The organism is Paenibacillus woosongensis (assembly GCF_030122845.1).
GTDB classification, from domain to species: domain Bacteria; phylum Bacillota; class Bacilli; order Paenibacillales; family Paenibacillaceae; genus Fontibacillus; species Fontibacillus woosongensis_A.
This window is the reverse complement of sequence record NZ_CP126084.1, coordinates 1,093,760-1,151,430: the sequence shown is the minus strand read 5'-3', so window position 1 is coordinate 1,151,430 and position 57,671 is coordinate 1,093,760. Positions and strand designations below refer to the sequence as shown.

Annotated in this window: 48 protein-coding genes and 1 pseudogene (2 of these 49 running past the window's edge); 13 read left to right on the top strand and 36 right to left on the bottom strand. The window is 48.5% G+C overall.

Going from position 1 to position 57,671, the window contains the following annotated elements; translation table 11 throughout:
* The 7 genes from bchH to QNH46_RS05025 form a co-directional block, all read right to left on the bottom strand.
* On the bottom strand, positions 1-1,324 hold the 5' end (the start) of the coding sequence (gene bchH, locus QNH46_RS05055) for a magnesium chelatase subunit H (RefSeq protein ID WP_007130963.1). 2,375 nt of this gene lie to the left of the window's left edge; 1,324 of the gene's 3,699 nt are visible here — the first part of the coding sequence; the start codon lies at positions 1,322-1,324; the stop codon falls past the left edge of the window.
* A 39-nt stretch (positions 1,325-1,363) separates the two neighbouring features.
* Positions 1,364-3,361 carry a VWA domain-containing protein gene (locus tag QNH46_RS05050; RefSeq protein WP_283927162.1) on the bottom strand — a complete coding sequence of 666 codons (1,998 nt, stop codon included), beginning with the start codon at positions 3,359-3,361 and terminating at the stop codon, positions 1,364-1,366.
* Positions 3,351-4,289: a magnesium chelatase ATPase subunit I gene (locus QNH46_RS05045; RefSeq protein ID WP_095397591.1), complete on the bottom strand. Its 939-nt coding sequence runs from the start codon at positions 4,287-4,289 to the stop codon at positions 3,351-3,353. Before QNH46_RS05045 ends, QNH46_RS05050 begins: the two co-directional genes overlap by 11 nt.
* Positions 4,290-4,374: 85 nt before the next feature.
* Positions 4,375-5,202: an ABC transporter ATP-binding protein gene (locus QNH46_RS05040; RefSeq protein WP_283927161.1), complete on the bottom strand. Its 828-nt coding sequence runs from the start codon at positions 5,200-5,202 to the stop codon at positions 4,375-4,377.
* The gene (locus tag QNH46_RS05035) at positions 5,199-6,251 is read right to left on the bottom strand and encodes a FecCD family ABC transporter permease (RefSeq protein WP_283927160.1); all 1,053 of its coding nucleotides are present in this window, start codon (positions 6,249-6,251) and stop codon (positions 5,199-5,201) included. The genes QNH46_RS05040 and QNH46_RS05035 overlap by 4 nt, the downstream gene beginning before the upstream one ends.
* Positions 6,190-7,239: an ABC transporter substrate-binding protein gene (locus QNH46_RS05030; RefSeq protein WP_283927159.1), complete on the bottom strand. Its 1,050-nt coding sequence runs from the start codon at positions 7,237-7,239 to the stop codon at positions 6,190-6,192. Before QNH46_RS05030 ends, QNH46_RS05035 begins: the two co-directional genes overlap by 62 nt.
* 187 nt (positions 7,240-7,426) lie before the next feature.
* Complete coding sequence (locus tag QNH46_RS05025) at positions 7,427-7,879, bottom strand: site-specific integrase (RefSeq protein WP_074048690.1); 453 nt, start codon at positions 7,877-7,879, stop codon at positions 7,427-7,429.
* Positions 7,880-7,956: 77 nt separating this feature from the next.
* Here QNH46_RS05025 and QNH46_RS05020 point away from each other — a divergent pair, with 77 nt between their 5' ends.
* Complete coding sequence (locus QNH46_RS05020; RefSeq protein WP_283927158.1) at positions 7,957-8,322, top strand: helix-turn-helix domain-containing protein; 366 nt, start codon at positions 7,957-7,959, stop codon at positions 8,320-8,322.
* Between the two features lie 132 nt (positions 8,323-8,454).
* On the opposite strand, the gene QNH46_RS05015 is transcribed toward QNH46_RS05020, so the two are convergent.
* From QNH46_RS05015 to QNH46_RS05000, 5 genes and pseudogenes are all read right to left on the bottom strand, one after another.
* Positions 8,455-8,949 (bottom strand): hypothetical protein, encoded by a 495-nt coding sequence (locus QNH46_RS05015; RefSeq protein ID WP_155609854.1) that lies wholly within the window; start codon positions 8,947-8,949, stop codon positions 8,455-8,457.
* 119 nt (positions 8,950-9,068) lie between these two features.
* A complete protein-coding gene (locus QNH46_RS05010) occupies positions 9,069-10,007 on the bottom strand; it encodes a VanZ family protein (protein WP_095397594.1) in 939 nt (312 codons plus the stop codon).
* Positions 10,008-10,541: 534 nt separating this feature from the next.
* A pseudogene (locus QNH46_RS24535) lies at positions 10,542-10,830 on the bottom strand (transposase); the annotation flags it as partial.
* A 314-nt stretch (positions 10,831-11,144) separates the two neighbouring features.
* The gene (locus QNH46_RS05005; RefSeq protein WP_283927157.1) at positions 11,145-14,339 is read right to left on the bottom strand and encodes an FtsX-like permease family protein; all 3,195 of its coding nucleotides are present in this window, start codon (positions 14,337-14,339) and stop codon (positions 11,145-11,147) included.
* A complete protein-coding gene (locus tag QNH46_RS05000; RefSeq protein WP_283927156.1) occupies positions 14,326-15,093 on the bottom strand; it encodes an ABC transporter ATP-binding protein in 768 nt (255 codons plus the stop codon). The genes QNH46_RS05005 and QNH46_RS05000 overlap by 14 nt, the downstream gene beginning before the upstream one ends.
* A gap of 186 nt (positions 15,094-15,279) precedes the next feature.
* Between QNH46_RS05000 and QNH46_RS04995 the strand changes: the two genes are divergently transcribed.
* The 11 genes from QNH46_RS04995 (at position 15,280) to QNH46_RS04945 (ending at position 31,107) form a co-directional block, all read left to right on the top strand.
* Positions 15,280-15,951, top strand: coding sequence for a response regulator transcription factor (locus tag QNH46_RS04995; protein WP_283928353.1), 672 nt, complete (start codon positions 15,280-15,282; stop codon positions 15,949-15,951).
* Entirely contained in the window at positions 15,948-16,973 is a 1,026-nt protein-coding gene (locus QNH46_RS04990; protein ID WP_283927155.1) for a sensor histidine kinase, read from the top strand. The genes QNH46_RS04995 and QNH46_RS04990 overlap by 4 nt, the downstream gene beginning before the upstream one ends.
* Positions 16,974-18,659: 1,686 nt before the next feature.
* Entirely contained in the window at positions 18,660-20,246 is a 1,587-nt protein-coding gene (locus QNH46_RS04985) for a restriction endonuclease subunit S (RefSeq protein ID WP_283927154.1), read from the top strand.
* A 16-nt stretch (positions 20,247-20,262) separates the two neighbouring features.
* Positions 20,263-21,786: a class I SAM-dependent DNA methyltransferase gene (locus tag QNH46_RS04980; protein WP_213595431.1), complete on the top strand. Its 1,524-nt coding sequence runs from the start codon at positions 20,263-20,265 to the stop codon at positions 21,784-21,786.
* Positions 21,776-23,098: a restriction endonuclease subunit S gene (locus QNH46_RS04975; protein WP_283927153.1), complete on the top strand. Its 1,323-nt coding sequence runs from the start codon at positions 21,776-21,778 to the stop codon at positions 23,096-23,098. The genes QNH46_RS04980 and QNH46_RS04975 overlap by 11 nt, the downstream gene beginning before the upstream one ends.
* A 19-nt stretch (positions 23,099-23,117) precedes the next feature.
* Entirely contained in the window at positions 23,118-26,255 is a 3,138-nt protein-coding gene (locus QNH46_RS04970) for a type I restriction endonuclease subunit R (protein ID WP_283927152.1), read from the top strand.
* 50 nt (positions 26,256-26,305) lie between these two features.
* Positions 26,306-27,328: a CBASS cGAMP-activated phospholipase gene (locus QNH46_RS04965; RefSeq protein WP_283927151.1), complete on the top strand. Its 1,023-nt coding sequence runs from the start codon at positions 26,306-26,308 to the stop codon at positions 27,326-27,328.
* On the top strand, positions 27,312-28,292 hold the full coding sequence (locus tag QNH46_RS04960) for a CBASS cGAMP synthase (protein ID WP_230192083.1): 981 nt from the start codon (positions 27,312-27,314) through the stop codon (positions 28,290-28,292). The genes QNH46_RS04965 and QNH46_RS04960 overlap by 17 nt, the downstream gene beginning before the upstream one ends.
* Positions 28,276-30,060 (top strand): ThiF family adenylyltransferase, encoded by a 1,785-nt coding sequence (locus QNH46_RS04955; protein ID WP_283927150.1) that lies wholly within the window; start codon positions 28,276-28,278, stop codon positions 30,058-30,060. The genes QNH46_RS04960 and QNH46_RS04955 overlap by 17 nt, the downstream gene beginning before the upstream one ends.
* Complete coding sequence (locus QNH46_RS04950; protein ID WP_010274523.1) at positions 30,061-30,534, top strand: Mov34/MPN/PAD-1 family protein; 474 nt, start codon at positions 30,061-30,063, stop codon at positions 30,532-30,534. It begins immediately after the preceding gene.
* Positions 30,535-30,705: 171 nt separating this feature from the next.
* Positions 30,706-31,107 carry a nuclear transport factor 2 family protein gene (locus QNH46_RS04945; RefSeq protein ID WP_010274525.1) on the top strand — a complete coding sequence of 134 codons (402 nt, stop codon included), beginning with the start codon at positions 30,706-30,708 and terminating at the stop codon, positions 31,105-31,107.
* Positions 31,108-31,388: 281 nt separating this feature from the next.
* On the opposite strand, the gene QNH46_RS04940 is transcribed toward QNH46_RS04945, so the two are convergent.
* The 8 genes from QNH46_RS04940 to QNH46_RS04905 all read right to left on the bottom strand — a co-directional run bounded on the left by QNH46_RS04940 (position 31,389) and on the right by QNH46_RS04905 (position 38,489).
* Entirely contained in the window at positions 31,389-33,569 is a 2,181-nt protein-coding gene (locus tag QNH46_RS04940) for an NlpC/P60 family protein (RefSeq protein ID WP_283927149.1), read from the bottom strand.
* A 25-nt stretch (positions 33,570-33,594) separates the two neighbouring features.
* Entirely contained in the window at positions 33,595-34,002 is a 408-nt protein-coding gene (locus tag QNH46_RS04935) for a DUF6075 family protein (protein WP_213594311.1), read from the bottom strand.
* A 121-nt stretch (positions 34,003-34,123) separates the two neighbouring features.
* On the bottom strand, positions 34,124-34,543 hold the full coding sequence (locus QNH46_RS04930) for an RNA polymerase sigma factor (RefSeq protein ID WP_054819557.1): 420 nt from the start codon (positions 34,541-34,543) through the stop codon (positions 34,124-34,126).
* A 2-nt stretch (positions 34,544-34,545) separates the two neighbouring features.
* The gene (locus tag QNH46_RS04925; protein WP_213594310.1) at positions 34,546-34,824 is read right to left on the bottom strand and encodes a hypothetical protein; all 279 of its coding nucleotides are present in this window, start codon (positions 34,822-34,824) and stop codon (positions 34,546-34,548) included.
* Between the two features lie 398 nt (positions 34,825-35,222).
* Positions 35,223-37,553 carry a VirB4-like conjugal transfer ATPase, CD1110 family gene (locus QNH46_RS04920; RefSeq protein WP_213594309.1) on the bottom strand — a complete coding sequence of 777 codons (2,331 nt, stop codon included), beginning with the start codon at positions 37,551-37,553 and terminating at the stop codon, positions 35,223-35,225.
* On the bottom strand, positions 37,546-37,908 hold the full coding sequence (locus QNH46_RS04915) for a PrgI family protein (RefSeq protein ID WP_036623479.1): 363 nt from the start codon (positions 37,906-37,908) through the stop codon (positions 37,546-37,548). Before QNH46_RS04915 ends, QNH46_RS04920 begins: the two co-directional genes overlap by 8 nt.
* 29 nt (positions 37,909-37,937) lie before the next feature.
* On the bottom strand, positions 37,938-38,237 hold the full coding sequence (locus QNH46_RS04910) for a hypothetical protein (RefSeq protein WP_244996825.1): 300 nt from the start codon (positions 38,235-38,237) through the stop codon (positions 37,938-37,940).
* Positions 38,238-38,303: 66 nt separating this feature from the next.
* A complete protein-coding gene (locus QNH46_RS04905; RefSeq protein WP_124331897.1) occupies positions 38,304-38,489 on the bottom strand; it encodes an aspartyl-phosphate phosphatase Spo0E family protein in 186 nt (61 codons plus the stop codon).
* A 170-nt stretch (positions 38,490-38,659) separates the two neighbouring features.
* On the opposite strand from QNH46_RS04905, the gene QNH46_RS04900 reads away from it, so the two are divergent.
* Entirely contained in the window at positions 38,660-38,992 is a 333-nt protein-coding gene (locus tag QNH46_RS04900) for a helix-turn-helix domain-containing protein (protein WP_036623484.1), read from the top strand.
* 41 nt (positions 38,993-39,033) lie between these two features.
* Here the strand turns inward: QNH46_RS04900 and QNH46_RS04895 are convergent, their stop codons facing one another.
* The 16 genes from QNH46_RS04895 to QNH46_RS04820 all read right to left on the bottom strand — a co-directional run.
* A complete protein-coding gene (locus QNH46_RS04895; protein WP_036623486.1) occupies positions 39,034-39,873 on the bottom strand; it encodes a VirB6/TrbL-like conjugal transfer protein, CD1112 family in 840 nt (279 codons plus the stop codon).
* 66 nt (positions 39,874-39,939) lie between these two features.
* Positions 39,940-40,239, bottom strand: coding sequence for a glutamyl-tRNA amidotransferase (locus tag QNH46_RS04890; RefSeq protein WP_036623488.1), 300 nt, complete (start codon positions 40,237-40,239; stop codon positions 39,940-39,942).
* Positions 40,239-41,894: a VirD4-like conjugal transfer protein, CD1115 family gene (locus QNH46_RS04885; RefSeq protein ID WP_227872722.1), complete on the bottom strand. Its 1,656-nt coding sequence runs from the start codon at positions 41,892-41,894 to the stop codon at positions 40,239-40,241. Before QNH46_RS04885 ends, QNH46_RS04890 begins: the two co-directional genes overlap by 1 nt.
* 100 nt (positions 41,895-41,994) lie before the next feature.
* On the bottom strand, positions 41,995-42,186 hold the full coding sequence (locus QNH46_RS04880) for a hypothetical protein (protein ID WP_007130974.1): 192 nt from the start codon (positions 42,184-42,186) through the stop codon (positions 41,995-41,997).
* 21 nt (positions 42,187-42,207) lie between these two features.
* Positions 42,208-43,113, bottom strand: a complete 906-nt coding sequence (locus QNH46_RS04875) for a hypothetical protein (protein ID WP_007130975.1) — start codon at positions 43,111-43,113, stop codon at positions 42,208-42,210.
* Complete coding sequence (locus tag QNH46_RS04870; RefSeq protein ID WP_040739002.1) at positions 43,110-43,985, bottom strand: PcfB family protein; 876 nt, start codon at positions 43,983-43,985, stop codon at positions 43,110-43,112. The genes QNH46_RS04875 and QNH46_RS04870 overlap by 4 nt, the downstream gene beginning before the upstream one ends.
* Positions 43,894-45,300: a relaxase/mobilization nuclease domain-containing protein gene (locus QNH46_RS04865; protein ID WP_213594308.1), complete on the bottom strand. Its 1,407-nt coding sequence runs from the start codon at positions 45,298-45,300 to the stop codon at positions 43,894-43,896. The genes QNH46_RS04870 and QNH46_RS04865 overlap by 92 nt, the downstream gene beginning before the upstream one ends.
* Positions 45,301-45,317: 17 nt before the next feature.
* Positions 45,318-45,674: a plasmid mobilization protein gene (locus QNH46_RS04860; protein WP_036623498.1), complete on the bottom strand. Its 357-nt coding sequence runs from the start codon at positions 45,672-45,674 to the stop codon at positions 45,318-45,320.
* Between the two features lie 268 nt (positions 45,675-45,942).
* Entirely contained in the window at positions 45,943-46,260 is a 318-nt protein-coding gene (locus tag QNH46_RS04855; protein ID WP_007130979.1) for a type II toxin-antitoxin system RelE/ParE family toxin, read from the bottom strand.
* Positions 46,238-46,528 (bottom strand): type II toxin-antitoxin system Phd/YefM family antitoxin, encoded by a 291-nt coding sequence (locus QNH46_RS04850; RefSeq protein ID WP_007130980.1) that lies wholly within the window; start codon positions 46,526-46,528, stop codon positions 46,238-46,240. The genes QNH46_RS04855 and QNH46_RS04850 overlap by 23 nt, the downstream gene beginning before the upstream one ends.
* 164 nt (positions 46,529-46,692) lie before the next feature.
* Positions 46,693-47,643, bottom strand: coding sequence for a DUF3991 domain-containing protein (locus QNH46_RS04845; protein WP_007130981.1), 951 nt, complete (start codon positions 47,641-47,643; stop codon positions 46,693-46,695).
* 49 nt (positions 47,644-47,692) lie between these two features.
* Entirely contained in the window at positions 47,693-47,977 is a 285-nt protein-coding gene (locus tag QNH46_RS04840; protein WP_055109589.1) for a hypothetical protein, read from the bottom strand.
* A 181-nt stretch (positions 47,978-48,158) separates the two neighbouring features.
* Positions 48,159-55,442 (bottom strand): DEAD/DEAH box helicase family protein, encoded by a 7,284-nt coding sequence (locus QNH46_RS04835; RefSeq protein WP_283927148.1) that lies wholly within the window; start codon positions 55,440-55,442, stop codon positions 48,159-48,161.
* Between the two features lie 16 nt (positions 55,443-55,458).
* The gene (locus tag QNH46_RS04830; protein WP_054819776.1) at positions 55,459-55,725 is read right to left on the bottom strand and encodes a helix-turn-helix domain-containing protein; all 267 of its coding nucleotides are present in this window, start codon (positions 55,723-55,725) and stop codon (positions 55,459-55,461) included.
* The gene (locus QNH46_RS04825) at positions 55,722-56,201 is read right to left on the bottom strand and encodes a hypothetical protein (protein WP_283927147.1); all 480 of its coding nucleotides are present in this window, start codon (positions 56,199-56,201) and stop codon (positions 55,722-55,724) included. The genes QNH46_RS04830 and QNH46_RS04825 overlap by 4 nt, the downstream gene beginning before the upstream one ends.
* 63 nt (positions 56,202-56,264) lie before the next feature.
* Positions 56,265-57,671, bottom strand: the end of a protein-coding gene (locus QNH46_RS04820) for a DUF5704 domain-containing protein (RefSeq protein ID WP_283927146.1). 2,106 nt of this gene lie beyond the right edge of the window; only the last 1,407 of its 3,513 coding nucleotides appear in the window; the start codon falls outside the window, past its right edge; its stop codon occupies positions 56,265-56,267.

The window sequence follows — 57,671 nt, the reverse complement described above, 5'->3', positions numbered from 1 at the left end:
CCGCCGCTGACAGTTCCTCGGTATGATATCCTTGCTGCTTCAGCCAGCTCAATAAACGTGCTATCGATTCGAATGTATCCAAGAAGGAACCGCCGAACACCGTTCCTTCGCCTGGCGGATAATTGTAGCCAATGAGCGCCAGCTTCTTCTCTGCATTGGGCTTGCTCCGCAGGGCAAGCCAGCGGCGGATGCGATCTGTCAAGCGTTTTGTCCGTTCAGGGATAAGTGCAAGTCGCTTTAGCGGAACGTTTAGCTCGGCGTCTTCTCCTTCTTCCTGCAGTGCCGCTATCGGAAACATCTCCACGCTCCCGTCAAGCTCCGGAAGCATGACCTGAACGAGTAGCAACGAAGGCTCAAGTCCACTCGCAGACTGTCTCCATTCTTGTTCCGTTCTACTGTTCAACAATAGCGGATGCAGCATCGGCACATCGAGCTGTTCCAGCATCTGCACAGCCCCGTCCTGATTTCCTCCGCCGGGACCAATCCCAAGTCGGAAAGGCAGCAGGTTCACGATAAGGTCGACTTGGTGACCGTCGCCAAGTAGCAACTCGCGCAGACGGTCGAGCGGAATGTTCATCACTGAAGGAAACGCGATCGGCATGACGTTCACGAAAGCCTCCAATTGTTCCTTAAGCTGCGCAATACATTCTGCGGTATCGAGCGGATTGCTATTCCCAAGATATAAAATCGCGACATTCGGCCGACCTTCGTCGTAGCGATTGCTTTGCCGGTAGCTGGCTGCAGACGAGTAAACCGTGCGACTGCTCGGCTCCATAATCGTTAACTCCCGAACATATACCGGCTCCTTAGGCTCCGGCAACAGATGGCAGCCGCCGTATTCACGGCCTGCCAGACAAAGCAGACCGAGCAAATTGTCAGTACCTCCGCCCCGCCAATATTCGGTAAATCGAACGTAGTGTTCATAATCCGCCTTACCCTCATCCATTCCTTCTAGCGGCAAGGACGTTGCCGCATGTGTATGCCCTTCTTGTCTAGGCAAATTTGCAAAGGTCAGACTGCCTAGCCTGAGCAGCGAAGCGATCTCAGCGGAGTTGCCGCCAAGCGGAACGATATGAGCCGTCCCTTTGCTTAGCAGGCTACTCAACCATTCGACAACGTCCTGGCGGACGCCATGTGCATCGAAGATGACAAGGTCAGCTCCAACAAGCGTGGCTTCCACGTCCTCAAGCTCGTCGATCTTCCGATTCCCTAAATCGATGATGGTCAGATGCAGCTGATTTTTCTGATTTTGATCAAGCAATTGATATGCTTCAGACAAATGCGACAACGTCGTTTCCCCGTTTGTGAGTATGGATAGCTTCAACGCGCCATCCTCCTTTCCGTAATCCATAAATCATTATTTTTAGATCAACGTCCGTACAGCTCGTTCGATACTCCCAGCCTCCAATTGTTCTAACCGGTAATACCGCGCTTGCATCGCTTCCGCCAGCTTGCGGGCATAGCCGAATCGTACTACACCATCCTCCGTATCGATCACAAGTGTGCGTATGCCAGCCGCTGCGATGCGTTGTGCAGCTTGCAGGCTTTCCTGCCATGGATCACCTGCCGCTTCTGCGCTGACGTTCGCCTTTCCATCGGTCATGACGATCATCGCGGGGATGAGTCCACTTCTTCTATTTAACAAAGGGCGGATCGCCATAAGTCCCTTTTCCAGTCCAATACCTAGCGGAGTTTTCCCGCCAGCTGGCAGCGTCCTCAATTTGCGTTCCGCGAGCTCTACACTGCGTGTCAACCCGAGCAGCAATTCAGCTTGTTGATCGCGAAAGGCAATCAAGCCCACATGGTCACGCTGCCGGTACGCATCACGAAGTAAAGACAATACCGCACCTTTGACAGCCTTCATTCTCTTATTTGCATTCATCGAACCGCTGGCATCGACGACGAATAGCAAAGCAGTTCCTGTCTTGTTTTCCCTAACCTTCACACGCACATCACTCGGCTCAATCCATAGCTTTAAGTTCGTGTTATATGAACTTGATTGTTGCTTACGTATCCGCTGAAAGGGAGCCGCCATACGAAGCGTGGCATCAAACGCAATGTCTCTTAGAGGGCCGCGTGGCATCGCAGCCCGCACATATCGACCGTTTACCGTTCCTACTGACGCTTGATTTCGTTTCCCAGTTTGCGCTTGTTTCATTGGATGCGGCGAGGTAAAGACGAATGGCTGCACAGCGATTTCCCGTCCAACGGCTTCCACTACAGCCCGCGCCTCTGAGGAAAGAGATTGTCTACTATCGGCTTCGCCGTTGTGGTCGCCCCCAAGTTGTGCAGGCGAAGCGAATTGTGACCGGTCAACTTGCTCGCCGTTTGTCGCATTATTCTCTCCTTCCGCTTGGCTTTCTCTTTGGCTTTCCTTATCGCGATGCGATCCTGGTGATGGATGATCGCCATTCGAATCATGCTTCGTTTGCTCTTGATCCGGCAAGTCTCCAGGCGACTTCCCTCGCGACACTTCCGGTTGAGATGCTGCACGCATCCGGTGCGGCAGCACAAAGCCCGCCGCTTCTTGCAGATGTTCCTGTGTCGTCTCGCTAAGACCCTCCCAAGCTGTGATCGTACGGACCGCTTCGATCAGCAGGATGTCCGCGCGGTGTCCCAGACAGCCAGCTTCCTCAGCGATTTCGGCAGCCAAACGTAGCAGCTCTCCATCAATATGTACAGCAGGCAGCCGAGTCCTAGCCGCTGCGATACGTGCTCTCAATTCCTTCGTTTCCGATTCATAAGCTAGGCGAAACGACTCAGGATCTTGTTTGAAGGCGAGCAAGCGGCTTGCGATTTCCGTTCGCTCCGCAAGGTCCGCCGAGGTTTCCAGTCGCACATATAGCCCGCAGCGATCAAACATCGCCGGCAGCGGCTTCCTATCGTCCGGACTCATAGCTGCGAACAGGCGGAATGCTGCACTGTCAAGGCCACTTCTTCGCTCAGAGCTCTTGCGGACATGCCCATGCGCGGGCTCGCCCGCCACATTGTCGCCAGCAGTCAGGACCGCTTTCATTAACCTTTCGGGCATGATATGTGCATTGTCTACCGTGACGATGTGCCCATCCGCAGCTGCAAGCAAGCCGGGTACAAACGTTCGTTTGCCGCTGCGGACAGCAGCTGCCATATCCCAGTCGCCCCAAAGCCGTTCCTCATCCACGTTCAAAGGAATGTTAATGACGTTAAGTTCCGGCAGAAGCTCTGTAACACCATGGATGAGCGTGGACTTCGCCGTTCCTGGTGGGCCTGCCAGCAGCACCCCCTTTAATCCCGGATTTACAGCATGAAGCAGCAGCGCCTTTTGCGCACGTTCTTGACCGACTACAGCACAGAACGGATACAAGTGAGGCTTAACTTGCATGGGTGACCTCGGACAGAAGGTCGCCGAGCAGCTCGCGTATCGTCTCGTGGTCATATGCTCCCTCTTCGAACGGCCGCTTGCGCATGCGATGCGGCATCACCATCATCGCCGCTTCTACCATATCGTCTGCCACGATCTGCGTTCTTCCCTGGAATGCAGCCATCGCCATGGCGGTTTTCATTAACATGATATCCGCACGATGTCCGTCTACCTTCAGCCGAATGCCGACTGCGGCGGTCCATTTCAGTAACTCCTCGGACGGTTTGATCTGCTCGAGCAGCTGACGCGCTCGTTCTATCCGTTCCCGAAGCTCTAGTTGTTGCGGCTCATAACGTCTTCGGAATTCGTCTGGATCTGCTTCGAATGCTAGGCGCCGGCGAATGACCTCCATTCGGCTCTCCACATCTCGTTCCCCATTCACCTCTACTGAAAGCGCGAAGCGATCCAGCAGCTGCGGCCGCAGCTCCCCTTCCTCCGGGTTCATCGTACCGATCAAGATAAAGCGGCTCGGATGCGAGTAGGAGACGCCTTCTCGCTCAACGGTGTTCACCCCCATGGCTGCTGCGTCGAGCAGCGCATCGACGATCGCATCATCGAGTAGATTGATTTCATCCACGTACAAAATATGTCCATGCGCCTTCGCTAACAGTCCCGGCTCGAACTTTTTCTCTCCTTCTCGAATCGCATGCTCGATATCCAATGTGCCGACGACGCGATCCTCCGTAGCATGTACGGGCAAATTCACGACGCTCAGCTCCGGCATTAAGTCCGCGATTGCGCGTACGGCCGTCGATTTGGCTGTGCCTTTCTCCCCGCGGATCAAGATGCCGCCGAGCTTCCGATTGACAAGATTAAGCAGCAGCCCTTTGCGCATCAAGTCCTGTCCGACGATTGCCGCGAATGGATATACGTCTGCTTTCCCCTCCATGTTGATCCTCTCCTTTGTAAATGTTTTCTATTAAGTGAACTGAGCAAGGCAAAATCTGCACATATACACGAAATCAAGACATTCGTTATTTGACTGCCGCGATTGCGGGTTGAGCTGAGAAATCCAGCGCCTCAAGCAGCCCTTCGATATGGCAATGCATGCGACCGCTTCGATCATCCCTTCCTACGCTCCCTCTCACACCGAACACATCGCGCAGCATGCGATCGGTGATGACTTGCTCCGGCGGTCCGCTGGCATACATTTCGCCAGCTCGCATCACCAACAATTCATCGGAGCAAGCTGCAGCATGGTTGAGGTCATGCAGGACCATGACGATCGTAATGCCATATTTGCGATTCAGATCGTGGACTAGCTCCATAACCTCCCACTGGTGATTGACATCGAGATAGGTCGTCGGTTCATCTAATAAGATTAGCCCCGATTGCTGTGCCAAGGTCATGGCAATCCATACGCGTTGCCGTTCTCCGCCGGATAAGTTAGACAGCTTTCGCTCCGCGAAGGGAAGCGTTCCGGTCTGAGCCATGGCCCATTCGACAATCTCCTCGTCTTCCTTGCGCTTTGCGCCCCATACAGGCTGATGAGGAAAACGTCCGTAACTGACCAGCGAACGCACGGACACGTCCGGCAGAGATGCTTGACTTTGCTGAAGCATTGCCATATGCCGTGCCAACTGCCGACGGGGATAGCTGTCGAGCAGTCTGCCTTGTAAGAGCACCTTTCCTTGCGCAGGCTTTAATTGACCGGCGCAAGTTTTGAGCAAGGTGCTTTTGCCGCTGCCATTCGGACCGATAATGCTGTAAATTTTTCCGGCCTCCACCTGCCAATTCAGCGAATCCAGCACCGTACGGTTGTGAAGCCTCACAGACACGTCTTCCAAGCGTAACAACGTCATCTCGCTTCCCTCCTTAGCAAATATAGAAAGAACGGCGCCCCCAAAGCTCCCATCATAATGCCGACCGGCAGTTCCAAAGGAGCAAACATCAAGCGGGCGAGTGTATCGCAAAATGTCACAACGGCCGCTCCAAGCAGCACGGATGCAGGAAGTAAGAACCGATAATCACTGCCGATCAGCAAGCGGGCTGAATGCGGAACGATCAGACCGACGAAGCCGAGCAGGCCGACGACGCTGACCGCGCTTGCGGCAAGCAAGGTAGCGAGCGCCGTCAGGAAGAAGCGAGCTGCTTCCACCGCCAAGCCGAGGCCGCGTGCATTGGAATCGCCAAGGGCAAGTATATTCAAATGCGAGCTGCCAATGAACGCCAGGCTCATGCCAATGAGCGAATAAGGGAGAATGATTTCAAGCTCTGGCCAGCTTTTGGCGGACAAGCCGCCAACCATAAACACGAGGGCACCGTTCACCCGATCGCTGAAGAAAATTAACAATGCGGAGATGCCAGAGCCGAGAAAGGCGGACACGGCCACGCCTGCAAGTATGAGGCGCACCGGCTGTACACCGTCCTTCCAGGCGAGCAAATAAATGATGGCGGCAGCTCCGGAAGCGCCAAGAAAAGCGATAGGTGTCAGCATCGACCATAGATGTGGAAATAAAATGAGAACGATGATGCCGAATAATCCTGCTCCAGATGACACGCCGATGATGTGCGGATCTGCCAGCGAGTTCCGCATCACGCCTTGCAAGAGCGCACCGGACAGTGCCAGATTAGCGCCAACGAGCATGCCCACTAACGTGCGAGGCAGCCGAATGTTCCACACAATTTCCTTCATTGGACCGTCATAACCGTGAAAGACATATAACCAAATCTCTGACAACGAAATGCGGACTGCTCCGGTACCGATGCTGAATCCAGTAGCGAGGATTGCCGCAGCCGTCAAAGCGACAATGACAAGAACGCCTTTGGACATCGGAATACGGAAAGCATTAATGACCATTCTCATATGTATCCGGATAAACAAGCTTAGCCAAATATTCGACCGATTCACTTAATCGAAATCCCGGGTTTGAGAGAAACCGATCAGACGGCAAGATGATCATACGGTTTTCCTTCACCGCACGCAGCGATGTCCATGCAGGTTGGCTGGCCAGATCGGATTGAATTTTCTTCTCCCCATCTTCTCGCGCCCCGTGGATCAGGATAAACACATAATCCGGGTTTAGCTCGACGATTTTTTCCAGACTAAATGGTGCAGTCGACGGACTGTTGCTTGCTGCTTCCCATGTTTCCGCCAAATTGTGCATATGCAGCATAGTTGCGACCTCGATTCCGACGGTATCTTGCCGCTGCACAGAAAGACTGTTTGGGCTCACGTTCAGCATGATGTAAGTTGGTGCATCACTGGCCGGTACCTGGGCAGTCCATTCACGAATTTCCTGATCCAAATCGGCAAGTGCTTCCCTTGCTTTGTTTTCCGTCCCGGAGAGCTGACCGAACAACACCGCTTTTTGCTTCAAGTCCGCATATGTACTCAGATTGAACAGGGCGAACGGCACGTTACTCGCATCCAAAATCGCCGTTAACTCACGGTGAAACACCACAGAGCCGATCACGAGATCAGGCTTTAAAGCAAGTAGCTTCTCCGTATTGACGGTCGTCATTCCCCCGACTTCTTCGATTCGCTCCGCTTTATCCGGCACCGTTCCACCCGGTGATGTGGCGTGGGCAATGGCGTGACCGTCAACCGAATAAAGCAAATCCAATAGCTGCGGCGATAGGACGATGATGCGCTGTGGTTGCTCAGGCAGCCGAATCTCCCTTCCAGTGTCGTCTTCGAACGTGAGAAACGACTCCCTTTCCTCCGCATCATGAACAGATACAGGTCTAGACTCCGCTGACGGCGATAACTCCAATGCATCACGATTATTGTCGCTCGCAGGATTGGACGGCGCTGCACAACCGGATACGAACATAACTCCTGCTAGCAGTCCTCCGCTCCATTGGCGAAGTAAATTTTGCCGCTTGTATGCATGCATCACTTTGAACCTCCTGTCTTTTGATTCATACAACACTTCACTCAAAATAATATTATTCGTAATCATTACGATTAACTCATGCATATTGTAACAGCGCCTACTTTTATATGTCAACTACTTCGTAATGTTTACTATTAATTTTTTTGAAAATCAAAAGGACTTGACGGTTACAAAGGTTCCACAAGGTTTAGGTGGGAGGATGGCAAATATGCTGTAACGCCACCTCTATCGATGCCCCACCCTTTAATGCGTAGCTTGCAAATACATGACGGAATGTATGGCTAGTAAAATCAATTAATTCGTTGTTCTTATCTCGGATATTATGCTGTTTAATCCATGGTCGCAAATGATTCTTATTCCAATTTGAATGCGAAGCCAATCCAACCGGGTAGCCTTTTTTGCTTCTATTTCTTGACAGGAACAAATATGGAAGCCCTGATTCCTTTTGTAACGGCACTGCATATTCTTTGATTTTATCCAATGCGTATACTACTAGTTGATTCGCTGGCTTTGAAACCTCTACTGGTTCGGGACTCAACTTTCCAGTTGAATAAATTAGCATCGTATCGCCGCCTACTTGCTTGATTGAGGCGCTATAAATAGTGATCAACTCACTAATACGCAGTCCCAATTGAGTCAATATATTTAACTTATAATGTTATGTATTTTTTCGATTGAAACACTTACCCTTAGGATAAGCAGGGAGGTTGTAAATCGATGTCTGATTTAAAAAAACTGATCGGTGAAAAAATTCGTAGCATACGTAATAAAAAAAATCTGACCTTACTTCAATTAAGCCAAATAACAGGGCAACAAACCTCATATTTAACCGAAGTTGAACTTGGAAAAAGAAATCTATCCATTGATTCATTGGAAAAAATCATGGACGCTCTTAACATAAAGCCAGGAAATCTTTTAGATTTTCGAGAAATCGATCCAGATTCTCAGGAATTTGGGACCAGAACTGTCCTTGAGGTCCACTATCAATTTCTATTAGGGAAGAAGAGCGAAGATGTAAAGATGATCCATAAGATAACAACGGAGATTTTCAAATCAATAGATGCCGCAGCGAGGTCTGAATAGCCATTTTTTATCGCCATTAACACAAAAAGAGCGTTTTCTTTTTTACACGGGATTTCGCTCTTGTATTTTCTTTAACTGTACCTGCCAATAATCGCTTCAATAATTTGTAAGTTTTAAGAGCTGACAGTATCCCTATGCAACGCTTAGCCATGTTTTAATTTGGTCTAATGTTGCCTCACTTTTGGCTTGGTTGTAAATATATTCAATCATGTCGTGCTTTTTCTGGATACGGTAGTGATGTAACCCATCGTTTAAACTTCCTTGGCTGTCATACTGGTAATATAACGTAGAAAACATGAGCAGGGTCAAGTAACGATCAATCGCCTGAGTAGATCGAACCTGGTAACGATCCATGGCCGGTTGTACTTTCGCAGTTCGAAAATACGTTTCAATGTCCCAACGTTTGCTGTAATAGCATAGAATCTCTTCATTGCTCAGTGAAATATCCGTGCTCAGAAAGGCCTTCATCAGCTTAGATTCAAAGCCATCTCCCTCTTTCCAACATAGGAGCAGGGCGGCATTTTCCAAGAGATTGAGCTTCCCTTCATAGCGATATACTCGGTAAGCGGAGGAGCCGATCGTTCTCCAGACCTTCAGCTCCTTTAAAATACCCAATTGGACAACCAACCAGCCTAGGTTATAACCAGGTTTCTGAAAATCCCGATCTCAAAAGTAAAAAAAGCGCTTGAAAACCCAAGCGCTAGGTGTTATTCATGATAAAATGGCGGCGAAATCCCTTTAAGCACTTAGTTCCAGAAATACTGCATCCGCGTATACCCGACATCCCATGCTTTCATGTCGCCCTTAATCGTGATCTTCAGCTCATCCCCCGGCTCAAGCGGAATCTTGAATAGCGAAGGGAACAGATCAGGATGAGTACGCTGAAGTTCTCCAGAATTGCTCATGATCTCCCTGTCATCCCGAGTAACACTGATACTACCGGAATAATCCGTTGGTTCGGGGCATCCGTAATCGAAGGAGAAAATCGTCTGTCCCTCAGACTTGTACGTGAACGTTCTGGAATCTCCGCCTTCAGCGCCATATAGGTTATAGCGGAGCGGTATCTTCTGTCCGTTGATTTGAATACTGTCCGGTTTGTCTCCGGTGGATGAATTGCCCGAGTTGTCCGTCCATTCAGTGATCGCCACAAACGGACCCTCTACTTTAGTTGTTATTTTGTCTACCGCCGCCCCTAATCCCCATAAAGCTATAAAAAGAACCATACCCGATATAGCCGTTGCCACCAGATTGCGCCCGAGGCTCCGGTAACGGAAACCAAGCTTGTACGCCCCAAAACCGAGGGCTGCTCCAATCGAATTCTGAAGAGCGTCGTTGATATCGAAGCTGCCCAGGAATGTAAGGGCCTGGATCGTTTCCAGCACAAGAATCGCGATGAAGAATAAGATGATGAACCGGACAAAGCTGACCCGGTATAGCCATGGAATCAATATACCGAAAGGAATAAACGCAATAGTGTTCCCGAAAGCCACCATACTCATTAGGTTGGGATGCAGGAGATCAGCTGGAGACGGCAAACTAATAAAGTTCTCCGGCATGAAAATAAAGGTGTAGCTGGAAATTTGCTCCGAAGCCTCTCCTCTGCCGAAAGCGAAGAACATAAAATAAAGTACAATAATGGTATAGACAATAGTTGCGGTTAGTAAAATTTTGCGTTGTTTGACCATGCTTAACTCCTCCACTCTATTTTTCCACTTGTCACTATAACCTACTTGCCTGTTTCATGAAACCCCCACCCCTTAGCTTGATTAACTTTACTTGCCCAAATTCAGTTCTATGAAATGTAAAAAGAGACACCCTTGACTCTCTGACCAACCACTCCACGCAGAGGAGAACATGATATGTCTCATACGTTTATCACAACAAAATCATTGGAACAATCGGTCGGAACAATGGAAACTTCCGCTCCCCTGCATGATACACGCCGCTCATGCTTACTTGATGCAGGGTTTGAACCGGTGATCCGACTTATAGACGTCCGCATTACACACAAGAGCTAAGCATCGCAAGGCATGTAGAATTCAAGGCAATATCTTCACCCAGCGATTAGTTTCTGAAGTATTTGGCGAGTCATGAATGTGATCGGTCGGTCTTCGCAAATCATGTTCCAGATTTATTGTGTTATTCGCTTTTGCTTCATCCAGCAGGGCGGCCATTAACTTCTAGTATTCTTGGTAAGTCTGATCCGACCTCTTGGCTTACTTCCGCAAATTTTGAAGCAAGAAACGCCGGAATCCCCGGTTGTTCTTCATTTCACCGAATTACACTTTCCACCTCGATCATGCGCCGGACGGAAAGTTCACGACCTTCCTCGCTCTGAAGTTCTTCACGTGCTTTTGCCTTTTAGCCAAGATAAGTCATTTCTCACTTTAATCTCGCGATTCCCTTGCGCTTTGCTGCAACGCTCCTTAAGTGGGCAACCTTCAAGTCTGCACATCGGTAGTAACGCATTTGTACTTCATACACGCTTTCATTTTTTTGTATGCTCTCGCGCAGAAGTGAAGCGCGCATGGGCTTAATGACTGCAGGCGGCTCATTCAGGTTACAAAAGGGCGAGGGAGTGGGTATGGGTGAAGGAGTTTACGTCCGCCCTTTGAACGTCGTGTTGTACTCTTCTAACCTTTTCCAAGAACACGACGTTCAAGAGCGACCAGAACTCGTTCCCCCTCCCGACAACTGCAAGATTATAAAAGAGGGATCTGTCCCTAGTCATTTATGACTTTGAGACAGCCCCTTAAAATTAGAGTAGTAACCCGTAGTGCTTGATTTTACAACTTTTCCTCTAGATGGTTCAGTTATGACCGTTATTCCAACACCTCCACATTCGCATAAGGAGATTTTGATGACTCTAACAGGGGCTGCGACACCCCTTTCAGATGCATGTCGAAAAACGCGGTAATGTAATCGCGTTGTGCCGCAAGCGCCTGTTCCGGCTCGACGATTCCAACACTCCCCTGGACGACTTGAGGAGAAAGGCTCAGCTTACTGCTTATTTGCGGCAGCAGATATTGTTGATCGGTGAACGTATAATGCGCCCCGTTCGGTATCGCTACATCTAGTTTCCACCCGCTCGACTCGTTCCAGAACGATGCCCTATCCTCCGCCGTGAGATGGGAATCCACCTCTCCCTCGTCGGTAAAACCAGCATTCATTAGTAAAAACGGGCGGTCAAGTCCATGCTGAGCAACCGGAAGCAGGTGGTTGGGTAAATAGCCCATCGAGCCATCCATATCGATACCGGCGCCGATTCGCTCATCTTCATACATCGCTTGGGCAGCCGTTGCGCCGCCAGCAGAATGACCAAAAATGCCGATTCTAGATAAGTCCAGTGCAAGGTCCAACCCTTCAGGCAGCTCACGTTTCGCATGATCCGGATTGTTCCCTTCCTTGAGCGCCTCCAGTCGATCCAGTACAAACCGGACATCATCAACCCTGACGCTCATCATTTTCAGTACCGTATCCGCCCCGAAATCAGGCAATTGCTCGGTCTCTATTCTCCCTTCGGGAAACTCGACGACCGTTGTCTCATATGTGTGGTCAATGGTCACAACGACATAGCCATTACTGGCCAATTCCTGAACGTTAATCGTACCTAGACTTCTCGGAACAGATCCGCCCGGAGAATATATGATGACAGGCCAGCCCTTCTCTCCGTGCTCTGCGGGTGCGTTCAGCGAAGCATGAACGCCGATGTTGGATAGATCGATTCGGCCGGGCTCTACTCCGATTGTCGGCATGACGGTTTCGTCGTAAAATGCAGCTGCGTTTGGCGGTATATATTTGGCTTTCTGGCCAACCTCCCGGGTGGCCGGGTACCAGATACTGATCATAAGCTCCCGCTTTCGATCCTTTACCCAAGGATCGGCTCGGTCGATATCTGTCAAGTGGAGCTCCGTCACGCCCACTGGCATCTCGCCAGTCGGCTCAGGTAACGTGATGTGAATCCGTTCACCGGTATGCGGTTCGTCGTATTGTACTGGCGGTTCCGCCAAGATGAACAGGCTAACGGCCGCAACCATTACGGCTGCTGAGGCGAACATGGCGAACCTAACCTTACGAGCAGACTCCCCGTTGATAAACTTTATGATAGAATTTACTGTGATCATGTAATATGTCATATAGATCACCATAAACAATCCAACGCAAACCAATATTGGAAGCAGGAGATTTATACCACCCATTCCTCCGAAGAGCTTCCGCAGCCAGTTAAAGATAATCAAATAATGACCGAGGCCGACCAACAGCGGCAACAAGAAGATCAGTGCGTTCTGTTTCAGGATCGTAGCGGCGATTTCCTTGTGGCTCACGCCGATTTTTTTCAATATCTCATAGCGAGAACGATCGTTCGTCGCCTCCGTCAACTGTTTAAAGTATAGGATACTGCCCGTTGCGAGAAGGAACATCACACCCAAAAACCCTAGAATGAAAACATTGAAAGCTGCATTCTCGATGCCGAGGCGATACACGGAATAATAGGTCGATAGCTTCATTTCTGATGTCTGTATAGCTGCAAGCGCATCAGCGGTCGCCTTCGTATTCTTCTGGTCCTGAACGATGTAACCAACATATTGCTCGGTAGGAACTTGCGCTTCCAGCATGCGAAATGTATCGTCCGCAACGACGACCATAATATCCGGATAATGCCAATTGAGAACACGTTCAATCGTCATGCCTGCAAATGCTAAATTAACGTTCCCATTAGGCAAATCCAGGGTGATGGTTTCTCCTGCATAATCCGCCCATTCGTAATCGGTATACATGGGGCGAATCGCGATCACTTGATCTGATTCGTTCAGCGTTAACCGGTCAAGACTCAGTGCCTCCGCTACGCGATTATATTCGCTGGCCGATATCACTTTCACCGGATGCTCGGCTGCCTTGCGCTCACGATCAGACAAGATTTCGTCACTTGACGCTTCGCCGCTCAGATGGATGACCGGAATCGACATCTTGGCTTTCACGGGATGTGCATTGTCGCCACGTATGATCTCCTCGATCTTTTGATCGACTTCGTCATCCTGCGCTATATGCATGTAACTGAAAGGTGCCGTTACACGTGCCGTGTGCTCGTAAGCGTAGTAAGTGCTGAAACCGAAACTGAAGGCGCATAATGCGATAGCGGACAAGATGGAAATGACGCTTAGCGTACGTGCATTCCCTTTCATTCGGTACACCAGGTTGGAAATCATGATTAGGTTCATGCCCTTGTAATAATGGGACTTCCGCCTCTTGGCGTATTTCAGCAGGTAAATAACGAGCGATGAAAAAAGCAAGAAAGTTCCTGCGATGATGCCGACGGTCATGACGCCCAGGTTCGTAAAGATCTGTTCATTATTTTCAAAATTCCGAAGTCCAAATCCGTAGCCGACGATGAGCAACGCGACCGCGGCGGCAGCGGGAACGATCGACGCCCTCGGTTCCTGCTCCCCTTCCTGCTCTGCGCGGAACAATTCGATAAGCTTGAATCGATAGACCAATCGATAAGCTTGTATAGAAGTTATTGTAATTAGTATAAGAAATATAACCACAGTGGTAAGCACCGCAGGAAGGGAGAACGTGATTCCGACATCGACAGCTACTCCCAATAAGCGCATTAAAATCATGGCAAACAGCTTCGACAATAGCGTACCGGCCACAATGCCGAGAACCAGGACGCCGGCTCCAATTATCATATTTTCATAGAACAGCATCCGGCCGATTGTTTTTTTTGGAAAACCTAATAAAGCATATAGCCCGGCTTCTTTTTTTCGTTTGTGGGTAAAAAATTGGCCAGAGTACATCATAAAGACGGATACAAACAATACTAGGATGATTGATCCAACCATGAACACAGATTGCATGCTATCTGAAGATTCGACAGCCTCGACTACCTGCGTACTATATTGTAGTGAAGCAAAAACATAAAATATGGCGACGCTTGCGAACATGGAAAATAAATATATGAAATAGTTGCGAAGATTACCTTTTATATTTTTCTTGGCCAACTCAAATAACGTCATCCGTACGCCCTCCAAGCACCGTCAATACATCCAGAATCTTTTTAAAGAATGCTTGTCTCGGTGTCGTTCCTTTGACGATCTCGGCAAAAATGACACCGTCTTTTAGAAAGAGAACTCGACTGCAGTAGCTTGCCGCTAATGCATCATGAGTCACCATCAGAATGGTCGCATGCTCTTGTTCGTTCAGTTCATCTAGCGCCTCTAGCAGGCTGGCTGCAGCTCTAGAATCCAGCGCTCCCGTCGGTTCGTCGGCCAGAATCAGTCGCGGACGCGTCACAATGGCGCGGCAGGCAGCAGTTCGCTGTTTCTGACCTCCGGAGATTTGGTAAGGGTATTTTTCTAGAATATGCTTGATGTTAAATCGTTCCGTAATGGCAGACACTCTGTTCTCCAATTCGTCGACCGATATACCGGACAACGCGAGGGGGAGCAGAATGTTTTCCTTGACCGTCAACGTATCCAGCAAATTATAGTCTTGAAAAATGAATCCTAGCTTGGATCGCCGAAAAGCCGATAACTGCGCCTCGTTCATTTGAAGAACGTTTTCCCCGTCGATCACGATGCTGCCGGAGGTCGGTTCATCGATGGTGGCGGCCATATGAAGCAGTGTTGTCTTCCCGGAGCCCGATGGCCCCATAATGCCGACAAATTCTCCTTCGCCTATGCACATATCGATCCCGTGAAGCACCGGCACGACGTTCCCTTTATTCCCATAACTTTTCGTTAACGCTTTTATTTCAATAACCGTTTCCACTGTATCTTTCCTCCCTGCTTTCCCTTTTTCAATTTCCATCGTACCATGCCGGTGACTAGTTATCCTTACGCTGAACTTACGTTTTTCTACTGGCGAGCTTACATTTTTGTCACGGTACTAGTTGCAGTAGTGTTAGCCGAATTAAGATATAATAGGATTAAGGATATGGAGGCGTATGGAATGAAGATGAAGATAATGATCGTAGAAGACGACCCGACTATTCGGGGGTTAATCGGCGAGACCGTCGGGAAGTGGGGATACGAATCCGTATTGTGTGACGAGTTCAACAGGATTCAAGACTTGTTCCTTCAGACCGAACCGCACCTCGTGTTAATGGATATTAATTTACCCATATTCGATGGATATTATTGGTGCAGCCGAATTCGGGAATTGTCTAACGTGCCGATTATTTTTCTCTCCTCACGGGATTCGCCGATGGATATGGTTATGGCGATGAATATGGGCGGTGACGATTATATCCAGAAGCCGTTCTACGACGAAGTACTTATCGCTAAGATTAAAGCATTGTTGCGTAGAACTTACTCTTATGCCGAAACGCCAGTCAACATAATCGAGCACGAAGGCGTCCTGCTGAACCTAGGTGATCGGAAGCTTACTTCCGGCGATCGATCGATTGAACTGACAAAGAACGAATTCGTCATCGTACGGCTATTGTTGCAGAATAAGGGCCATATCGTAAGCCGGGACAAAATCATGCGCTGCCTATGGGAGGACGAAAGTTTCGTCGACGACAATACGCTGACCGTGAACTTGACCCGAATCCGAAAGAAATTGGATGAGATTGGACGTTATGGGTTCATTACGACGATCAAGGGAGAAGGTTATATAATCAAATGAGCTTTCTACATTATTTGGACGATAAACGGCATTTTCTGATTTTCTTTGCTGGGATGCTATCCTTCGTTGCTTTGATGATGTTCGTAAGCACCGAGGGAACGTATCGTGTTGGAGACATAATGTATACTCTATCCGGATGCGTGTTGTTGGCCGCGGTATACGTGGTCGGAGGCTATTTGCGCTGGAGAACCCGCAACAGGATATTACATGACCTGGTAAACAACAGATGGGACGAACTAACCGTAGCTTTGCCCGAACCTCTAACATATGAACAGCGTCAGTATACGGCACTGATCAAGAAGCTCTACAGCAATAAGCTTGAGGCCATCGGAAAGCTTCAAGACGAGAAAAAAGATTTTCATGATTTTATTGTTTCCTGGATTCATGAGGTCAAGCTGCCGATTACGGCATGTACCCTGCTGTTTAGAAATGCGTCAGGTAAGTCGGTAGAGGAGCTGATCCATGTATTCGAAGATGAATTGTTCAAAATCGACCATTATGTCGAGCAAGCCCTGTTTTACGCAAGAATTGATTCCTTTTCCAAGGATTACTTGATCGCGGAAGTCTCTCTAAACCGAATCGTGCGAAACAGTGTGAGAAAGTACGCAAAAATGTTTGTAGCCAAGCGAGTTCATTTTACAATGTGGGAAAAAGAGGAATGGGTGCATACCGATGCTAAGTGGCTCGGATATATCGTAGATCAGATCATGTCGAATGCCTTGAAATATGTCGGTGACAGCGGAAGCATCGTTTGCTCTTTCGAGGCAGATAACGAAGAGAAGAGGCTTTCCATAAGGGATACGGGTATTGGTATTAAAGCTGAAGATATTGGTCGTATTTTCGAGAAGGGGTTTACGGGCACTAACGGAAGGCAACTTGCAAAATCGACAGGATTGGGGTTATATCTCGCTAACCGCATGGCCGTCAAACTCGGACACCGATTGTCCGTCCAATCGGAAGAGGGAAGCTATACGACACTTACGCTTCACTTCCCTAACTCGAACCATTTATATGAAATGTGATTTATACTTTCAACTGCCGTCACGCCTTCAGCTCGGTTAAGTATCACCAGGGATGGGGATTACCTGCCTTGGCGATTGCTGTTAGGGGTGTATCAATTACCTTGTGAGACAGGGGTTGCCAAGGAGTTATTTCTTGACCAGTATGACAATCTATCTTTCCTATAACATCTCCTTCATTTTTTCTTGGTACCCTGTATTCCTGACGGACTATTTAATTCTTTCTTCCTAACAATGACTAATCCATGATTGCTCATCCCCAAGATACTCCGCTCTCTACATGTTCTCATATGATATTTCAGCCATATCTCCTACTCGTCATCGTCCAGTCTATGAATGACCCATTAAGAGGGCGATACCATCTGTAGCAACATGGTCAATGATTTCTATTTCTTGTTCACCTAGTAACTGTTCGCTGGGCTGCTGGGAAAATGGCCGGCGAATGCCCAAAAACGGTGGAAACTTGTGAAAAAAGCCTGACTGCGACCAGGATATGCCCAAGAGGTATCGGATGAAATCAATCGTTGTATTTGACAAGGGGCAGTAATAAACCGAATTGCATCTGCTGAGGTGACTCCATTATGGCTGCATTGACACTGCGTATCTAGCCGTTTCCCGAGAATCTGGAAGTTGAGTTATTTTGGTTCGGATCCCCTTTCGCGGACTACAAAGGGAATTGGAGAATTCGAGTCGCATTTCGGAGGTAACCGGGGACTTGAAAGTTATATCCTACCCTTGGGGAACAGTCCCCCATTTGCGCATGGGACAAATCTACACCAACGGGATTTGATCAAATCAAGCCATTTGAAAGTATTGTACATAGAATAACAATAGCAGAATGAATCAAGATCTGATGAGCAATGGATTTAAATTGCCCAAGAGCTTGATTGACTTCCATATAAAATCCGGAGCTTGGGCTTCAACAGTTTGACGAGATGATTTATTGCTTTCCAGTGTTTCGAATTCATTCGAGCCGCAAGTCAAGATGTATTGGAGCCCCTCCTACGTTTATGCGATTCTCCAATTTTCCGTGAGTTACTGCTCGTCGAGAGGATGTGCGGCATTCCCATACCGGCAATGACGTGATCGTCACCTCCGGGAGCCTGTATGTCCAAACGGCTCCAGGCGATCCTGTGCGATCGTACAGGCGAATCATGGTATCACGACTAAGTTTGTTATCGAAATTGCCCGGCCGGATGATTGGTCCATTTCGACATTGCTCCTCCACCCAACCCAGCAGACTTCACTAATGACGGTTAAGCGTGACATTAAGTTGCTTCTTGAGGGGCTTGTTCAAAAAGGCGGCCACTGGGATCAGAACATTTTAAACCAATGAAACGGCTTCACTATCGATATGGTTGAGCATTATCAACGCGATTCAATTAGGGGTTGGGCGTATCGGATAACGGGAAAATATCAGACTGTCGAGAAAGTCCTTTTCGAATAGGCACGAGGAAATCAAAAGTAAAAACAAGGTGATCAGATCGGTTTAAATCGATTTTTCTTATAAAAGTTGAGTCCACCCACATCAAAATGCGTTATATAGAAAGCCGGATTCACATTCTACCGATTTTTCGACAGTCTGAAAACATCCGGCTATACATGTTTGAATTTATTTTTGGTATTGTAATACTCAATTCATTGATGGTATAATTTAGTTGGCTTTTGGCAGCGAAAGAAGGTGATGAATTGATTGAGTCGTTTTGGAATATCTGTCTGCTTCACGATATATCAACCCGTGATCAGTTGCTTCGCGAGGCCATTAGAGTGAAGCGGACGCAACAACTTCTGGAACAGCAACAGTTGGCCGAAACGGAGCTAATGACAGAACCTGAGAAGCTGTTTCAGTGGATGAAGGAACGCGCCTTAGACAAAGAATTAGGCCATTTTCCCGGCGATCGGGATTTATTTTATAAATTATACCATGCAGGCAAGGATATGGACTTGTTGGAATACGCCTTGCTCACCATCCAACAAGATCGTGTTACAGGGAGCATTGTCGTCCATCCAGGAATCGTCGAGCGGTTTGTCGATCAGTGTGAGCGACATGGCTACAAGAACATTCTGTTTGCAGAAGCTGAGAAGTATATCAAAGGACTCATCGAAACGAAATGTTACCATCGACCATGGACAATCACATTGTTAACGGAAAACTACATCATAGGCAGATTATTCAAAACGTATTTCGAGCCCTATTCCAATATCCGCATCGTTCAAGGGTCCATCTATCAGCCGTTGCCTGCAGAACATCAACTCGACGCGATCCTGGCGATGCCGAATTTCGGTATGAAAATGAACGATGACGAGGTTGCGGTTCGGGAATCCGAAGGCGCAGCGGCCAGCTATCTCCTTCCACTCTTGCAAGACGGCGGGAGATTGAGCGTGACCTTTCCTGCACGGATGCTGTTTCAATCCGGCGCGATCGCCAGCTGGCGGAAGCAAATGAATGATCAGGCGCCGGTGCAAACGATCCATTCGCTTCCGGACGGCTTGTTTCGTCCCTACACTTCCATCAAGACCTATCAGGTTGACTTCTGCAAAGCGCCTGTGGAAGAAGTGATCCTCGGGAGGCTCCATATGGAGAAGTCAAAGCTTGTGGGGGAACGGGAGATTGCCATCCATCCCGACCGGTTCCGAGAGCTGGATCATTGGCGAATTGAACTACTATTGGATGAAGATCAGGATACACTTCGTTCCTTCCAACAGGCGGCAACCCCGAAAGTGAAGCTGCGCGATGTGGCAGAAATTTTTCGGGGAAAATCGATTCTTAAACAGGATCTAAAGCCCGGGAACATTAAGGTGCTGAATATATCCAATCTGGATGACGGCGAAGTGTTATTGGATCAGCTTGAAACGATTGACGAGGAAGAGCGGAAAGTGAAGCGTTACGAGATTCTCCCAGGCGACTTGGTTATGACGTGCCGCGGCACCGTGAACAAGCTGGCTGTGTTTCCGGAGACCCAAGGGGTAGTCATCGCCTCCTCGAATATGATCGTGATTCGATTCAAGTCGGTAATCAAGAGCCATTTTGCCAAAATGTTTCTGGAAAGCCCGGTCGGGACGGCTCTTATTCAAAGCTTCCAGCGGGGGACGACTGTAATGAATCTGAACCCGGCGGATGTGGCGGAATTGGAATTGCCGCTGATACCTGAAGACACACAGTTAGAATTAATAGAGCAATATATTCGTGAGAAGGAACGTTATAAAGAAGTCATTCGAGAAGCGGCGAACCGCTGGGAACAAGTGAAGAGCCAGTTATACGAGCAACTCTACTGAGGAGGAATTTAGGATCATGGCAACAGCGAACATTGGATTCGAGGAAAAATTATGGAGCATGGCCGATAAACTGCGCGGCAGTATGGATGCAGCGGAGTATAAGCATGTAGCTCTCGGTCTTCTATTTCTGAAATATGTGTCGGATGCATTTGAAGAAAAATATGAAGCATTGAAAAATGAACCGTATGCCGATCCGGAGGACCGGGACGAATACGTGGCAGAAAATATATTCTGGGTACCGAAAGAAGCGCGCTGGAGCCATATCAAGGATAACGCGAAGAAGCCGGAAATCGGGCAGATCATTGATAATGCGATGATTGCCATCGAGAAGGAAAATCCATCGCTGAAAGGCGTGCTGCCGAAAGATTACGCTAGGCCGGCGCTGGATAAAACTCGTCTTGGCGAAGTGATCGATTTGTTCTCGTTCAAAGTCGGCGATGAAGAAAGCCGTTCGAAGGATGTACTGGGGCGGGTATATGAGTATTTCCTTAGCAAATTCGCAAGCGCGGAAGGCAAGAACGGCGGGGAATTCTATACCCCGAACAGCGTTGTTCGCCTGCTCGTCGAGATGATACAGCCCTTCAAGGGCCGCGTATACGACCCCTGCTGTGGTTCCGGCGGCATGTTCGTTCAGAGCGAGAAGTTTGTAGAGGAGCATCAGGGGCGCATTGGCGATATCGCGGTGTACGGGCAGGAGTCGAATCCGACGACGTGGAAGTTGTGCAAAATGAACCTCGCCATTCGCGGCATCGACGGCAACCTTGGGGAGCATCACGCGGACACGTTTCACAATGATTTACATAAAAATCTGAAGGCCGATTACATCCTGGCCAATCCGCCGTTCAATATCAGCGATTGGGGCGGCGAGCGGCTGACGGAGGATACCCGTTGGGCATATGGGGTGCCTCCCGCAGGGAATGCCAACTATGCGTGGATTCAGCATATCGTGAACAAGCTTGCGCCCAGCGGCGTTGCCGGCTTCGTACTGGCGAACGGCTCCATGTCGACAAGTACGACGGCGGAGTTTGAAATTCGCAGCAAGCTGGTTAATGCCGATCTGGTCGATTGTATCGTCACCTTGCCGGGTCAATTGTTCTATTCTACGCAAATTCCGGTTTGTCTTTGGTTTATTGCCAAAAATAAAGCGCCAAAGGGCCTTCGGGACCGCCGCGGCGAAATCCTGTTTATCGATGCACGCAAAATGGGTCATATGGTGGATCGGACGCATCGTGAGTTGAGTGCCGAAGATATTCACAAGATCGCCGATACGTACCATGCGTGGCGCGGACAGACGGAAGCTGGTACGTATGAAGATGTGAAAGGTTTCTGCAAAGCAGCGAAGCTTGCTGAGGTTCAGGAGCATGAATACATCCTGACGCCAGGACGTTATGTTGGCATTGAAGAAGTAGAAGAAGACAGCGAACCGTTCGAGGATAAAATGGTGCGGTTGACATCGGAGCTAGCGGAACAGTTCGCCAAGTCCCGGCAACTAGAGGATGAAATTCGCAAGCGGCTTGGGGGGATTGGGTTTGAGTTTTGAGTGGAAAATCAAGAAGGTAGACGAAATTAAGGCAGATATCTCTAATGCAATAGCAATGGGACCATTCGGTTCAAATATTAAAACAGAAAACTTTGTAGCTAGGGGCGTTCCTGTTATCAGAGGTATAAATCTTTCTAAAGGGAAGCTATATGAAGAGGAATATGTATATATAACTGAGGAAAAAGCGGATGAACTTAAATCCAGTAATGCTTTCCCTGGGGACTTAGTGTTCACTCACAGAGGTACTTTAGGGCAGGTTGGAATAATCCCTTTTAATTCAAAGTATAGAAGGTATGTCGTTTCCCAAAGTCAAATGAAACTGACATGTAATACAAAGCAGGTGAATCCTCTCTTTGTTTATTATTTTTTTAAGTCTAACATAGGTCAACATGCTTTGTTGATGAACACTTCAACTACGGGGGTCCCTGCGATTTCACGTCCAGTGACTTCCTTAAAGAATATAGAAATACCTCTTCCAGCTCTTGATGAACAACAGCGAATCGTAGATATTTTAAACGCATTGGACGATAAAATCGAGCTCAATAACGCTATCAACAAAAACCTTGAAGAAATGGCCCAAGCCCTCTTTAAGCGGTGGTTTGTGGACTTCGAGTTTCCAAATGAAAACGGAAAACCGTATAAATCTAGCGGCGGTGAGTTTGAGGAAAGCGAATTGGGGTTGATTCCAAAGGGGTGGAATATTTCCAGTCTAAAGGATATTTCAACTATAATGATGGGTCAGTCCCCAAAGTCGGAGTACTATAATACAACGGGTGAAGGCCTTCCATTTCACCAAGGGGTATCGGACTATGGATACCGATTCCCTAAACACAATACTTTCTGTACCAATTTACTAAGGGTTGCGAAAAAAGATAGTATTTTGATTAGTGTAAGAGCACCTGTTGGTAGATTGAATATAGCTGATCGAGATATCGTAATTGGCCGTGGTTTAGGGGCTATAAATTCAATAATTAATTGTAATTCTTATTTATTCTATTTGTTGAAGAGGATTTTTGCAGTCGAAGACCGGCACGGTTCCGGTACGATTTTTAACTCAATAACCAAAAAAGAAGTAGAAGAAATAAAAGTAATTAGCCCATCTTCAACAATTATTCATCGATTTGAAAATATAGTAAAAAATATAGATCAACAGATTTCTGTTTTAAGTGCAGAATGTGACTATTTGGCACAAATCCGCGATACCCTTCTCCCCAAACTCATGTCCGGGGAGATCCGTGTCCCTGTCGATCGGGATCATAATGTTTCCGAGCTGCTAATGGTTGCGGAGAGCGCTGCAACATATCAAAGCTAACCCAAAGGAGGTGCAAGTGATGGCCTACTATACGACATCCTTTACCGAAAGCGACCTCGAGCAGGCCGCTCTGGAGTGGTTCGAGGAACTGAACTACGAGAAAGCTTATGGCCCGGAGATTTCCCCCGAAGGCGAGTATCCCGAACGGCAATTTTACCATGACGTCATCCTGAAAGACAGGTTGCGCGATTCGCTCATTCGTATCAACAAACATGTGCCGCGGGAAGCGATAGAGGAAGCGATCAAGGTCGTTGAAGTGCCGCGCAGTCCCAGCCTGCTGATCAATAACAAGGCGTTCCAGAAGATGATTACCGATGGGATCGACGTGCAGTATCAAGCCGCCAATGGCGAATATCCGACAGAGAAAGTATGGCTGTTCGACACCGACCCGGACCGGATCGGCAACAACGATTTTCTGGTCGTCAACCAGTTTACCGTTGTTGAAAATCAGGGAGAGAAGCGCCCGGATATCGTCGTGTTCGTAAACGGTTTGCCGATCGCCGTATTTGAATTGAAAAGCGCCTCCAACGAAGAAGTCGGGATCAGCGATGCCTATCATCAGGTGCAGACGTACAAAGGCGCGATACCGTCCCTGTTCACCTACAACTCGTTTCTGGTCATCAGCGACGGCGTGAATGCGCGGGTTGGCACGTTGACAGCCAATGAAGACCGGTTTATGATGTGGCGCACGATTGATGGCGATGACGTGGCGCCCTCCTCCCTGCCCCAGCTTGAAGTGCTTGTGAAAGGAATGTTCGAGAAAAGCCGACTGCTTGATATTATCAGGCATTTCGTGCTGTTTCAAACCGATGGGGAGCATCTGTTCAAAATATTGGCGGGATACCACCAATACCACGCCACCAACAAGGCGATTGCAAGTACGGAACGGGCGACGATGGACGAAGGAGACCGCAAAATCGGCGTTATCTGGCATACGCAAGGCTCCGGCAAAAGCTTGTCCATGGTTTTCTACGCGGGAAAACTTGTCCTGACGCTGAACAACCCGACGATCGTCGTGGTGACGGACCGGAACGATCTGGACGATCAGTTGTTCAGCACGTTCAGCAAGTCGAAGGACTTGCTCAGGCAAACGCCTCAGCAAGCGGAAAATCGGACTCATTTGCGTGAGCTTTTGTCAGTGGAGTCGGGCGGGATCATTTTCACAACGGTCCACAAGTTCACCCCCGATGAAAATGAAGACAAGTATCCTGTACTTACGGAACGCCGCAATGTGATTGTGATTGCGGACGAGGCGCATCGCAGCCAGTACGGGTTTCAGGCGGATATGGTCGCCGGGGACGACGAAGCGGCCATTAAGTATGGCTATGCCAAGTATATGCGCGATGCGTTGCCGAACGCTTCTTATATTGGCTTTACCGGAACGCCGGTCGAACTGACAGACAAAAATACACCTGCCGTTTTCGGTGACTACATCGATATTTACGATATGACCCGAGCCGTAGAAGACGGAACCACGGTCAGAATTTATTATGAAAGCCGCATTGCCCGCCTGGAGTTGTCGGAGGCGGAGCTCCCGGTCATTGACAGCGAGTATGAGGATATTACGGAGTACCAGGAGTACACGCAGCGGGAGCGTCTGAAGTCGCGTTGGGCCAGGCTTGAAGCGTTGGCCGGTGCAGAGAAACGGGTCAGGAAAGTCGCGCAGGATGTCGTCGAACATTTCGAGCAACGGCAGAAAGCCGGCTTCGGCAAAGCGATGATTGTTGTGATGTCGCGGCGGATCGCCATCGATATGTACAGAGCGATTGTTGCACTCCGGCCGGATTGGCACAGCGATGATGATAACGAAGGCAAAATCAAAATCGTCATGACCGGAAGTTCCAGCGATCCGGAGGAGTGGCAACCGTTTATCGGCAACAAGCGGCGACGCGAACATCTCGCGAAGCGGATGAAAGATGTGAACGATCCGCTTCAGATCGTCATTGTCCGTGATATGTGGCTGACCGGTTTTGACGTGCCGAGCATGAATACGATGTACATCGACAAGCCGATGAAAGGCCATAATCTGATGCAGGCGATCGCCCGCGTGAATCGGGTATTCCGCGACAAGCCGGGCGGTCTGATCGTCGATTATATCGGAATTGCGGACTTGCTGAAATCGGCGCTTCAACAATATACGGAAAATGACCGAAAAACTGCTGGTATCGATACAGACCAAGCCGTTGACTTTATGCTGGAAAGGCTGCAGCTCATCCGCGAATTGCTTCATGGGTATGACTACAGTAAATTCGCTTCGGAGAAAGCAGCCGAACGGATGAAGGCCATTGTTGAGACGGTCGATTACGTACTTGGATTAGGTGAAGAGAGCAAGCGGAACTTCCTGAATTGGACGACGGAATTGGCAAGAGCCTTCTCGCTCTGCGCGACGACTCCCGCCGCGGAGGAAGTCAATGTCGAAATCAGTTTCTTCAAAGCGGTTAAATCTGGTATAATTAAGCTGATAACAGACGAAAACAAGAGAAAAACGACGAAAGAACTCGATACCGAGTTGAATCAGCTCATCTCGAAATCTGTCGTATCCGATGAAGTTGTCGATATTCTGGAAGCTGTAGGCTTGCAGAAACCGAACATTGCGATACTTTCGGATGAGTTTCTCGAACATGTGCGCGGGTTGAAGCAGAAAAATCTGGCTGTGGAACTTCTCCGCAGGCTGCTTCAGGGGAAAGTGAAGGCCGTTTCCCGAACCAGTATTGTGCAATCGAAGAAATTTTCCGAGATGCTGGAGGAAGCCATTCGGAAATACAACAATCGTACAATCGAGACGACGCAGGTTATCGAAGAACTGATCCAGATGGCTAAAGAAATGAACGCAGCCGTCAAGCGCGGCGAAGATCTCGGTCTGATCAAGGAAGAGCTGGCTTTCTATGATGCGCTCGCTTCGAATGAATCGGCCAAGGAACTGATGGGCGATCTCATGCTGAAGCAGATTGCACATGAGCTGACCCAAGCGATCAAGAGCAACATTAAGGTCGACTGGACGCTTCGTGAGAATGTACGTGCTCAGATGCGAATTACCGTCAAGCGGCTGTTGAAGAAATACGGTTACCCGCCGGATCTGGAAAAGATGGCCATTGATCTGGTGCTTCAGCAAGCTGAATTGATGGCACAGGCGGAGAAGGAAGAGTTTAAATATTAACGGACATCAAAGGCGTAGGACATCAAGTTTGACTGTTTCTACGCCATTTTTTGAGAGGTGAGAATGTGCCGGGATGTTATCGGATATTAGCTATAGACGGCGGAGGTATTAAAGGTCTTTATTCTGCTGTAATTCTAGAAGAGATTGAAAAAGTATACGGACCTGTGTATCAGAATTTCAATCTCATATGCGGCACATCAACTGGGGGAATTATTGCACTTGCATTGGCATCTGGCATGCCAGCGTCAGACATTGTGAGATTCTATAAAGAAAAAGGACCTTCTATATTTCCATATCAAAATCCATTCTATCGAAAGATTCATTATTTTAAACAAATATTGATCAAATCAAAGTATTCGAGCAATCAACTAAAATTGGCGCTCGAAGAAGTATTCCAGGATAAAAAAATAGAAGATTGCAAGACAAGTGTATTAATTCCAACAGTTAATGTTACCACAGGGTCACCTTATGTATTTAAATCAGACCACCAACCAACTTTAACAAGGGATAGTAAACGTCTCTTATCCGAAGTCGCACTTGCAACTACTGCTGCTCCCACTTACTTTCCGATTGTAGAGCTGCAAACAAAAGAGGGTCCGCAACAATTTGTTGATGGTGGACTCTGGGCCAATAACCCATCTTTATTGGGGATGCAAGAATATTTTACATACTACCTTAACAAGGGGTTTGATTCCTACTGTCTATTATCAATTTCATCTTTAAATGAGCACGCGAGATTTCCAGAGCCGCATAAGGTGTGGAAATCGAAATCGTTCAGTAGTTGGGGGAATAAGTTAATTTCCACTATGATCGATACACAGAGTTTCGCTGTCGACAATCACATGAAATTTATAACAAAATACTTACCGGGTCACTATGTTCGAATAACTAGTATAGAATTATCGGATCAAGAAAAAAAGTATATTGAGTTAGACCGTGCTTGTCCTGCCGCAATCAGCATTATGCTTGATAAAGGTGTTCAAGCGAGTAAAAAATGGCTGTTTGAAGATTCGGTCAGAAAAATCTTTGAATATCATAATCAGGAGGACGAGAAGTATGTCAAATTGTCATGACTTGTTCATTAAATTTCATGATGATGAAATCTATCTTAAATCTGACAAAAAAGAAAGTTTACGAACATCCAGGAATGCGTTGCGGGATAAAATTAAGAAGTATTTTTCTGAAGAATTAGATGTGAAAAAGCCCAAGTTTTATGGCCAGGGCTCATACATGATGAATACTACGGTAACTCCTATTGATGGTGAATATGATATTGATGACGGCATATATTTGGAACACTTAAAGAACTCCGATGAGGGCGATTGGCCTACCCCATCAACTGTTCATAGCTGGATTGTTAAGGCCACAAAAGGCCATACCAGTGAGGAACCTGTAGATAAAAATACGTGTGTCAGGGTTATATATAAAGCAAATTACCACGTCGATTTACCGATTTACATCAAAAAAGACGACCAAAGTCCAAAGCTCGCACACAAATCTAAAGGATGGATTACCAGTGACCCCAAGGCTTTAACCGATTGGTTTAAGGGTGAAGTTCAAATAAAAGGAGACCAATTAAAGAGACTGGTTCGGTATCTGAAAGCATGGAAGGATTATAAGGAGAGCGATACCAAGTTTCCAAGTGGAATGATCCTGACAATACTTGCAGCCAATCATTTTGTAAGCGATTATCCTGATGAAGACGATGCAGCATTGGTAGCAACAGCAAAGGAAATTCATAACACGCTTTCTGAATCGTTTTCTTTAGTTAGGCCAGTAGTACCTGGCGAGGAACTCTTTGATAACTGGTCAGAAACGAGAAGATCAAATTTCCTGAACAAGCTTGAAGATCTTATCAAAAAAGGTGGGGAAGCTTTAGAAAATCAGGATAAAACCGAGGCTTCAAAGAAGTGGAGAAAAATTTTCGGTTCACGATTCCCTGAATATCAACCACCCAAAGATGAGAATAAAGGGAGTAATTCTGCCATTCAAACCAATTCGGCAGCAGTTTTAGGTAACCATGGAAGATCTGCGTAAACTTGAGGAATATTATGATGGAGTGTTACAGCTAGTAACACTCCATCTTATAAATTCATACGGCGCTGTAGAAGAAACCGACAAGGAATTTAATGATCGAAATTATCCTAAAGCATTTAGGATTAAATTGAATGAAGAAAGTATAGAAATAATAATCGCGATCCCATATAATTATCCAGACTCTTTTCCGAAAGTAGTTATTCCCGAACCGTATTTCTCAGAGCTTTACCCAATTCCGCATTTAGATGCGGAACAAGTCCTATGCACATTTGATTCCGATCAAGCTCATCCAAATGCGGTTGACCCAATAGGTGTGATAAAAGAAATTATTCAAAAGGCTCAACAACTCATCTACACCGGGAAGAACAAACTAAATATTACGGAATACATGGATGAATTCGAAAGTTATTGGGGACAGGAATCGACTAATCAATATTTGTCACTTATTAAATTGACTGATGACCCCAAAATCATTGAAGCCATAAGCTTCCACCATCCTTCTTGGGGTAATCAACTATTGTTCGCCGATTCAAGAGTCGATGGGCAAAGATGGATACTGCAAGTTGGCGGGAAAATATATGATAAGCGGAAAAAGGCTCTCTACCTTCCATTACAATCTATTGGAATTCCACCATTTCCAAGGAACAACCGCGAACTATTGCAGAGACTCAGAAGCTTTTCTCGTGATTCGCTAAAGACACTCTTGAAATTCTTGGATAGAGATAATAGGCCTAGTACAATTGTTTTTTCCATCCCTTATGGTAGCAGCAAAGTTATTGGAGTATGGGAACATGGGGAGAATATTTTAATTTCTACCTCAGCATTTAAAGGCAAGAAGAAAAAGAAGACAGGATTGAAGGGGTTCAGGCCTGGCAGAAAAAATGCACTACTTGAATTGACGAGGGATTTCGGAGATCTTAAGTTATTGAAGCATACCATTAAAAGAGTTGATAAAGATTATTTATTTATTCGTGGCGGAGACGGAAATGTCGAGAGTGGGTTAAGAGTCGGAATAGTCGGATGTGGGTCAGTTGGAAGTCATATTGCACGTTCTTTAGCGGATATTGGTGTTGAAGAGTTTCTTTTTGTTGATAAGGATATATTAACTTTTGACAATATAGCTCGACATGTTTGCGGAGCAAGTGATGTTGGAAAGAAAAAAGTTGACGCTCTGCAAAAGATGATTACGTCACATTTTCCAAATTGTGAAGTCGCTTGCTACCCGGAAGATATATTAAAATTGCTTGTCAGTTATGAATCCATACTGAACAATTGTGATTTTTCAGTTGTCGCGGTAGGACATCTCCCCACAGAGTTTCGCATTAATAAACTAATTCAAGAGCGAATAATTGAAAAGCCTATATTATTCGTTTGGGTTGAACCTTATCTGGCGGGGGCGCATGCAGTTTGGGTCGACCCAACTAAAAATGGCTGTTTTCAATGTTTGTTTGATGAACAACACCGTTTCATTCAAAGCGTACTCTTTAATCCAGGTGAATTTACAAAAAGAGAAGCTGGTTGCCAAAGCACATTCGTTCCGTATGGCGCACTAGAATTAAAAAGATTCATTAACGATTTAATGCTTTTTCTTCGAGATGCTTTGTCTGGTAATGTGCAGGAGAATACTATATTTACCTGGCTAGGTAACTTAAAGGAACAAAGACTAAACAAGAGAAAAATATCTTCAATGTGGGTTGCGGCGGACAGCTATTCCGTTCGCATTCGTACAATCAGGGAACGAACAAATTGCAAAGGTTGCTCGAACTAAATGGAATATATATTTGGAGATAAATTGGTAAAGTTTACGGATGAGGTTGTTGACATACTCAATTCGTATAGACAAGTCAAGAAAAAGCAACACGAAGCAGGCGGTATCCTTCTGGGCCGAATATTTGACGATCAAATTATTATACAACAAATTACGACTCCGGGTCCTGGTGATAAATCAGGACGGTATTTTTTTGAACGGAATGTAAAAAGAGCCCAGTGGTTCGTAGATTTAGCGTGGAGATCTTCTAATGGAGAGGTAATATACTTAGGCGAATGGCATACCCACCCTGAGCCTGTACCTAGACCATCTTCAGTTGATCGAAAATTAATAACTAACATGCTACGTGATTCCAAGATGAGCATAGATTTCCTCTTTTTGGTTATAGTAGGGACAGAAGAAAAGTATGTTGCTGTGCAATTTGTTGGAAGTGATACTTCGCTAAAACAACTAGAACAACGCATCTCAGTCTAATGCTTTATTTTCATCGAGCACCTGACCCATCAAGCCCCGCAGCCAAAACCGAAATTTGGGTGCCGATTAAATAGTCAAAAATAGCCCGTTATCATTGATTTCACAATGAATATTCCAATAAGATGCGCGATAATGACCCTGATTATATGTCGGGGTCATTAGGAGGTAACGATGAATACTCATTCTGAAAACTTAAGAGTAGAATGCGCCGAAAATTGTGGGAATGCGCCGAAAAAAGAACTTCTTAGAGATCTCAGCATCGCTTTTGCCAAACTTGAAGTAGACTTTTGTATGGCATGGGTGACGGATGATATCGTTTGGGAAGTCATCGGAGATCACATCAAGCGAGGAAAAGCCGATTTTGAAAAAGCACTGAATCACATGAATAATCGAAAAGTTCAACAATTACACATCCACAACATCATCACCCACGGAAACGCGGGTTCAGTAAATGGAATTTTAGCATTCCATGATCAGCAAAGGTTTGCTTTTTGTGATGTATATAATTTCAGAGGTTTTGGGAGAAATGCAAAAATAAAGACGATTACATCGTATTTCATTCAAATTTCTTAAACCGAAATAATGCTATAGTCATGTTGTCTATTATATGATGACGATTGAAATCAGAATATGTAACAGAAGAGATCAAACTTATGATGTCACTACCTGCTCTGATTCTTAGCTTTTTCCGGAAGCGATTTACAGAACAAACATTTAACAATTCATGATTTGAACTAACATTTAGAAAAAGACAAGCGTAGCGATTTAGCAAATAATCGTTTAGAATGGAGTCATAATCCGAAAGCATCGGTCAAAGTAACCTCGGGAGAGTTTTCCCCGGGGTTACTTTGTTTTTAGCTATAAACATTTTGTACGTTCATTTGAAACGGGCGCCCATACAGCACCTGCTGATCGGCGTCAAACAAATTCCGGTAAACCACTTGTCCGCGAGTGGATGAAGCATCGACGACCTTGCCGTTTCCGGCATAGATGCCAACATGGGTAATGTCCATAAACCGACCATTGCTGGCATAGCTCCAAAAGACCAAATCGCCCGGAGCCAAATCTTCAAAACGGATTGTCCACCCGTTATCGACACAATGTCTGGCTTGTTCAGCCGCCGTCCGCGGCAACTGAATGCTCAACTGCCGGTACACCCATTGAACAAGATAACTGCAATCTGTATAGCGGTCTTGCCCGGCCAAAACTTGACTGTATGGATCGCCCAAGCGAGTCAATGCCAAGCGGACAGCTTCACCGCCCCATTCCCCTTTCGGCAGATCGTGATAAACGATTTCAAGCTGCTCAGTCGTTAACCCAACATCCATATCTTTACCGAGAAGCGCGAACATGAGCGGGCGGAACTCCGCCGACAACATTTCATGCATGATCTCTCTTTGTTCGATTGTAAAGTCATAGATGTCGGCCTGCTGCCCAGCAGTGTGACTGGCAACTGTAATGTGCAACACCGACTCATACCAGGTAATCGTTTCCTCACTCGTGCTCCCATCTTCATGTTCCACCGTAATCGTTTCCCTGTGTTCAATCGTTTCCACGTAAGAGTCCAGTTCATTCATGTCCCAAAAGACGGAGCGAATCACATCCACCCGAGTGGCGTCCAGTGTGGCTACGTCCATGCCGTTTTCGCTGTCCATTACGGTACGAACCGCAAAGACCGCGATGACGTCCATCCAGTTATCGATGCGAGTATTATCAGCGCTTCCGAGATAATGGATTTCTACACGATCCACTGAGCCTGCATCCCGACGTATGTCCTCCAGTCGGACAGCAAATTCGTTGTCCATGTCTTGTACGATGTCAGAAAGCGGTAATACATCGCTATCCGTATTATCACTGGAGACAAAGATGCCAAAAGGAGATGATACAACCGCAGCAACAGCCATCATGATGCATAGCAAGATGATCACCGTACCGCTAACACCTAAAAGAGCGATCATGCCTTTGGCGAGTACCGCAGTCATTTTGGCCGCTACACGAATCATGCGAATGTTCCATCTGGCAACAGCTTGCAGCCGCTGCTTTGAACGGTGCATGGTCATCAATCGAAAGGCTGCTCTTTGCGCTTCCCTGGCTTTATGTTTCATCCTATCTGTTGGATTATGGACCTGTCCTTTTTCTTGGTTAGACTGATGAATCGGCTTTACTGAATGGGAAAGCACCTTGGTGACTTTACCGCCCGTTTTGACACGCCTGGATACACCTGCATGCGGCTTCACCAGCTTATGAGCGGAAGAACAAACGGGGGCGGGAATTCGTTTCCTCCCGATTGTCATTTCACGGGGTTGTAGACTCGAACGTTTGTCACGAGAACGCACGGTAGTCTTGAATAGGGTGTTCGTGGTCGTGACACGCTTCTCGACAGGTTTTGACATCGGGTTTAACTGTGTTTCACTTTTAGCTTGAGCCTGGGGTTGTTGAGCTAGTCTCCGACTAACAATCCTGGCCCGTACCATTTGATGAATATGCCGCTGTTTTCCTGTCACTGTCATGGAAAACAAAGGATATTTCCCGCCAACAGGCTTCCGCAAACGCAATGGTCGCTTGGTTTGGGAAGATGAATGTATAGCCTGACGATTATCTCTTCCTTGTATGACACCTGTTGAATGAGCGGACAGCGTTTGCTGTTTATCAGAAACAACCGAACGTTTGCTTGCTTGAATGCCGCTTTGCTTACCTGAACGCCGACCGCTTGACGTTTCCCCCGATTGCTGAGGCATGGTTTCTTTCTCTTTCTCCGTCCCTATCAAGCGCTCCCGTTTTTTCCAAAGAAGACGAATTGCTCCTTTGCTCACACCTGAACTGATGCGCATCCCGTTGCGCAGCGTGGTCTTTGCCGCCCTCACGGATTGGTTTTGCGCGTGTACCACAGAGGAACCTGTAGATTCCGATTCATGACGATTAGATGACCTATGTTTAGAACGCAAATCTACAGGCTTTGCTTTTTCCATCAAGTTGGAGAATCGATCCAGCTTTTTTATGGTTTTCACACGTGTCCTTGTCTTTATGTCCTTCATCAAGGTTGCCCTCCTGGCATATCCACTAGCGGGTTGGACCGTTCATTCGTTGGGGAACCCGGTCGTGACTCCTGCAATATTCCGGATAACGCAAGCGTAACGCCTCAAAGAAATAAGGCGCAAAACGACAATCAAACAACTCGTGCGGCGTGGAATCCCGTTCCTGCTGTTCTTCTGCCCATCCGTTCCACAGATTAAAGGCCAAGCGGCTTGCTCGAAGGGAAGTACCTGTTTGCCAGAAGGCCTTTAAACCTTTCGGTCGGATGCTGTCGTTTGAAAAGTCAAACAGGTCCTGAATATGCGTCCTCGTTTCTCGCGTCAAGCCTAACGTGTAAAACAACGCACGATGATAGGCATCTTGGCGATGAAAACGGCTCAGCATTTCACTGTAAAACTTTTCGTGTTCCACATCACAAAACATACCGGGAAACATAACTCTAGCACTCCTTTCATAGTAGGCGACGATTAGTCATATAACCGCAATCGTCGCCTTGAACATCACCCTCTAATAGCCCTTTCATTTTGGGAATAAAATCGGACCCTATGATTCAAAATCACTTATTCCCGAGAAATTGTTTCAACTTTTTCAGCCCGCTTTCGATGGACTTGCGCACAGCCTTTTCATCCACCTGCTCTACACGAGCGATAGCGACCTTACTCATTCCTAGGAAATAATGAGCGTAAATACGTCGAAACGACTTTTTCGGCAATCGACACATCGCTGCATAAAGCTCTCTTCGAAAGGCCATTTCTTCATACTCCGTTTCAGTAGAACGAGAAGGAAACAGAATATCGTTTTCGATGCCATCGTTTCGATCCAGAGAGTAATATGCCCTATGGCGATAAGCGCGCAATTTATAAGCGCTTTCAAGCAATTCGAAACGTCGCATCTCCTGTACGATCTCCTCATCCACCTCGATCCAGACATCCGTTTGATAGAAAGGATACATATCGCGAAGATTGATTTTTTTCATTCTCATCCCTCTCCCTTGCTTTGATTGCCAAGCAAGCCAAAACAAGGAGGAGGTGAACGGCAGCCTGTGCCGCCTTTAAACTTGATGCGTAATAAAGAAAAACAAAAAAGACCCTCCGAGAGTACACACAAAGGGTCCGAACTTTGATCCACTGAACGTGTAACACCATTCTGCAAGCATGGCAAACGCGTCAGCGGCACATCTTCAATGAGCCTGATAGCGAATTCAGTTAGGGCCTGTTCTCTGGCAGCACGAGCTGCACGCGACTTGATATTAACCAACAATATCAACTCCCGCTCTCATGGCAACACCATGATGAGAAGCAAGCCCTGTTGTTCAGTTATGTATGCAGATTAGGTGCTACCATCCGTATTTTGAAAGACCGATAATGAAACAACTCCTCTCAATGGGAAACAGACTAACCCGACAGTCGTAGGACTAGAGTAATTTAAATAGTCTTGTAGTCGTGCGCTAGCGATAGAATAGTAAAATATACCTTTACTCTTCATATTAAGCCCTGGTCAATTTTTTTTCTGCACGCCGGAATGACTTCCATCTCCAATTAACCATCACTCAATTAGCCAGCAAGTACCACTTGTCTCAGACGGCTGTAACCAGTCGAATCTACATACATTGGCAAGCAGCTGATGAAGCATCTCATCAGCCGCTTGCCGAGGGTTTACAGCGATTCTCCCGGTTTCGTGGTCATCAAACGGTAAAGTTTTGTATGCCGTGGAAAGCTATCTGTAAATGGCACGAGAGAACTGCCGACCTTTAACAGCCCATTCCCGGCATCGACGTTTGTAATATAAGAAAGCTGGAGATCCGAAATATTAAGCAGTTCCGCCAACTCCTTGCGATCCGTACTGGCCTGATTCAGCATCACGATAAATTCGCTATTGGCCAGCATCGTTCGGGCCGTATGACTTTGCAACAAATCATCCACGTTTTGCGTAATCCCCGTACAAAAAGCGCCATACTTTCGGACACGTTTCCATAACGTGAACAAAAAGTTGGCGCTGTACTCGTGTTGGAAAAGCAGATAAATTTCATCGATGAAGATAAACGTGTTTTTCCCCTTGGCGCGATTTTGTGTAATTCGATTCAGAATGCTGTCCAATACAACCAGCATGCCAATCGGCAACAGTTGCTTGCCCAAATCCAAAATATCATAGCAGATCAGCCGGTTATGAACGTTGACGTTAGTCGGCTGGGCGAACGTATTCAAGCTGCCAGCGGTAAACAGTTCAATCGCCAGCGCGATGTCCTGCGCCTCCGGCTCGGATTGCTTGAGCAGTTCCGCTCGAAAATCCTGTAAGGTAGGCGGTTGCCCTTTGTAATTGCTTTGCAGATATTTTCGATACACACTGGCCGTGCAACGGTCAATAATCGACTTTTCCTTCGCTCCCAACTGATAACCGCCGATCAGTTGCTCGCATAACGAAAGAACAAATTCGGATTTTAAAATGATCGGATTTGCTCCGTCACCGTATTGCCGGTTTATATCCATCGCATTGATATGATTAGGTGACGTGGCCGAGATATGAATGGTCTCTCCGCCTAGCGCTTCTACTAGGGCGGAATATTCACGTTCCGGGTCAATCAGAATAATGTCATCGCCGCTGGCCAGTATTTGATTGACGATTTCTCTTTTTGCCGTAAAGCTTTTTCCGGAGCCCGATACCCCCAAAATAAAGCTGTTTCCATTGAGCAACTGCTTGCGATTGGCAATGAGCATATTTTTACTGATGACGTTTTGTCCGTAGTAAATACCGCCTTCATGCATGATTTCCTGCGCCCGAAACGGGATAAACACCGCTGTGCTTTCTGTCGTCAACGTTCTCAAAGCATGTACTTTCCGTAAACCATAAGGCAACACGGTATTTAGACCGTCCATCTGCTGGTACATAAGAGGCGAGAATTGACACAGATGTTTGCGGGCCGTCGTCAATATCGCTTCGGTATCGTTGTCGAGTTGCTCCTTGCTTTCGGCCACATGCACCATCGTCAATAAGCCAAACATCATGCGTTGGTCGCGAGTCGTCAGGTCATCCAGAAATTCCTTGCTCTCTTTTCGCTGCTGCTCCATGTCATACGGGATAACGGCGGAGAAGTTGTTGTTATTGTTTTGCCGCCGCTGCCAGTTCGTAATATTCGTCTCTACGCCCAACAAACGGTTTTCGATTTCGCGAACCGCCTCATCCGTTGGTATCGGAATGATGTCAAGGGACAGAAATAGGTTGCGATGCAGGTCGCAAAGCTCGGATACCATACTGTCCTTGATATAGCTGGCATACTCACGCAGGAAGATGACCCGGCCATAAAGCTTCCCCATCCGAAAATGATCCTTTTCAAACTCAAACGTATTCGGACAAATATAATCTTTGAAATCATGTCCTTTGCGCATCGTTTCCGACAAGTCGAAACGAAAGTCCGTTTCCTCTCCCTGGCGGAAGAAATGGTGAAAAATACGCAGCCGCTCAGTGGCGTTCAGTTCCGTACATTTGGAGCCGAGACGAGAAAAATGGGCGATCAGATCGGTCCCAACTCGAGAAAAATAATGCCGGGCTTCTTCGATATTGGGTTTGGCAATGGATATCGTTATATACTTCTCTTGAATCGTACCGTTGGCCCCAACGGATTTTTCCAGCAGCATCTGATTATACTCTTGTCGATATTCGTCCAGCTCATCTTGCTGAAGCGGAATGAAGACCGAACTTTCAAAATCCGCTCGATTCAGCCTCCGGTTATGGATGGTGATTTTCGTTGTCGCCCCGCTATCAAAGGAATTGAGCAATTCGGAATACGACAGGAACATCGCTTCCTTATCTTCGCGGGAGGCGACGGAATAATTGATGTCCTCGAAGCGATACGTCTTGGAAAACTTGTTGCCAACTAAAAAAATCCCGTCCGCCCAAATAGAGCGAATCGGGATCACTTGTTGTACGCCTTTCGGTATAACAAATCGTTCCTTATCCTGCTTGATGATACGACTTAACGTCTTAATCATGGCGCTTCATTCCTTTTTCATACTGCTCTATGGTCTTGCTTAACGCCGCCGCATACGTGTTCGTCGAGTGGAAGACCAAGCGCCGCGGCATTAAAAATTCCGATTTGATATACGCCCATAGCAATTGCTCGGCATTCATACCGTGGTACCGGATAAAGCCCAGGGCGGCGAAGGGGGCCGCACCTAAGACGCATACCCAACTGAGTGTCTCAATGCCGAAACGACTGCGCAGCATAAAGTACAGCGCTATCGCCACACCTACGGCCAAAACAGAAAAAAAGAACTGTCGCAAGGACAGTCCAAAAAAGATGCTTTCCGTATATTCCCGGATCTCCCGGTTGATTTTCACTTCCACATGTCATCCCTCCCAATTGCTTCCTGTTCTTACGGCTTCGCCTTCGCTTGGCCCTTTTCGTGACTGAATGTAACCGGCGTTTCATGTGGCGGCAAAGCGGAATGATTCAGTAAAGCAGTGGCAAGTTGTATGCCATCTGTCAATCCCTGCATGTACAGCCGTTCATTCATCATGGCTTGCTTGAGAATATACTTGTCCTCCCAGTCTTCAAACTCAGGTGTTTGAGCCATGATCAGCCCCGAAAATATAGTGTGAAACGCCTCATCTTCTTCATCCCTAATTTTTTTCAGCTCTGGATGATGTTCGATTTGTGCCGAAACCTCATCCAATCGCCTTTGAATGGCTCCTCGGAACCACGTTGGAAATCCCATGACCTTGCCCCTTTCATCCCTCTTTTACCGTATCGGTTGCCTATCCTTGGCCTTCATTCGTTGATATTGCACCATCAACTCGTCTACCCTCCTACTCTGTTCCTGAACCTCTTGATTGTCGGATAAAGGAATCGATTGCATCAACGACTTTTCGCCAAGCTCGTTTAATTTTTGCCTCTCTTTCTCCAGTTTTCTTACTAGATCATCCACTCATTTGCACTCCTCTTCCTCATTCTGTTTGCAACTCTATCATGAAGCATTAGCATGTTGTCATCGGAAAAACTACCCTGATAGTACTTTTTAAACTCATTTCAGTCAATTATGTGCTCCTCCATAATAGGAGTTATAAACTGAACCTGATTGTAAAGGGGTGACCAATGATGAGTGTGTACGATAGAAAGAAGGTAGGACAGCGCATTCGGAAACAGCGAGAAGCTTTGGATATCTCGCGAGAACAAATGGCCGAGTATATTGGGAGAGTCCCCAGATTCTGTGCCGATATTGAACGCGGACAAGCCGGCATGTCCATTGAAACCATGCTTCGTATTTGTACCCTGCTGAAACTATCCCCAAATGAGTTGTTGCTGGAGCAAGAGACAAATAGCAAAAGCAATGATACCGAACTGATTTTAGCTGCACTAAACCAATGTACTGAAAAGCAACGAAACGATGCCCTGGCGCTTTTGAGGCTCTTTTTGGCAGCCATCCGGTAATACTCCCCGAACTGCCTTCCCTCCCGTCAGCATGCCTTCGATTACAGCCCCATCATCTCCCGCACGATCCGATCCGCCATTTTCACCATGCCGACGAGAACCAGCATGTTGAAAATCAGTTCGCCAATGTACGTCCAGACCATGGTCACCGCCTGTGCGCCTTCGTTCACGACCGATGGCGCGGTAGCAAATGCCGAAAAAACAATGCAAGCCAGCACAATGATCGCCCCTTCTAAACAAACGGCGGCATATCCCTTTAAAAAGGACCTGCCGATGGATTGGGTCGGCTCCCCAGCAAACGATGAGAGGGGGACAGGAGCAATGGCTGTGTAAATATAGAGACGAAAAAAACGGCCGTAAACAGAGAGAATCATAATAAACGATAAAACGGTGATGAACATGCTGCCTAGCAGCGTTACCACCCACAGCGGAATGCTTTGCCAGAAGCCCACATCTTGAATCGCTTGGACAATCGTATCCGGCAGTGTCATCATGTCCGATGAACCAAATCCCGACCGGCCAATCATGGCGGCAATGATGCCCTGTACAATCGAAAATAGCGCCATCATCAATTCCAGACCATACGTGACCGCCGCCTTGGCCAAAATAAATCGAACAAATAACTTCACGGCAACCTCCGGTCGTTTCATTTCCGCAAAGTTACCGGTCGTTTTCATCACGCCAATCACAAAAAACAATACCAGCAAGGCCAATCCCGTAGCTTGCAACGCACCGTGAATATCTAAGATGACGCGCCATATACCACCGCCTTTAAAATCCGCCGGCGACTCGGTGACCAACTCCCAAATCTCCGACATTTTATCATTCCAGGTCTCTAATGCATTTTCGAGATTGTCGATGATCCAACTGTTCTTAGACACATTCACCCTCCCCCCAGATTCGGGGAACAAACCGCTGGCTTATTCCCCGAATGCGAATACCCGTACTTATCCGGCAATCAGGTTGAGAATTTCCTTCGTAAAGGTAATGACCACGCCACCGGCGAGTGTTAAGAACCCGTTAGCTCTTTGGGTAGGGTCGTGAGACTTGAAAGACAAACCAATCTGCACAATGCCAAAACCCAAAATAATCATGCCCACAGCCCGGATCAGGCCAAAAATAAAATCAGACAAATTATTCACGGTAGTCATCGGATCATTCGCGTATGCAGGTGTAGCAAAGCTCCCCACCAGCACGCAAACCATGTACAGCGTCATCCATCGTTTCCATCGATGTTTCACGTTCATCATTCCTTTCCTAAAAATAATGACTCCACTTCATCCTCTGCCAACAGCTCGTAATCTCCGTCTTCATGAAGCTGCACCGATAACCAGTCGATGGCATAATCCGTACCTCCATGCTGGAACGGCGAAGCCTGGCCATCCGTTGTAAGCTCGATGTTCGGATGCCGCAGCAAATCATACTTGTCATCCTGTATCGGTCGTTCTCCACGAATAAAGAGCAGGGCATAGCGGTTATCCAACATCCGCACTTCGTCCGGGGTCAACAATTCTCTTCCCGAATGCTGGTAATTGATCGAATAGTTACCGCTGCGCCCCTTGCTCTCACCATAGGTGTTGGTGTCAATCGTTTCCTTGCCGAGCAGTTCCGACACATATTTGTGTGTGGATTGTTCATTGCCTCCCAAGTACAAAAACACATCGCAGTTGCCGACAATCGACTCCCAGGCATCCTTGTACAACGCTTTAAGTTGCGCCAGGTTTTGAAGGATAATCGACACCGAAATTTCCCGACTCCGCATGGTCGACAGCAGCTTGTCAAATTCATCTGGCAACGCCACATTGGCAAACTCGTCCATTACAAAATGAACATGCGTAGGCAGCCTCCCACCATGCCGGTAATCAGCTTCGTACATGAGCGATTGAAAAAGCTGCGTGTACAGCATGCCGACGATGAAGTTAAAGCTGCTGTCGTTGTCGGGGATGACGGCAAACAAGGCAGTTTTTTTCGTACCCATGCGGGGCAAGTCCAATTCATCCACCGTACTCATGCCCGCGATGCTGGTCAGATTAAACTTCTCCAGCCGTACGCCAAGCCCGATCAAAATGGATTTGGCCGTTTTTCCGGCAGCCAATTTGAAAATGTTGTACTGTTTGACCGCCAAATGCTCCGGGTCGCGCATCTCCAACCGCTCGAACAACTCGTCCAGCGGACTCTGATAGGTCTCATCTTCCTCCCGCACTTCCGCCGCGGCGATCATTTCCATAATCATCGGAAAGTTTTGTTCCTCCGGCGGCGCTTCATAAAGCAAGTACAACATAAGCGCCTCCAGCAGCGCTGTTTCCGAACGCTCCCAGAAGGGATCGTTCGTGTTGCTGTTTTTGGGTGTCGTATTGCGAATCAGGTTGGTCACCAATTTCAAGACATCCTTGTCGTCCTGCAAATAGACAAACGGGTTATAGCCATGCGAACGATGCGGGTGAATCAGGTCCAGCACTTTGATGTCATAGCCTTTGGCTTTAAGCAGATGACCGGTGTCCCGCAATATTTCCCCCTTTGGGTCCAGAACGACATAAGAGGTCGAGGCTTGCATCACATTCGGCTTAGCATAGAACCGTGTTTTGCCCGCGCCGGAGCCGCCGACAACCAACACGTTCAGGTTCCGGCGATGCTTGCGGCCATCCAGACCGATTTTGACCCGCTGCGTCAAAATTTTGTTTTGTTCCGTCCGTCTGTCTCGATACTTGGCATTGACGGTTTTCGCTCGGCCCCAGCGGGCGCTGCCGTGCTCTTCCCGCCGACGATAATTCCGTGGTGTCGCCAAATAAACCCCAGCGCAAAGCCCATAGATCAGCGCAAAAATCAACAAGCAGCGGGGCGTATCGTCCACCCACTCTATGTTAAGCGGCTGGCGCATCGCCGTGCTGAGATGGACCAACATACTCGGCAATCCTTCTGACCATGCGGGAGCAACCAACAGTGCCAACCAGATGACGGGAATAAAAAAAGCCGCAAAGAGTATCAAATTACTCCTTGCGGCTTCATCGCGTTTCATAATGCCTCCAGCGCTTTTTATTTAGAAGTGGGGCATCAATCATTTTTAACAATAAATCATCCACGGCATCCGTCGGTCGTTTCTCACCGATTAAGTCATTTCGTAACGCATTCAGCGCATGGACGACTATCCCGTGCTCATAATGATTCAAAGACAAGATTCGTTCCTGTTTTTTCATAGCACTCCCTCCAGACAAAACTTAGCGAACCGGATCGTATCGTTTAGGCTGGCGCTGTTGTGACAGGTTCCGGTTCATTCTCTGGGATGTTTGTTGAAAAGCTTCCTTCATGAGCGTCAACTCGGCACGAACTTGCTGCGGTTCCAACCCGTTCCACTTCTCCGGCGCTCGATCAAAGCGGAAGGTGTCGGTTGCAACACCAAATTGCCTGCACAACATATAAGAAGCGGAGTAGGCAACAAACTCGTTATCTGAGCGGTTGTACCGTCCATCGCCACGATCCAGTTCAGCATGTGTCAGTTCTTGGGCAAGCGCTCGAAAAATATCGCCGGCCTCAAGCCCGCGACGAATGGTAATGTTTTTTGTATCTGGCTGATAGAACGCGTGCTTTACCGATGGCAACGCATCACCAATGCCAATCGGAACAGGGGCGAGGTCAATTAACGCTTTAATACGGGCGCGATCATCCGGGAATGCCGGTTCTTCCCGTTTCAACGCGGCGGTCGTTTGCGCAATATCAAACATCTTTTTCGGATTGTAGCTGATACCGGTGCTGCCATCCTGCTTTTGATAGGTTTCGCCCGGTTCCAGAATGTAAAACCCTGTTTCCTTTCGACGAATGAATACCCCTTGTTCCTTCCATGTGTCAAAATCGGCAATGCGAGTCGCGTTTGGCCGCTGCGCCAGAATCAGCAACGCATTGGCCACGCTATAGCGGTCAAAGCGGCTCTGGACATCCAAATATTGCTGGAACGCCTCACCGTTCTGCATCACCGACAAGGTGGTGGCATCAATCGTATCATATGTCCATTGCCGCAGCTCCTGTTTCTTTTGCACCCATGCTTCTTTATCGAAGGATGGTTCGGTTGTACGGAAAGAAGAGGAAGCCGCAGCATCCTGTCGGAATAAATCATCCAGTTCGCTCATTTGGCTTTCCCTCGCTTTCGTCCTTTTGCTTTGTTGGCTTGTTGTTTATCGGCGGCTATCCGCTCCTTTCGAGACGGCAACGGTTCCGCTTGTTCCCGCGGCTGTCTGTCTTTCTCCCATATCCTTTGCTGCCGGTTCTCTTCGCGTATTTCCCGCAATAATTGACGGACGGACACTCGCTCCGGCTCTTGACGAGAAGGTGGATCAGTATCCCTTGCGGTAACCTCGTTGCGCTCGAAGGTATTCTCGGACGGATGGGACGTTTCCGCCGGTTCCTTCTCCGCTGTTGAATGGTCGTCCTCCGATGGAGTCGGCTCCGGCAGTTCGGACTTTCCCATCAATTCATCCAACAAGTCGTCCGTATTCCTTTCTTCTGCGATTTCCTTCGACAGCTCTTGTTCCTGAACTTGCTCGTGACCTGGTTCATGTCCTTGTTCCACAGCAGGAGCTTCGGACATTCCATTGGATTTTTCAATTTCACTCTTAATTTTGGCGGTATCCACAGTGGCCAAGTGGAAACGCTCCACGATCCGATTGATTTTGGACGCATCCTCCGCCCGGACCATCACATCGCACATCCCGTCCACGTTCTTTTTGTCGCGCAAAGCACAGTACAACACGCCATACCGCTTGGCTTCCTTGCAGAAGGTTGCCAGGTCTTCGTTCTTGACCGCAAATACCTTTAATTCTTTCCCACTGCGCAGCAAACTCTCCAACCGGATGCTGCCCTTTGTTCGTTTTTGTCCTTGCAAGGCCGCAAACAAATATACCGCCAAATGCTTAGCGCCTTCGCCGGAAATCTTGGCCATGACTTCGATGCTTTTCAAGCTCATGTTGACAACCTGATTGGCGGCTTCCGTTTCGGTACTCATCGAAAATTTCCTCCTTTCGATCCTGTGCGCCACTTCTGTTTAACGTCTCTCGTAATTCTCCTGATCGCTCCAAAATGCCTTGAACCAGCTTCACCTCCTTTCGAAGCGAGGCAAGCCGTTTAGAACAAACAGCAATTTGCGTTTTGTATTGTTCTCGCTGGCCAGCATCCTTGCAGCGGCGAATTCGGTTGTACAACGACTTGCGCTTCAGGTGCAGGGATTGGATCTGTTCCTCCAACCTGTCACGGAAAGCGAGAAGCTCCTCTTGATGGGTGAGGCGATACTTGCATAGCAGCTTGGTTTGCTCCATCAATACCGACAAGTGTCTCAAATCCTCCCGAAGTCTAAAGGATGGCTTTTTGACAGGCTTTCGTTTTCTAGGAAGCACACCCATTTCAAACAAGTAGCGGATATATAAAGCTTGCAAGCCGCGCAATTTGCGACCAGACCGAACATGGCTCTTACACATGGCACGTCGTCTGCGGACATGGGATGGCCTTTCCCGTTCAGGTATTCGGTTTCGCAATATTCGCTGCTTGATCGCTTCCTCGGTATAGCCATCGCCTAGACTGCGCAAACGGACAAAGCGTGTCTTTCCAGGCGGCCGTATCGCCATATGTTTAACCGCCGTTTTTAGCTCATAACCTTGCTTTTGTAAATGGGCAAAAAACTGTGTCATCGTCATGGAAGATGCAATAGCCTGATCGATGTCCTGCCGGATTAGCCCTCTCCATGTTGGCTTTCGCTCACGTTCCGCTTTCCATTCTCCATAATGCTTGGCTTTGCTCGGTTCGGGATGCTCAATCACCGATAGCGCATGTTCCTGGCAAAGCCGGTCGGATGTCTGCCTCAGCAGAGCATAGGAAGCTTTGTTGTCGTAATACCGTTTCCCATCCACAAAGGAAACCGAGTTTAACACAAAGTGATTGTGCACATGCAGTTTATCCAAATGGGTCGATACGACGACTTCAAAGCGCTCCCCCCACAACTCCTGCGCTAACTTAACACCGATGGTATGAGCGATTTGCGGCGTTGTCTCCCCCGGCGCAAACGCTTGATAGGCGTGAAAGGCCAAAATGCCGTCCGTCTTAAAAAACCGCCGCTTCGTCCGCTGCATCTGCTCATAAGCCGTTAACGGATCGCAGTTGACACCGCTGACATATAGTTGCTTCTCCGTTTTGGCATCCGCCTGTGTATAAGCGAGTACCTGCTCCAAACCACCTTCGCTACGTTCTGCTGTCTTGTCAGGATTTGCGGCGTAATCCAGCACCCGCTTAAGCCTGTCGGTCACCCCCCAGATTGCGGTCGTTGCCACGTGAAATTCCCCCCCCCTTACGGCGGATGCACATTTGGATGCACTGGTGGTCTTCGTTCCGGTTCGGTTACAGCCTGTTGAATCTGCTGGACTGCGTGACGTAAGCGGTCGGCTTCCACCTGAAATGCAGCCCGTTCCAGATGTCCAGTCGTATGGGCCTTCACAGTGAGTTGATTCAGGTTATTCCCAATAGCGTTCAGTTCACGCATCATCGCGTAATAATCCAGGGGCGGTAGCGGTTTGGGAATATACCCATTGATCAATGCCCGAATGTACGCTTCCCGAGAAAGTCCCGTTTTTTTCACTTCTGTCATAAGGCGAGCATGCTCGCTTTCATTTAAGCGAACCAGAAAAGAGATTGGTCGTTTCCTCATTTGCATCACCCCTTTCCGAACATGAGCTTCCGACAGAAAATCTCATCGCCGCGGGAAAATTCGAGCATCGAGACAATAGCATCGTGTAAACGGGGTCTTAGGGGTTGTACCCCTAACAAACGAATTTGGATATCCAAATTCAGTGCTTGCTGCAACACGAGACATTCGTCTCGCGTTGCCTTCAAGGCACCTGCCGGGAAAAAGAGAGGGACCCAAAAAACACAAAAAAGACGCCGATCCGCTCAGCGCCTTCCTTCGAACTTTTTTGTTATCTCACCAACCAGCGATAATCCTGACGGCAGTCTACAATGTAATCGACATACACGATTTCATCCTGAATTTGATATAACACCAGATACCATTTTTCCACGAACATCTTGTGATACTTGTTTGACGGGATAAATTCCGCTTCCAGAAAAGGATAGCGCTCCGGCATTCGCGCCAAGGAACGTATCGCTTGCAGTAATTCGTTTTTCGTTTTTCGCGCGGCATCCGGACTTTTCTCCGCAAGAAATCGCACATGAGTCGCCAGCATTTGGCGGGCGCGATCGGAGACGATGATCTTATAACGGGGCATCTTTTCCATGCTGCACCTCGTCAATAATGCCCTCCAGGTAAGCGTCCAGTTCATCCGGCGTCACGCCAACACGGCCCGCCAAACGATCTTCTTGCACAGCGAGCAGTTCTTCACGCAGCTTTAACATCTTCTCGCGACGGGAAAACGTATCAATGTCCATTACGACAAGATCGCCTTCACCGTTCTTGGTCAGATAAACCGGTTCCCCGGATGTTTTGCATAGATCGGCGATTTCATTATAGTTTTGCCGGATACTGGCGGAAGGTTTGATAATCATCTTGGTCACTCCTTGCATAGCTGTATATTGATTTTATTATACCTATTACATGCTATACAATCAATGCGGCTGCACTTATCCCCATATATTCACATCTTATCCACATGCTGTGAAAATTTTCCGTAGCCCAGAAAGAAAAGACGCCAACCGTTCAGCGTCTACCGCTATCGGGATGGTTCACCGCGTCTTCTTCGGAATTCCATCAAATCGTTGTTTACATCCTTTCCGAACTTAGGCGGCTCATCGGATATGAGAAGGGCGGGGGAGAGGAGCCTCTGTATCGTGGCTGCCGCCAATCGCCCCGGCTCATCATTGTCCAGGTGCAGGACAAGTCGATTCACCTGGGGAAAGCACTGCAAGTAATGCGTTAGGGCAGACGGGGGAGTAGAGTCCTCCCCATTTGTCCTGGGCCTGTATATTCCGGCCAGCGACAGCTTATGCGCCTGCCGCCAATCCCGGCCAGCGAGATGTTCCAGCGTACAGTAGGATAAGAGATCAATAGCGCTCTCAAACAGATGCAGTTCCGTACAGTTTCCCGAGGCCGGAATGGAAAACGAATACCGCTTGTCGCTGCCAGCGGCTTCCCCCATATAACGAGTGCTTGTCGTACCGCGTATCGCCGCATAGCGCGGCGTTCCTTGCTGGTCGAAACCGACGAATACCGCGTTGTGATAGCGGCGGCTTTCATACAAACGCCCCGTTTCGAGACAGTAGTCGATCAACGTGCGATGGATACCACGTTTGCTGAGATAGGCCATGACGCGATGCGATGTACGATTCGGTTCAGGAAGTTCAAACCGCGCTGGAGATGAGCGTTGTTGCAAAGATTGCGAAAATGCAGGTGCGCTGCCTGGATGAACGCCTTCCATTTGCAGCACCGCATCGGGAAAAGACATGCCCCGCACTTTGATCAAATAGTCCAGCGCCGAGCGCCCGCCGATCCCCCTTGACCACCAGTACCATTTACCGTTGGAAATTTTCAAGCTGTCGTGTGTCCGGGTGGTGTAGACATTGCGGGAGCATCGGACCAGTTCTGCCGGCTCGTACATTTGCAAATATGTGAGCAGGTCCAGTCTTTTGGCACGTTCGATCTGTTCCTTGTTTACATAGCTCATTGCCGCAGCTCCTTTTGGAAATCCAGGCAGCGTCCGATGGGGTTATGGTTCATCGTGCCTTACCCCTCTTTTTGGGGTACGTATAAGCTCTGCCTTCCTTCAACTTCGTAACGCCTTTCTTGTTCATGAAAGCGTCTAAATCGCCTTCATGAACTTGACTGGTCACCCCGTTTGAGTCGCGGATGTAATCATACGTGTCGCCAAATCCGTTTTTCTCTTTGGATATCAACTCCAACGATGGCACGGTTTCTCCCTCCTTGATCAAGCTGGTTCCGTAACCAAAAGGCGGCAAAATCGGACAAAAGCATCCGCCGCTTGGGCTGGCATACAACATGTTCATTCCTCCGGAAACGAGAAAAGGACCCCAAAACCGGAGTCCCATTCGTCATGAAATTGATAATTTTAACAAGTGAGCGATCTTCGACCTGTGAAATGCTCGCACCGATACCATGTTCTTCTCCGTAATGGTCAGCATGAAGTTCCCTTTCAGGGGGAGGAACGACGGTGTCAGGCCGTTATCGCCCACGGCCCACCACTCGCCGTTCGGGCGCTTCCGGTTCTTCGTCCGGAACGCTGTCCACGGCTTCATTCTCCCGCTTATCCATATTAAGCAGGGCATTCAGTTCCGCGAGTCGCGCCGATTTCGTTAGCAGCTCCTGTTCTTTCTCGAAAGGAGCTTCGACTTGTTCCTTCGCTGTTTCCATCTGCTGGAGCAGCGTGGAGAGTTGCTGGCGGCTATGTTCCAGTTTGGCTGGCAAATCCGCCAACATATTGTTCAACCGGGTGATGTTGCCGCCTGCATCCATCCCTAGCGAGATGGTATGGTCCAATGCGCCGCGCAGGGTCGCCTTGTATTCTTTATGGAAGCTGTCAAAGGATAACCATAGGGAAAAACCGAGATAACTGCCCGCCTCCTGCGGCTCGGATGAAGTCATTCCCTTGCACGCCTCCAGCAAGGCCGCGCCTGCTGCCGCTCTCTCCGTGTAGGTAAAATCCTTAATGACCATACCTGGGAACTTGGATTCATCCGTTCCCTCCGGCACAGCCGATTTGGAACGCAGATATAGAGCGACATCCTGTTCATATCCGGCAATTCGATCTATAGTAGATTTGACTTGTTGCGGCAATACTTTCAGCAACCGATCCTCCAATGCGTAGCGTTGGCTCAAGTGATTAGCCTTGAGCAGCTTAAGCTTGGAAACCTGGATATCCAGGTCCATCTTCTCTTTGATATACGGATTACCGGTTGCCAGCGCCTTGACTTCGGCATAAGAAAGGGCTGCTTCATCGATATCCTCGGCAGAACGTACCGGCGATTTACTGGTCATGATTTGCGAGATAAAGCGCTGTTTATTCTCCAGCGTCTGATACAAATAAGCGTCGAACGTGTTCTCCGTCACATACCGAAAAATGTGTACCTCGCTATTCTCATTGCCTTGCCGGATAATGCGTCCGCTTCGCTGCTCCAGGTCGCGCGGGCGCCAAGGGCAATCGAGATCATGAAGCGCAATCAGCTTCGTTTGCACATTGGTGCCCGCCCCCATTTTAAATGTCGATCCGAGCAGTATACGAATCTGGCCAGTCCGCACCTTGGCGAACAGTTCCTTTTTCTTCACCTCGGTGTTGGCATCGTGAATGTACGCAATCTCCTCGGTAGGCACCCCTTTCTCTGTCAGCTTGCGTCGCAGTTCGTCATACACATTGAACGTTCCGTCTTGCTTTGGGATGGATAGATCGCAAAACACCAGTTGGGCTAGCCGCTTTTCCTCGTGTTCCTTCCATAGCCGAAACACATTGTCCGCACAAACGCTCACTTTACTGCCTTCGTCATCGGGCAACATCGGATTGGCCAGCCGTTGATCCAGTGCCAGCTTACGCCCATCATTCGTAATCTTGAGCATATTGTCTTCGTGCGGCTCTACTTCCTTGGCTCGCACCCGCTCAGCACGGTGGGCGAGATCCGCGACCATTTCCCGCTGGAAGTCGCTTGGCGGCACGGCAACATTGTGGAAATGGGCTTTCGGTACGGGAAGCTGGAGCATGTCCGCCGTCTGGATGTCAGCCACTTCCTTGAACATATTCATCAGTTCCGGCAAATTGTAAAAACGGGCAAACCGGGTTTTCGCCCGATAGCCCGTTCCTTCCGGTGCCAGTTCAATCGCCGTGACCGTCTCGCCAAACGTCGAAGCCCAGGAATCAAAATGTTGCAATCCTTGCTTTCGCAGCCGCTCATATTGCAAGTAGCGCTGCATCGTATACATTTCCGTAATGGAATTGGAGATCGGCGTACCCGTCGCAAAGATGATACCCCGGCCTCCGGTCAGTTCGTCCAGATAGCGGCATTTGGCAAACATGTCCGACGACTTCTGCGCTTCGGTTTGCGACAGTCCGGCCACATTGCGCATTTTCGTGTAAAGAAACAGGTTTTTGAACGAATCGGCCTCGTCCACGAATAGCCGATCCACTCCCAGCTCCTCGAAGGTGACCACATCATCCTTGCGGCTGGTATCGTTCAGCTTTGCCAGCTTGGTTTGCAGCGTCTTCCTCGTCTTCTCCAGTTGCTTGATCGCGTACCGTTCGCCCTTGGCCTCCTTCAGCTCGCGAATGCCGCTTGTGATCTCGTAAATTTGTTCCTCCAGTTGTTGACGTTGGCGCTCCATCGATATGGGAATTTTCTCAAACTGCGAATGTCCGATGATGATCGCGTCATAGTCGCCGGTGGCAATCCGCGCGCAAAACTTCTTCCGGTTCTTTGTTTCAAAGTCCTTCTTGGTCGCTACCAGAATATTGGCCGATGGATAGAGCTGCAAAAACTCCGCTGCCCACTGCTCCGTCAAATGATTAGGAACAACGAACATGCTTTTGCTGCATAAGCCAAGATGCTTGCTTTCCATGGCCGCAGCGGTCATGGTAAACGTTTTGCCTGCGCCTACACAATGAGCAAAAAGGGAATTGCCTCCATACAGCGCCCGGGCAACCGCATTGACTTGATGTTGGCGCAGCCGGATTTCCGGATTCATTCCCGTAAACCGAATATGACTGCCATCGTACTCGCGCGGGCGGATCGCATTGAAACGATCATTGTACAAACGCGTTAATCGTTCCCGCCTCTGCGGGTCTTTCCAAATCCAATCGCGGAACGCTTCTTTCAGCATCTCCTGCTTTTGTTGGGCAATTGCGGTCTCTTGCTTGTTCAAAACGCGCTTTTCCACGCCATTCTCCAGCACGGTATCGAAAATGCGCACATCTCGCAAATTTAAGGTATCTTCCAAAATCTTATACGCATTCACACGATTCGTTCCGAAGGTCACGTTGGCTTTAATGTTGTTGCTGCGGTCATTGCTTTTCCCTCGGACATTCCAGGCAGCTGTATATTCGGAATACAAGACGTCGATAGACTGCCGGAACATGTATGGCGTGTCCACCAGTTCGAATATAAACTCCCGGATCACTTCCGGAGGAAGCCACGTCGCTCCTAACCGCACATCAATCTCGGAAGCATCCAAATCTTTCGGCTGCACCGCTTCTAATGCTTTGACATTTTCGCCATACCGCTCTGCATCCACTTCGGCGGCACGCCGTGCAATCAGAAGTTTGTCACGAACGTTGCCAGACAAATAAGCGTCCGCCGTTTCAAAAACCGGCTGTCCTTTCTCATCCAGTCTTTCCGGGTTGGGGAAGATCACGCCGCGCAACTCCTGAACAAGCTGTTCCGTTGTCATGCCGGTCAATTCTTGCATATAGGGGAGATCGACACGTGCTTTTTCTCCAATGGAGACGCCCAGCGCTTCCTCTGCCGTTTCCACATGCCGAACGGTCGTGCGCTGCCGAATCGTACGCTTCGTGAACATATCGGCTTTGCGTAGCAGCTTCCCTTCCTCGTCGAGCACTTCCAATGAACAAAGTAAAAAATAGGCGCTATCGTCGGCGAATGCCAGGCTGTTGGCGCGGCTGTTGATCAGACCGTATTGGGCGGTAAAACGATCATACTGCGCATTCAATTTCCGCTGCTGTTCCCGGATCTCTTCGTCGCTATAATCTTCCGTCTGGTATTCGATCAGTTCGCGCACCGTATCCCGCAATCGGATCATACCTTTGATTCGCCCGGCGGCCGTGGCCGACGTGTCCACTCGGTGCATCCGGCTGTTTTCGCGGTAATACAGTTGGCCGTCCACAAGGGTATAACTGAAATTGCGCACGGTCGGATCGGCCGGGAGGGACGTGTCTTCTTCATCCGGCATTACTTCCCTCTCAAACTCCACCCAATCGGCATGGATATTGGTCAGTGCTTCTCCCAGCAGTTCGCTTAAATTAGCATCCGGGTACGGGTTGCAAGTCGTCTCCTGTCTATTGCCATACATCCGGTCATCAAACGCCATCGTCCCAAGCACCATGTCAGGATGCGCAGCAAAGTACGCATTGATCGGCACGCCTTCGGCTGTCTCTGCCAAGCCAATCCATTCCACACTTTGTTCGGTGACAGTCACCATTCGGTCGCGCTTCTGCAGAAACAAAATATCCGCCGTCACTTCCGTTCCGGCGTTGGACTGAAAAGCGTTGTTCGGCAAACGAACCGCGCCCAGCAATTCTGCCCGTTCCGCAATATACTTGCGGACAGCCGGGTTCTGTTTATCCATCGTTCCTTTGGACGTAATAAAGGCAATAATGCCGCCCGGACGCACTTTGTCCAATGTTTTCGCAAAGAAATAATCGTGAATGAGAAACTTGTGCTTGTCATAGCGTGTATCCGCCACACCATACCCGCCGAAAGGAACATTCCCTATGGCCAAATCAAAAAAACTGTCCGGCAAAGCGGTTTCCTCATACCCGCTGATCGCAATCGTCGCCTGCGGGTAAAGCTGCTTGGCGATGCGACCTGTGATGCTGTCCAGTTCTACACCAAATAGCTGCGAGTCTTGAAACGACTCCGGAACTAACCCGAAGAAATTGCCGATCCCGCAGGACGGCTCTAAAATATTGCCGTTGCGAAAGCCCATCCTTTCCAGACAACCATAGATTGCTTTAATGACAACTGGAGACGTATAGTGAGCGTTCAGCGTTGATGCGCGAGCGGACGCATACTCATCCGGTTCCAGCAACGATTGCAGTTCGGCATATTCGGCCGTCCATTGCGCGTTCGCTTCGTCAAATACTTGTGGGATTCCGCCCCATCCGACATAGCGGGCGAGAACGACCTGTTCATCCGCAGTTGCCTGGCGGCCTTCTAGCTCCAATTGTTTGAGCAAGCGAATCGCGGCTACATTAAAACCATACTTAACCTTGGCTCCGCCATGCCCTAACTGGTCATCGGTGATACGGTAATTCACCGCAGTCGTTTGCGGTGCAACAGACCGTACATCCTCGACAGCGGAAGGAGCAGAGGGTGCTTCCTCATTATGCGCCTCATCCGATACTTGTTCGGTTAACTGAAGGGATGCCGAGGCAGACTTCGGCTCATCTCCATCCGAAAGCTCCGGCTCTATTTCTTTTCCGGCATGTTCCTCCGCTTCGGTTTCCACTCCTTGTTCATCAGTTAGCAGATGATCATTAAGCGGATTTTCACACAGGATGCGTTCAAAATCTCGGCGTTCCAGTTCCTTGGTAAAAAGCGGAAAATGAACATCCCGCAACATCACGTTACCGTTTTCCACCAGCAAAATCTCATATTCGTCCGCGCCAAAAAAGACCGTATCGCCGGGCGAATAGGCATAACGCGCCTGCTTCCGCTCCATCGTCTCCGACTGCTGTGAGGAGGACGGCTGTTCTTGTTCCAACCGTTCGCGAGCAGACGCTTCTTCGGCCATCTGCCTGCGGCGCTCCTCCTGTTGCTCGGCAAATGCAGGAAGTCGTTCCGTTTCCAAACGATTCAGATAACGTCCCGCCGCCAGCAACTCGCCGATCCGCTTCTGTACCTTCATCCAAGGCAACACCAGCTTTTGCTCTTGATCCGTCATTGAACGTCGGGTCAACGTGATGCCTTTGCTATCATGGTGCTCATAAATATCCGTGCCGATCAGTACAGGGGCGCGCCCGCCCGTGCCATATTCCCGTTTCAAAAATTCGGCGTTTTCTTTCTCCGATAACGATTGCTGAAAATGGAGAGCAATGCGATATTTACTGTTGGCAAAGCCGCTTCCTTGTTGGAGAATCGCATCGATCACCGCCTGCGGCCAGACAAAAGCGGAGGCTGTATCCGCCTCCGCCTGTTCCATAAATAAGGTTTGCTGCTGAACCGATGGCTCCGTCTTTCGTGCCGGGTCAAATTCGTTAAGTACTATCATACTGTTGATATGGCCGACGATCACTTCCCAATCATAAAAACTTTGTGCGGTTGGTTCGGTTGCCGGACCCGTCCAAAGATGGAGCACATTGCGATACGGTTCATACCCGATGAGAAGGTCTTCGTCCAGCGTAAGCTCGGACTGACCCGGCGCAAACAGGCTACGCACATACAACGCCCGCTCCCCTTCATTTTCATGTGCGGCGAAGAAAGCCTCGATTTCCGACTTGCTTTTCAGTAAAGGAGCGGTGCGCAGTAGATCGTTGATGGCATGATGGTCATGAAAAAACGGAAGACTCCGATCTTCCGTTTTTCGATCATACCATTTTAGTTGTAAATCAGTTCCGTCAGAATGGTCTCCTCCACCTGTTGCTTCAGGCTGTTCATGTAACCCGTCCAGCCCAGCGGATCGCTCGCTTTGTCCGGGGCCGGGTGCAGACGGAGCAGTTCGTTCATCGACTGTTCGAGCTGCGTCCGCGCCGACCGGTCGATTTCCGTCAGATGCTGGTGCAGTTCGCCCGAGAGCAGCAGGCTGGCGTATGTGCCTTTCTTCTCGGTTTTCAGGTAGTTTTTGCGCAACATCCCATACTTGCCGATCAGTTGATGATCCTCGGTCAGTGTCAGGTCGGGCAGCAGATAGTCCCCTTGACGGGTGTAAGTCACTTCCATGTTCATCCGTCCTTTCTGGCAATCGTTTAGCTTCATTTTGTGTCAAGGCCGTTTCTCTTGCAACGGTGCGAACGTCTCTAGCCTGTGAAGTCTGACGTTCTACACGCCGCTGCACCCGTATCGTCGATTCGATTTCCCGCAGCATCATCTCCGCGATATCGCTGATCGCTGCTCCAAGCTGCGAAAGAGCGGGCAGTGTATTGAAATTCCCGATGCCTGAAAGGTCCTCCCGTCCAATATAGTGAGAGGCGTTCATACCACAGCGGGTTAGTGCCATATAGGCAACGGAATGATACGCAATCTGACGGAATAGCACTTCCACAGGTTGGCGTTCCAGTTCTTCAAGCAGACTGCCCTCAAGCTCTCGAACAAGCAAATCCACATAATCCGAACTGTTGTCATCCACCGCGTTCCGGGCTGCGCTCAGCAGCGCATTCGGCCATGCCGCATCCGGTTCCTGCTCGCCAAACGCATTGTTCAACGTTTCCGTAACGACCGCTATATCGCCCGGCTCCATGCGCCAAAGCGAGACCGGTCGAGGATCTCGGCTTTGCGTGTCCGAGATATCAAACACATGCCGTAACCCAAAATGGTTGCCCCGGTCTTCGATAAGTGCGATACCTTTCGCCCCGCGTTTGACCCAACGGTTGAGCCGCTTGTTCCAGACGTCGATGGATGCGCAAGCAGTAGCATCGGGCCGCTGTGCATAGATCAATAACTGATCTTGAAACGGATACTTGTAGTTCCACGCCGCTGTCGACAAAAAATCCGCCCAATGGTCGGGATGTTCCACAACCATGCGGGCGGCATGAACGGACAAATCAACGATATGCTGTATTTTCGCGGTCAATGGTACCTTTCTCCTTTCATAAGATCGTAATCTGATTGGCCAGTTGAATCCCCTCCTCCGAATAGCGGGCGATGATCCGAATCAAACCCTTACTCTGCAAACGGTGCAAGTTTCTACGAACCGTCGAAGGAGAAAAACCTACGTCGATTGCCATTTTTGTACTGGACAGGTAGACCGACTTGTGTCTCCCGCCCGTACTATCCAGCAAATAGCCGTACAACAGCTTTGCAGCAGGCGGTACGGCTGCTGCCGCGATCAGCTTGTAGCGTGCCAGATCATTCATGATATATCCTCCTTGACACGGCTTACCGTGCCGTTCTGGTTCTGCTGAACAGATCGGCCAAGCAAGTGATTCTTGCGGTAGCAGTAGATATAGAAGCTGTAATCGCCAGGATGAGGGAAGCAGCGAATATAATAGCGATAGTGAGTGGTTTGTAAACAGAAACCACAAACATCGGAATGCCGTGCGCCGGGGATACGTGCTTCCGGGTGCCGCCTGCAATAGGCTCGCATCTCATTCAAATTGAGCAAAAGTCCTTGCCATTGCAAATGTTGCACAAGTGCCGCCAGTTCCTGGCGAAAGGCAAGCGTCCTCCGTTCCCCGGCATGATCCGACCATGACATCCAAAACTGATCGTCATCAGTGCCGAAATCTCCTCGCAAATGACCGATATAGCTGAGTTCCTTGCTTTGAGTCGCGATCGCTGAATAGAAGTAAGGTGTCTCTTCCGATGCTAACGGTTGAAGTTCGCCAAACATCGCCCGAACCTCCGTTTCCACTAACGTTGCTGTTCCGTTTTTTCTTCCTCCCGGCTGGTGAATTTAATGGGTACCTCCTGTTCCAAAGTCATCATAAGAAGACAGGTCGGCATGATAGAACACCACATCGCCGTCCTGCAAACTAAACGTTGCTCCATACGGGTCGACAAAGCGATGCTGAAACCCTTCTCGTCGCCATTGATTGCTGAGCGGTGCGTGGTTATACTGCAAATGTGGTTGATTCACCTGCTGATTGCGAATCGTTTCAATATTGAAATTGACAATGATGTACCCGTCCCGCAAAAAAATAGGCGACTTATCGTCCAGCCGATTGGTGCGTCCGTACTCGGCCAAGTTGAATCCTTTGGGGACGACATACGGTGCGGCAGGTAGACTGTATTCGCCGACCCAGCGCTGCACTGACGCATGAGCACGCGAAACGTCGATGCCGGAAGGAACTTCCATACTGCCGATAAATGTCCGAAGCCGTGGCGGGAGCAACATGACATCATATCCGCCCACGTAAACGGGCTGTTGTGCATCTTTCAAAAACTGCTGAATAAACGTTTGCTGGTTGCCAGACGCACCGTTCAGCGACCAAAGGGAAGATGCCGTGTTCGTCAGTTCCTGCTGGGACATATTGCGCAAGCGGGTGTCCAGCGTCACATGACGCCGCTCCACATCTGCACTGGAGCCGATGCGAATAAAACGTTTATTCCCCGAATGATAGTACAAGTCCACCTCTTGCCGGTTCTTGCCCTTGCTGTCGACAAAGTAAAAGGTTGGCGTAATCTTGATCCCGTCGTCCGAACCGAACATATTGCCCATACTCTTCAATTCAAATTTAATATGGTAGCCCGTTTTGACAGCCACGTTTTTCTTACCGGCATCCGGATGGCTCCCCGGTCGAATCGGCAACACGTAAGGAGGCTGATTACCCCGTGCTGCGCCGTCGATGCCCTTCGTACCCACCCAATAAGCGTTGCCAGTCGGCGTTGCACTTCCTCGTTCTCTGCGAAATACGGTCTCCCAATTAAAGTCGGCAATGTCTGTGATGCGGAAATCATAGACACGGCCGATCACTTCAACCGGCACAACCTGTGTGGCCACATGGTGCGTCAAGTCTAAGTTGGCGTTCATTTGTGACGTAAAGGAGGGAGGACTGTTTTCAGCAATGGTTCGGAATAGTACATCGTAATTGCCCTCGTCCACCCAAACAGGTAAATAAAACGTTGTCTGCACCTGACCGACCGGGATCGACGTCCATGTTTCTTTCGGGATCAGCGTTTTCCGATCCGCTTTGTACACGTCAAACGGAAACCATACTTGCTTGTCGCGCATATACTTGCCATAGTCGCGATTGCCGTAACCCTTTATATCCCGATGCGCTCCACTGGTTGGGATGGCGACCGTAAATGGACGATCCAGAATAAGCGCGGCTCTCCCTGCGGTCGGCTGCGTTTTTTGATT

Bases quoted from the DNA above. Each gene is read 5' to 3' on its own strand.
- QNH46_RS05050 (WP_283927162.1), bottom strand. From the start codon at position 3,361: ATGCAAGTTAAGCCTCACTTGTATCCGTTCTGTGCTGTAGTCGGTCAA.
- QNH46_RS05045 (WP_095397591.1), bottom strand. From the start codon at position 4,289: ATGGAGGGGAAAGCAGACGTATATCCATTCGCGGCAATCGTCGGACAG.
- QNH46_RS05040 (WP_283927161.1), bottom strand. From the start codon at position 5,202: ATGACGTTGTTACGCTTGGAAGACGTGTCTGTGAGGCTTCACAACCGT.
- QNH46_RS05030 (WP_283927159.1), bottom strand. From the start codon at position 7,239: ATGCATGCATACAAGCGGCAAAATTTACTTCGCCAATGGAGCGGAGGA.
- QNH46_RS05020 (WP_283927158.1), top strand. From the start codon at position 7,957: ATGTCTGATTTAAAAAAACTGATCGGTGAAAAAATTCGTAGCATACGT.
- QNH46_RS05010 (WP_095397594.1), bottom strand. From the start codon at position 10,007: ATGGTCAAACAACGCAAAATTTTACTAACCGCAACTATTGTCTATACC.
- QNH46_RS05005 (WP_283927157.1), bottom strand. From the start codon at position 14,339: ATGACGTTATTTGAGTTGGCCAAGAAAAATATAAAAGGTAATCTTCGC.
- QNH46_RS04995 (WP_283928353.1), top strand. From the start codon at position 15,280: ATGAAGATAATGATCGTAGAAGACGACCCGACTATTCGGGGGTTAATC.
- QNH46_RS04990 (WP_283927155.1), top strand. From the start codon at position 15,948: ATGAGCTTTCTACATTATTTGGACGATAAACGGCATTTTCTGATTTTC.
- QNH46_RS04980 (WP_213595431.1), top strand. From the start codon at position 20,263: ATGGCAACAGCGAACATTGGATTCGAGGAAAAATTATGGAGCATGGCC.
- QNH46_RS04970 (WP_283927152.1), top strand. From the start codon at position 23,118: ATGGCCTACTATACGACATCCTTTACCGAAAGCGACCTCGAGCAGGCC.
- QNH46_RS04960 (WP_230192083.1), top strand. From the start codon at position 27,312: ATGTCAAATTGTCATGACTTGTTCATTAAATTTCATGATGATGAAATC.
- QNH46_RS04955 (WP_283927150.1), top strand. From the start codon at position 28,276: ATGGAAGATCTGCGTAAACTTGAGGAATATTATGATGGAGTGTTACAG.
- QNH46_RS04950 (WP_010274523.1), top strand. From the start codon at position 30,061: ATGGAATATATATTTGGAGATAAATTGGTAAAGTTTACGGATGAGGTT.
- QNH46_RS04945 (WP_010274525.1), top strand. From the start codon at position 30,706: ATGAATACTCATTCTGAAAACTTAAGAGTAGAATGCGCCGAAAATTGT.
- QNH46_RS04940 (WP_283927149.1), bottom strand. From the start codon at position 33,569: ATGAAGGACATAAAGACAAGGACACGTGTGAAAACCATAAAAAAGCTG.
- QNH46_RS04935 (WP_213594311.1), bottom strand. From the start codon at position 34,002: ATGTTTCCCGGTATGTTTTGTGATGTGGAACACGAAAAGTTTTACAGT.
- QNH46_RS04930 (WP_054819557.1), bottom strand. From the start codon at position 34,543: ATGAAAAAAATCAATCTTCGCGATATGTATCCTTTCTATCAAACGGAT.
- QNH46_RS04920 (WP_213594309.1), bottom strand. From the start codon at position 37,553: ATGATTAAGACGTTAAGTCGTATCATCAAGCAGGATAAGGAACGATTT.
- QNH46_RS04900 (WP_036623484.1), top strand. From the start codon at position 38,660: ATGAGTGTGTACGATAGAAAGAAGGTAGGACAGCGCATTCGGAAACAG.
- QNH46_RS04890 (WP_036623488.1), bottom strand. From the start codon at position 40,239: ATGAACGTGAAACATCGATGGAAACGATGGATGACGCTGTACATGGTT.
- QNH46_RS04885 (WP_227872722.1), bottom strand. From the start codon at position 41,894: ATGTTGGTCCATCTCAGCACGGCGATGCGCCAGCCGCTTAACATAGAG.
- QNH46_RS04880 (WP_007130974.1), bottom strand. From the start codon at position 42,186: ATGAAAAAACAGGAACGAATCTTGTCTTTGAATCATTATGAGCACGGG.
- QNH46_RS04875 (WP_007130975.1), bottom strand. From the start codon at position 43,113: ATGAGCGAACTGGATGATTTATTCCGACAGGATGCTGCGGCTTCCTCT.
- QNH46_RS04870 (WP_040739002.1), bottom strand. From the start codon at position 43,985: ATGAGTACCGAAACGGAAGCCGCCAATCAGGTTGTCAACATGAGCTTG.
- QNH46_RS04860 (WP_036623498.1), bottom strand. From the start codon at position 45,674: ATGAGGAAACGACCAATCTCTTTTCTGGTTCGCTTAAATGAAAGCGAG.
- QNH46_RS04855 (WP_007130979.1), bottom strand. From the start codon at position 46,260: ATGGAAAAGATGCCCCGTTATAAGATCATCGTCTCCGATCGCGCCCGC.
- QNH46_RS04850 (WP_007130980.1), bottom strand. From the start codon at position 46,528: ATGATTATCAAACCTTCCGCCAGTATCCGGCAAAACTATAATGAAATC.
- QNH46_RS04845 (WP_007130981.1), bottom strand. From the start codon at position 47,643: ATGAGCTATGTAAACAAGGAACAGATCGAACGTGCCAAAAGACTGGAC.
- QNH46_RS04840 (WP_055109589.1), bottom strand. From the start codon at position 47,977: ATGTTGTATGCCAGCCCAAGCGGCGGATGCTTTTGTCCGATTTTGCCG.
- QNH46_RS04830 (WP_054819776.1), bottom strand. From the start codon at position 55,725: ATGAATGATCTGGCACGCTACAAGCTGATCGCGGCAGCAGCCGTACCG.
- QNH46_RS04825 (WP_283927147.1), bottom strand. From the start codon at position 56,201: ATGTTTGGCGAACTTCAACCGTTAGCATCGGAAGAGACACCTTACTTC.